Here is a 56,035-nt window from a genome sequence, read left to right on the forward strand (position 1 = left end):
CCGTCGTCATCCTCCGCCTCGTCGCCAACCAAAAAAGCTGACGACCATAGATGACCCGGGGGTGGTCCCCGATTAGGCGCCGATCACCGAGTCAGGTGGGCACCACTTGCACGCCGAAACACACCTTGCTGCTCGTGCGGAGGCCATACGGAGGCGAGCGGCCTCCTGCTGTTCCTCTGTCATCGTCCGTCGCGCGAGGGGATTGATGCCCATGCGGAAGGGCCAGAGGGTGCATCCGGTAGCGACGCACTTGCGGGCTTCGGTCCTGTCGCCTCCGCAACAGTCGATGCACTTGGACCTCACGGCACCTAATACGGAATTAGAGATGTGGCCGAGGGCGTGAAGGTCCGCTGTGTCCATCTGGCGAGGATCGCGGCCAATGATTTCCCCTGATGCCGTTTCTAGGCCGAGAGGGATGGCGGGGGTGTTTGCAATATTGAGGTTGGTCATTCTGATTGATTTCAAGATTGGGGATTGAAGGTGTGGGCGTGTGCGTGGCTGGGGGAGCGAGGACCTGGAGGGTGCTTCAAGACTCCCTGAGCGCGTTGAGGTGCCTTCCGCTACGTGGGTAGCTTGAGGGCGTGTGAAGGCGCTCAGGGAGTCTGAAATCTAGCTCAGGGGCGTGTGGGCTATGCGGCTAGGGGCATAGCTTGGATTTCGCTCGGAGCTTCCGCAATCCATTTGCGTACCCACTCACGGCCGCACTTGGTCGTCACGCCGAACTTTCGACCTAAGGCCGCGCCGGAGCATCCGGTCATCAGCCAGTATCGTCGAGCTTCGTCCCTTCGCTCCTGCCCGCGCTCGGCGGTGGTCATGCTCTTGTGGACGGTAGGATGAAGGGCTTCCAGATGGCTACGCCGCACACAGGCCCTGTTCCCGCAGAGGTGGTGAACCTCCCATCCGAGAGGGATCGAGTCTTCTCCGTGTTTGGACATGTAGCTGAGCCTATGCGCTGGTATGTGGCGAGACCCGCCCGATGCCGGGACGTTGAGTTGGACGTATCCGGTGGGGCCGCGGAAGTGGCTAACGATCTCAATACAGCCTGTCCCCATCTTGGGGTTAGGGACACGCTCGAATGCAAGCTGCTTTCGCCACAGACTGTGAGGCGAGCGAGCGACAACGATCATCGCTTGATCCTCGCCAGTTCCGCCCTGATCGCAGCGGCGCGGGCAGCTTCAACAGGACCAAGCATCCCGAGGTCACTGTCCCTGACAGGTCTTGGCTGACTTATGGTTCCTATAGGCTCGTTGGTGTGAGCGCCTGAGGGCGGTTGAGTAGTGGTCATTGTAATATTCTACGTTGTGGGCCTCCTGCCCCGGCCTGTGTTCGACACAGAGCAGGCGCGGGAAAACCCGTATGGATTGATGAAACTGGCGCAGACAGCCGAGCCTAGACCCGAAGCCTAAGCCAGTTCCGATGATGTTGATTGCCCGAGGTCACGGAGGCCCACGCTGTAGCTCGAAAGCAGCGATCCGGTGCCCATACCCTTGCGGGTTCTAAACGGAGGAACACATTCCGTAGCTGCGCAGGAAGCTAACCTCGGGCGCGATCCACACGCCCCACCGAACTTACAACCCTTGCGGGCGGGTGGCTCTTGATAAACATCTTCATATCGAAGTCAGAAGCTTGCGCAAGCGATTTTGGCAAAAATTGAGATATTTTTCTCGTATTTTCAAACTGTTAGTTCGGCAATCGGATATTAGATCCGTTGAGTCTTCTCGATTTTCAACGAGTTATGCAGGGTGGGGCACGATGTTTACCCCTCCCAAAAGGGCGTTTCGGTTAGGCTTCGGGGTGAGGGAGCCAAGTCACGGCACTGAAGCGGCGTTGCTGCGACTTCCCCCCTTATAAGAGGGATTTATTTCGAAACCGACACAAGTCTTTAGTTTCAATGAGTTGCTAAGAAGCCAGAAAATCCACTTGCGGATAATGCTCTACATTCGGTGCATTATTGTGGATTTCGTGCCCTTCAGCATCGCTTTGGCGCTGGAACCGACCGGGGACGCGGGGGTTTCTTTTCAATCAAACGCAGGACCCGCAGACGCGGAAGGTCGCTAAGGGACTGCGCCAATCACAATTCAGTCACAAGGCTCGGGGATTGCCAGTCTAAGTGTCTCGCGCTACCAAGATGGCTGAGCCGATCAAGGCTTTGGAAACACTGGTTTTCAGGACTGAAGGTTCTGCTGAGTTTGGTGCCTGCTCGCCTTCGGAGGGCAGCGCTCTATCCAGCTGAGCTACGGGTGCGGGCCGCGTGCGACTAGCAGAGCGTGGGCGCGATTGCCAAGCGCAATGTCGTCGCTTCCGATCAGGCCGTCGCGGGATCGGCCAAAGCCGGGTTCTGCGGCGCATCCTCCTGCGGTGCTTCGTCGGCGTCGAGATCGGGGTAGGGGCCCAGCAGCAGGAACAGCAGCATCGTGCCGAGACAGGCGGGGATCTGCGCCCAGAGCACGATGTCGTAGCTCTTGGTCACGTCGTAGATGTGGTTGGCCAGGACCGGGGCGATGCCGTTGCCGAACAGCATCAGGCCGTTCATCGTGCCGAACAGCGCGCCGAAGCTCTTCAGGCCGAAATGCCGCGCGGCGAGATAGGCGCAGCAGTCGACCTCGGTGCCGACCGCGAGGCCGAGGATCAGGCAGGCCACGGCGGCGACGGCGGGGCCCGGGAAGGCCAGCAGCAGCAGCACCGTCACCACGGGCATGGCCGTGCTCGCCGCCGCGACCTTGGCCGCGTCGAACCGGTCGAGCAGGAAGCCGCCGACGATGCGCCCGGTGATCGAGCCGAGGCCGAGCAGGCCGGCGATGCCCGCGGCGCCCGCGGGGGTGAGGTCGCGCGCGATCAGCACGGGCACGAGGTTGGTGGTCAGCGCGCAGATCGTCACCGAGAACAGCAGGGTGGCGCCGGCAAGCTTGAGGAAGCGCGGCTGGGTGAAACCCTCGCGCGCCGAGACACCCTGGACCTGGCGCGGGGTTTCGACCGGCGCGCCGGCCTTGCCGCCCTCGGCCGGCATGCGGAACAGTAGCCAGGTGACGGGGAAGGTGAGCGCGGCACCGATCACCCCGAGGCCGACATAGGCCTGGCGCCAGCCGTAGTGCTCGACCAGTCCGTTGGTCAGCGTCGGCACGAAGGCCGCGGCAATGCCGGTGCCGCAGAGCGCGATGGCGAGCGCGATGCCGCGATTGCGGTCGAAATAGCCGTTGATCGCCTTGGTCCAGACCGTCGGCAGGATCAGCATGTTGCCCGCGCCGAGCAGGATCCACAGCAGCCACCAGGATTCGATGCTGGTCGCCTGTGAGAGCATGGCGAGGCCGAAGGCGAAGACGAGGATGCCCGCCAGCGCGATGCGGCGCGGCCCGACCTTGTCGATCGCGAGGCCGACCAGCGGCGCCGCCACCAGCGCGATCGTCGAGATGATCATCAGCCCCAGCGAGGTCTGCGCACGCGCCCAGCCCATCTCGCGCTCGAGCACGGGGATCATCACCCCCAGCGAATAGCCGTGGGTCGAGCAGAGCATGATGCCGATCATGCAGGGCGGCAGGATCCGCCAGTTCTGCCGCAGCTCGCCGAAGCCCGGCCGCGCGCCGTCGATCGCCATCACACTCTCTCCGAATATCTCGTTTTCTCGCGCCAATTGACCGCGCTTTGTCGCGGCGCGCAAGTGCGCGAGCCGCGGTTTTAGCGATTTGGCAAGCAAGAATGCCTAGGTCGAACGGTCATGGACGCGACTCCGATCAACTTCCATTCGGCCACGCCGCTCGGTGCGCCGCTGTTCGGTCAGCTTGGCGCGCTTTCCGATGTCGCCGCACAGAAATGGATCGCGCTGCACGATGCGGCGGCGGTCGTCGCGGCGCTCGCCGGGGTGGCGCCCGAGACGCCGACCGCGGCGCTCACGGGCTTCGCCGTGGCGATCGGCCAGGCGCCGCACTGGCGCCGCGAGCTTGCGGTTCAGGGCATCGAGGACCTCGCTGCGATCATGGAGCCCGGCCTCTCGGCGCTGATCGCGGTCCAGGCCGCGCGCGGCGATGCGGCCGCGCCGGCCCATGCGCTGTGGCTCGAATTCACCGCCGCGCGCGACGCGCTGCTGACGCTCGCCCTGCCGCTAGACTGAGCCCACCCTCTTTTCAGGTTCGTGTTATGTTCCTATGAAGGGGCATGGCCGAATCCGATTCTCCGCTCGCCTCCTCGTTCGATCGCATTGCCGCCGAGGCCAACTCGGCTGGCAGCGAGGGCAATCGATTGGGGGAGGAACGCCGTGCCCTGGCCGTGGCGCGTGGGATCTGCCGGCTGTTCGCGCGCAACGAGACCTGGTGCCTCGCGGAAATGCCGCTGCGTTGCGGTCGCCGGGCCGACCTGATGGGGATCGACGCCAAGGGCCGCATCACCATCGTCGAGATCAAGGTCAGCCGCGCCGACCTGCTCGGCGACGGCAAGTGGCCCGACTATCTCGACTATTGCGACCGCTTCTACTGGGGCCTGCCGCCCGAGCTCGATCGCGCGCCGCTCGACACGCCTTCGTTCCTGCCCGAACGCTGCGGCGTGATCGTCGCCGACGGCTATGACGCGGAAATCCTGCGCCCCGCGGCATTGGTCCCGCTGGCCGCCGCGCGACGCAAGGTCGAGACCGAACGCCTGGCGCGCACCTCGCTGCGGCGGCTCGTCACCGGTGCCGACCCGTACACGGGGCAGTGGGGTTTCGAGGGCTAGCGTTTCCCCATCCGGCGTTCATGCCGATCTGCTAGTCTGCCGCTGCCGCGACCGGCGGGAGGGATGGCGATGCCGACGCTTTGGACCCGCATGTTCTGCCTGATCTTGCTGGTTGCCCTGTCGGGCAGCTCGGGCAGCGGTGCTGGTCCCAGCGCTGCGGCGATCGAGCCGCAGGTGCAGCAATGTCTCGATCGGGGGTGGCGGCGCGAGGTCGTCCGGATCGGCGATACCGCGCGCGAAGTGCTGTGGCAGGGGCCGCCGGGGGCCTGGCGCAAGGGCGCGATCCTGGTCCTGCACGGCGGCGGCGGCCGGCATTTCCAGTTCTGCGTCGCCAATGCGCGCGTGGTCGCGCCGCAGGTCCGGTTCGGCGACCTGGCCGTGGCCCAAGGTTTCGCGGTATTCCTGATCGATTCCACCGACCGCGTCACCGACGCGCAGGGACGGGTCTGCGGCAAGATCTGGGACGACGAGGTCCGTCCGCGCGCCAATCTCGATCTGCCGTTGATCGGACACGTCCTGCGCGGTGCGATCCCGCGGCTGCGTCCCCCCGGCTCGGCCCCGGCGATCTTCGTCACCGGCCTCTCGTCCGGCGGCTACATGACCGTGCGGGCGGCCACCCATTTCAATGGACTCGTCACCGCCTTCGCACCGGTATCGAGCGGCGATCCCTATGGCTGGCATCGGGTCTGCGAACCGGGGCTGACCGCCCGCACCAAGGTGCATGGCACCGGCTTCGACAACGAGACCGGCAAGCAGATCGTCGAACCGCGATCGTGCCAGGCGGAAGACTATCCCGCGGAAGCGCGCTGGGACGATGGCGGCGCTGCCAGCAAGCCGCGCTTCCGGCTGTTCCGTCACGAGAACGACGGGGTGAACGATGCCTCGTGCGGGGAGAAGGTGGAGCGGCTGCTGCGCCGGCACGGCTATCCGGGGGAAGCCGATTTCCTGCTGCGCGGCGGGCGGCGCAGCCTGCTCAACCATCTGTGGCAGGATGCCTATAACCAGCCGATTCTCGACTTCTTCTCCGCGCGGGTCAGCGCTCGCTAGCCGGCGCACGTTCCGCGGCGGGATTGCCGATGCCGCTATCTGTGCCCTTGGCGACGTGGTCGGCGACCCAGGCGCCGCGCTCGCCCAGCGGCCGCTCGGGGCCGCGCGTGGTGTCGCGCGCGGTCTGGTGCTCGAGCTCCGAATTGAGCTCGGCGCCGAAGATCAGGATGTAGCTCGACAGGTAGAGATAGGTCAGCAGAATCACCACGGCGGCAAGCGAGCCGTAGGTCGCGTTGTAGTTGCCGAACTTGCCGACATAGAGCCCGAAGCCCAGGGTCAGCAGGACGAAGGCCAGGGCGAACAGGACCGAGCCCGGGCTCAGCCAGCGCCAGCGTGCGCGGCGGCGCGAGGGACCGAAGCGATAAAGCGTCGCCGCCACGGCCGCGGCCAGCATGGCCAGGAACAGGTGCGCGGCGATCTTCGAGAGCACCACCGCCAGCGAGGCCGGGATGAAGGCCTCGACATAGGCGAAGACCGCGATCGACATCATCGCCACGACCGCGCCGATCACCGCGCAGACGGTGATCGCCAGGGCCAGCAGGTTGACCTTGATGAAGCCGCGCTTCTCCTGCTCCTCGTAGGCGATGTTGAGCGCGGTGACGATCGCGCTGGCGCCGTTGCGCGCGCCGTAGAGCGCGACCGCGAGCGCGATGACCACGCCCAGTCCCTTCTTGCCTTCGGAAGTGTGGACGACTTCGAGCAGTTGCGTGGCAACCAGCTTGGCGACGTCGGCGGGGATCACCGTCATCATCGCGGTCATGTCCTCGAGCACGGTCTGCGGATCGGCGAGCAGGCCATAGGTCAGGACGATCGCGCCGAGCAGCGGCACCAGCGCCAGGAAGCCGTAGAACGATACGCCCGCGGCGATCAGCCCGACGTTGTCGGCATCGGCTTCCTTCCACGTGCGCACGAGCACCTGCTTCCAGGCGGCCAGCGGCATCTGCCAGGGTGAAGTGGCATCGCGGCCCGTGCTCGGCATGCTGGTCAAGTCGCTCGCTCCTGTCTGTCGTCAGACAACGGGAGGCTTGCGCCAGGGTTCCGTACGTGTTGCTGGTGAAGGCGGAGGAGAGCCATGCCGTCACGCCGCGAAATCATCCGCATGACGCCCGAAGAGGTGCGCAGCTACCTGTCCGGGCAGCGCCGGATCGTGCTCGTCACCATCGGCCCCGACGGCATGCCGCATCCGCTGCCGATGAACTACGGGCTCGACGCCGAGGGGCGGGTGCTGATCACCAGCTTCCGCAAGAGCCAGAAGGTCAAGAACCTCGAACGCGATCCGCGCGCGACCCTGCTGGTCGAGAGCGGCGAGGCCTATGCCGAGCTCAAGGCGGTCGTGCTCCATTGCGAGGTCGAGCTGATCACCGATCCCGATGCCATCGCCACGTTCATGCGCGAGGTCCGCGCCGATACCGCGATGTCGGACAGCCTCAGCACCGAGATGAGCGCGCAGGTCCGCGCCTCGCTGACCAAGCGCGTGGTCTTGCGCTGCACGCCCTTCCGCACCGTGAGCTGGGATCACGGCAAGCTCGACGGCTTCTACTGAGCCCCGATCGAGCGTCGCCGGTCTTCGAGTGCGCGCAGCAGCGCCTGCTTCTCGCGCACCGGGAGCATGGCCCAGTCGGCGATCTCGTCGAGCGTGCGCAGGCAGCCTTCGCACCAGCCGGTCGTGGGAGCGATGCGACAGACGCCGGTACAGGGCGAGCGGGGCTGGTGCGCGTACATCGCCGGCAGCCTAGCACTTCCAGGCTCGCCAGCCGTTAACTACTCCGCGTAATTTTCTTGCTTTTTGCCGCAATGCACACTAACTGGCCCGTCAGCAACCGGCGCGCGAGCCCTTTCTCGCCGCAATCCGGCGCAGCGTGAGGTCCGCGTCTCCCCGCAGGACCGCCCGGCTTAGCGGTTGTACGTATTGCTAGACGCTTCCTTCGTCACGCAGGGTCGCAAGTGAACGAACCCTTGCTTCGCGCCGCGGCCATAGCCCGGCGCGCACGCGCAATTTGAAAGATTTTCATGTCCTATTTCACCGAACTTGGTCTGGCCGAGCCCATTCTCCGCGCGCTTGGCACCAAGGGCTATTCCGATCCCACGCCGATCCAGCGCCAGTCGATTCCGGCGCTGCTCGAAGGCCGCGACATCCTCGGCATCGCGCAGACCGGCACGGGCAAGACCGCAGCCTTCTCGCTGCCCTCGCTGCACCGTCTCGCGCAGAACCCGCAGCCCCGCAAGAACGCCTCGTGCCGCATGCTCGTGCTGTCGCCGACGCGTGAGCTGGCGGCGCAGATCGCCGACAACATGCGCGGCTATGCCAAGTATCTCGACATCTCGGTCCAGTGCGTGTTCGGCGGCGTGCCGATCGGCAAGCAGTCGCGCGCGCTCGTCGGGGGTACCGACGTGCTCGTCGCCACCCCCGGCCGCCTGCTCGACCTGATCGACCAGCGCGCGCTGACCCTGCGCAACGTCGAGATCTTCGTGCTCGACGAGGCCGACCAGATGATGGACCTCGGCTTCATCGTGCCGCTCAAGCGCGTTGCCAACCTGCTGCCCAAGGATCGCCAGAGCCTGTTCTTCTCGGCGACGATGCCGCAGTCGATCGCCGATCTCGGCAAGCAGTTCATCAACAATCCGGTGCGCGTCGAAGTGGCGCCGCAGTCGACCACGGCCGAGCGCGTCGAACAGTACATCGTCCACATCAACCAGTCCGAGAAGCAGGCGCTGCTGACGATCTCGCTGAAGAAGGGCTTGGCCTCGGGCGAGATCGACCGTGCGCTCGTCTTCACCCGCACCAAGCACGGCGCCGATCGCGTCGTGCGGCACCTGCACGCTGCCGGCGTGACCGCCGCGGCGATCCACGGCAACAAGAGCCAGGGCCAGCGCACCGCCGCGCTGGGCGCCTTCCGCAAGGGTGACTGCCCGGTGCTGGTGGCGACCGACATCGCTGCGCGCGGCATCGACGTCACCGGCGTCAGCCACGTCTTCAACTTCGAGCTGCCCAACGTGCCCGAACAGTACGTCCACCGCATCGGCCGCACCGCGCGCGCCGGCGCCGATGGCGTCTCGGTCAGCTTCTGCGCGCCCGACGAGAAGCCCTACCTGCGTGACATCGAGCGGCTGACCAAGGTCAAGCTGACCCCGACGCCGCTGCCCGAGAGCTTCCTCGCCGAAGCCGCCAAGCTGCCCGCACCCTCGCGCAAGCCGGCCGAGCAGGCGCAGGACGCCCGCCGCGAGGAGCGCGACGCGCGCGGTCGCGGTGGCCCGCAGGCGCGTGGTCGTCAGGGCCAAGATCGCAGCCGCAACAACAACCAGAGCCGCGGCGGCCAGGGCCGTGACGGCCAGTCTCGCGACCAGCATGCGCGCAACGACCGCCAGGCCCCGCGCGAGCGCGGCCCGGTGTTCAACCCGCTGGGCAACGAAGGCCGCGGTTCGGTCGACAACCGTCAGCCGCGCCCCGACGGCGATCGCCGTCCGGCGCGGACCGATGGTGACCGTCGCCCGCAGCGCGCCGAGGGCGATCGTCGCCCGCCGCGTCCCGAGGGCGAGGGCGGCCAGCGCAACTTCCGCCGTCGTGGCGGCGGTGGCGGTGCCCATCGCGGCCGCGTCAACGCCGGCTAACTTCCAGATCCTCCCCTGGAAGGGGAGGGGGACCGCCGCAGGCGGTGGAGGGGTGTCCCGGCAAGCGGTTACACCCCTCCGTCACCGCTTCGCGCTGCCACCTCCCCTTACAGGGGAGGATCGAATCGCGTATGGCCGGCACGATGTATGAACCTCTCGCCGCCGCGCTGCTTTCCGCGATCGCCATGACGGCGATCGTCGGTCTGCGCTATCTGGCGACGAGCGGCCTGTTCGCCTGGATTTCCCAGCGCGTGCGGCCCGGGATCTATGCCGGGCTCGGCCCGCAGATGCGACGCGAGGTGGCCTGGTCGCTGGCCTCGGCGGCGATCTACGGCCTGCCCGCGGGCGTGGTCGCCTGGGGCTGGCAGGCGCATGGCTGGACGCGCATCTACACCGATCCGCAAGCCTTGCCGCTGTGGTGGCTGCCCGCTTCCTTCCTCCTCTACCTGCTGCTCCACGATGCCTGGTTCTACTGGACCCATCGCTGGATGCACCGGCCCGGCCCGTTCCGGCTGGCGCATGCCGTCCACCACGCGAGCCGTCCGCCGACGGCCTGGGCGGCGATGAGCTTCCACCCGATCGAGGCGCTGACCGGCGCCGTGGTGATCCCCGCACTGGTCTTCGTCGTGCCGATCCACGTCGGCGTGCTCGGTCTGGTGCTGCTGACCATGACGGTGATGGGCGTGACCAATCACATGGGCTGGGAGATGTTTCCGCGCTGGCTGGTCCATTCGCGCCTCGGCCACTGGCTGATCACCGCCACCCACCACCAGCGCCACCACGACGAGTATCGCTGCAACTACGGCCTCTACTTCCGGCACTGGGACCATTGGTGCGGCACCGACAAAGGCCTGGCAACGGACTGAATTTGCTACCCTGGACATGTCGCGAGGGGTTGCGGCTGGGGGGGGGGCCGCCTAACCGCGAAGGGTGGCCGATATCGAACCGCCCATTCCGACGACTCTGCGCGACCGGCTGATGCAGCCCGGCGGAGCGCTGGCGCCGTTCAAGTCGCAGTCGTTCCGCATGATCTGGTTCGCCAACCTGTCTTCGGCGCTGGGCTCGACGATCCAGTCGGTCGGCGCCGCCTGGCTGATGACCGCGCTGACCAAGTCGCACATCCTGATCGCGACGGTCCAGGTCTCGACCACGATCCCGATCATGCTGCTGGGCATCTTCGCCGGCGCCATCGCCGACAATTTCGAGCGTCGCCGCATCATGCTGATCGCGCAGGTCGGCATGTTCGTCGCCGCCGTGCTGCTCGCGCTGCTGACCTGGGCCGAACTGATGACGCCGGCGCTGCTGCTGGCGCTGACCCTGGCGGTCGGCACGGGTACGGCGCTCAACTCGCCGGCCTGGCAGGCATCGGTGCGCCAGCAGGTGGGCACGCGCGACCTGCCGCAGGCGATCTCGCTCAACACCATCGCCTTCAATCTCGCGCGCAGCGTCGGTCCGGCGCTCGGTGGCCTGCTGATCTCGCTGTGGAACAGCTCGGCCGCCTTCCTGGTCAATGCGATCTGCGTGATGGTGATGATCCAGGTGCTTCTGCGCTGGCGCCCCGAGGGCGCCGTGCCCGAGCGCAAGCCGATGCTGCCCGCGATCGCCATCGGCCTGCGCTTCTGCGCCCATTCCAAGCCGATCCGCCGCATCCTGCTGCGCGGCATGATCATCGGCTTCGGCGTCGCCGGCTATCAGGCGCTGGTGCCCGCCGTGGTGCGCGACCGGCTCCACGGCAGCGAGATCGACTTCGGCCTCATGCTCGGCCTGTTCGGCATCGGTTCGATCCTGGCCGCGCTGTTCATCGGCAAGGCGCGCCAGCGCTGGGGCACCGAGTCCGTGCTGACCCTGGCGACCCTGGCCTTCGTCGCCGCGCAATCGGTGCTCGGCTCGGCCCATTCGCTGACCGAGGCGCTGCCCGCGACCTTCCTCGCGGGGGCCGCCTGGGTCGCCTCGCTGACGACGATCAACGTCGCCATGCAGATGCGCTCGCCCGAGGAGATCATCGGCCGCTGCCTGTCGATCTACCAGGCGATCACCTTCGGCGGTATGGCGCTGGGGTCCTGGGTCTGGGGCGCGCTGGCCGACGTCAAGGACCTGCCTTTCGCCCTGCACGCAGCCTCGGCCTTCCTGCTCGTGACGCTGGTCCTGATGCGCCTGTTCGCGCCCATGCCCCAGCCGCACGAGGGGCGTGTCGGCTAAGACCAAAATCGCACAAAGTGCCGGCGCGACTTAACCGGTAATTTACCATGTTGCGCCACTACTGCCTCCACTGGGGCAGTAGGGAAGGCCAGATGGATACTTTGCGCGGTCGTTTGGATGGTGGTCAGCCGTACGGCGAACCTTACGATTCGAACGACGACGACATCGGTCGCGATCTGCCCCCGGCCGCGGTCGGCCAGGACGAGCGGCGCATGCAGGTGCGCGCCTACAACTTCTGGGCGTCGATGCTCGACGATCGCACGTTTCCGTCGGTCTCGCAGCTCGATCTCGACAATCTGCCCGATTTCGGCCCCAACAGCGTGCTGCTCGATTTCACCGACGGCATCGAAAATCCCGGCATCCGCTTCCTTGGCGCCAAGCTCGCCGAGGAATGCGATGCCGAAGGTCCGATCACGCATCTCGCCGACGTGCCGCGCCGTTCGCTGCTGTCGCGGATCACCGATCACTACATGCAGATTCTCGCCAACCAGGCGCCGATCGGATTCGAGGCCGAATTCGTCAATCAGCGCGGCGCGACGATTCTCTATCGCGGCATCCTGCTGCCTTTCGCCGACAACGAAGATGCGATCGACCACATCTACGGCGCGATCAACTGGAAGGAACTCGCCGACCAGAAGACCACCGACGAACTGCTGCTCGAGATCGACCAGGTGCTCGAGGCCGTGCCCGAGATCGCGCTGTCGGCCTCGCCGCTGACCGCCTGGGCCGATGGTCCGGCCGACGATTCGGGTGTGCTCGATCTGGTCACGCCGTTCGAGCCCGAAGATTCGCTGGTCGAATGGCCCGAGCCCGGTTTCGGCAGCCTAGCTTATGCGGTGGCCGAAGATGCGCCGCTGCCCGCAGACGATGCCGACGACATGGAGCTGGCCGACTGGCTGGCCTCGGCGCGCGAACTCGCCGAACGCGCCCGCGTCAGCGAGGACCGTTCGCACCAGGCGCTCTATGCGGCGATCGGTCGTGCCTACGATTTCGCGCTCGCCGCCGCGGCCGAGCCCGACCAGCTTCAGGACATGCTCGAGGACGCCGGCCTCAAGGCGCAGCAGCGTGCGCCGCTCACGCCGGTGGTCAAGCTCGTCTTCGGCGCCGACTACGACAAGACCCGCCTGGCCGAATATGCCTCGGCGCTCGGCTATGCGCAGCGTCTCGACCTGCCGCGCGGCACGCTCGCCGCGCATCTGGCTGAAGCGCCGGGCGGTCTCAAGGGCGTGGTCGCGGGCGAACGCCGCCTGCGCCGCGAGGAAGCCGGCAAGCTCGTCACCCCGCGTGAAGCGCCGCGCAAGGCGCTCCAGCGCAAGCTGCGCAATATCGCGCACCAGCCGCTCGCCGAGGTTTCGGCCCAGGGCAGCGAATTCACCCTGCTCGTCGCACGCCGCCTCGACAGCGGCGAGGTCGTCCTGCTCGGCGAAGTGAGCGACGACCTGTCGCTGCTCGAACGCGCCGCGAACAAGCTGGTCGCCTAAACCCGCTCACCCCAGAGCGACGGCGTTCATCTTGTTGCCGTCGGGATCGCGCCAGTAGGCGCAATACATGCCGTTGGCGCGCGGTCCCGGGGCACCCTCGTCGGTGCCGCCGTTGGCCAGCGCGGCGGCGTGGACGCGATCGACCATGGCCGCGTTCTCCGCGCCGAGAGTCGCCATCACGCCATTGCCCCAGGTCGCCGGCTCGCCGTTGTAGGGCAGGGTCGCGGCGAAGCCGATGCCGGTGCCCGGCTTAGACCAGTAGATCGCGGTGTCGGTCGCATGGCTGCGCGCGGCGCCGAGTGCTTCGGCGATGGCATCGTAGAACGTGCCGGCCTTTTCGAGATCGCGCGTGCCGAAGCAGACGTGGATGATCATGAACCCCTCCTAGAGCGGCTGGCACTGCTCCTGTAGCCAGCCTTTGGCCTCACCATCGACCAGCGGCCCGACGACTTCAAGCACGCGGGCGTGATAGGCGTTCCACCAGGCCACTTCATCGCCCGTGAGGAGTTTGCGGTCGACCAAGGCGCGCTCGATCGGCACCAGGGTCAGCGTCTCGAAGCCGAGGAATTCTCCCTCGGCGCCGGCGATTGTGCGCTCCTCGACGAGGATCAGGTTCTCGATGCGGATGCCGTATTCGCCGGTCTTGTAGTAGCCGGGCTCGTCCGAGAGGATCATGCCGGGCAGCAGTTCCTGCTCGGTGCCGGCCTGGCCGCCCGCGCCCTTGGCGATGCGCTGCGGGCCTTCGTGGACCGAGAGGAAGCTGCCGACGCCGTGGCCGGTGCCGTGCTGGTAGTCGAGCCCGACCTGCCAGAGGAACTGGCGCGCCAGGCTGTCGAGCTGGCTGCCGCGCGTGCCCTTCGGGAAGACCGCCGTGGCCAGCGCGATCATGCCCTTGAGCACGCGGGTGAAGCGGTCCTTGACCTCGGCTGGCGCTTCTCCCGGACCCACCCAGACGGTGCGGGTGATGTCGGTCGTGCCGTCGGGATACTGGCCGCCCGAATCGAGCAGGAAGACGCTGCCGGGTTCGAGCTTGCGGTTGGTCTCCTCGCTCACGCGGTAGTGCACGATCGCGCCGTTGGGCCCGGCGCCCGAGATCGTGTCGAACGACAGGTCGCGCAGGTCGCCGGTGTCGCGGCGGAACTGGTGCAGCCGCTCGGCCGCGGCAATTTCGTCGACCCCGCCCTTGGGGCCTTCGACCGACAGCCAGTGGAGGAAGCGCGATTCGGCGGCACCGTCGCGCGCCTGGGCGGCGCGATGCCCGGCCTGCTCGACCGGGTTCTTGCAGGCCTTGGGCAGGATGCAGGGATCGCGCTGCTCGACGATTTCGGCGCCGGCGGCTTCGAGCGCACCGAAGATCGCCTGGACCGCATTGTCGGGATCGACCGCGACGCGCTTGCCCGAGAACTCTCCCAGCGCCGCGACGAAACCGTCGCGCGGGGCGATGCGCACGGCATTGCCCAGGTGCGCGCGCAGTTCGGGAGTGACCTTCTCGTCGGCGATGAACAGGTCGGCCGTGCCGTCGGCATGGACCACGACGTAGGACAGCGCCACCGGCGTCCGCTCGACGTCGGTGCCGCGCAGGTTGAGCAGCCAGGCGATCGAATCGAGCGCCGAGATCACCGCGGCGTCGAGCTTCTGATCGGCCAGCCATTCGGAGACGGCGGCGCGCTTGGCCTCGCTCGCCTCGCCGGCGAAGCGGTCGGCATGGACCAGCGCCGGCGCGGCCGAGGGGGCAGGGCGGTCCTGCCAGATCGCGTCGATCGGATTGCTCTCGACCGCGACCAACTCGCCGCCCTTCTCGGCCAGCGCCTTGCGCGCGGCGGTGACCCAGCCCTTGCCGTGCAGCCAGGGATCGTAGGCGATCCTGGCGCCCGCGGGGGCATGTTCGCCGAGCCACTTGGCGACGCTGGTCGAAGGCACGTTCTCGTAGGCGTAGAACCGCCCGTCGACCTGGTCGCGGACCTGCAGAGTATAGCGCCCGTCGACGAACATCGCCGCGGCCGGCGCCAGCGACGGGTCCGCTAGCACCACGGCGGTGCCCGCTGAGCCGCCGAAACCGGTCAGCCAGGCGAGCCGCTGGGCATAGAGGCCGACATATTCGCTCATGTGCTCGTCCGAGATCGGCACGACGAAGCCGTCGAGGCCCCGTTCCTTGAGCTCGCGGCGCAGCGCGTCGAGGCGCTGTTCGTGGGTATTCATCAGCATGGGGAAGAGGTCCGGCTTGATAGCGTCATCGTGCAAACATAGATGCAGGCGATGGCCAATTCCACCCAGACACCGTCCGCCCCGCCCGTCGCCGCGAAAAAGCCGCACAGCTTCACCCATCACGGCCTGACCGTCACCGACGACTACGCCTGGTTGCGCGATCCCGGCTACCCGACGGTGACCGACAAGGAGGTGCTCGCGCACCTCGAGGCCGAGAACGCCTGGTTCGAGGCGCGGATGGAACCGCACAAGCCCCTGGTCGACACGCTGTTCAAGGAAATGCGTGGTCGCATCAAGGAAGCCGACAAGTCGGTGCCGCAGAAGGACGGCGACTGGCTCTACTGGATCGAGTTCGAGGACGGCGCCGAATACAAGAAGTGGTGGCGCAAGCCCGTTTCAGGCGGGGCCGACGAACTGATCCTCGACGAGGTCGCGCTGGCCGAGGGCAAGGAATACTTCCGCCTCGGCGCGCTGTCGGTCAGCGCCGACGGCAAGCTGCTCGCCTATGCGATCGACGACAACGGTTCGGAGCGCTTCACCGCGCGGATCAAGGATCTGACGACGGGCGAACTGCTGCCCGACGAGATTCCGGGCACCTTGTCGGCGCTGGTCTGGGTCGCGCAGGACAAGGGCCTCGTCTATTCGCTGGCCAACGAGAACTGGCGCACCGACAACGCAAGGCTGCACTGGCTGGGCCAGCCGCTCGCCAGCGACGTCGAGCTCTACCATGAGGATGACGAGGGTTTCCGCGTCGGCTCGTCGCTCTCGGCCAACGAGAAGTGGCTGATCGTCTCGGCCTCGGACCACGAGACCAGCGAGGTCCGGTTGATCCCCGCCGCCGATCCGCTGTCTGGCCCGATCCTGGTCAAGCCGCGCGAGAAGGGCGTCGAATACGATGTCGATGAGCGCGACGGCGTGCTCTACGTCCATGCCAACGACACCCACGAGAACTTCCGCCTGGCGACGGCACCGCTGGCCGCACCCGGCGAATGGACCACGGTGATCGCGGGTTCGGACGAGTTCTACCTGACCGGGTTTGACCTCTTCGCCGATTTCTACGTGATCGAGGGCCGCCGTGCCGGGCTCGATCAGATCGAGCTGCGGCATTACGACGATCCCGCCTATGTTCAGCCGATCAAGTTCCCCGAGGCCAGCTATTCGGCGGGACTCGCCGACAATCCCGAATGGGCGGTCGACCGCCTGCGGCTGTCCTACGAGTCGATGGTCAGTCCGGCGACGGTCTACGACTACCACCTCGCCGACAAGAGCCTCGAAACGCTCAAGGTCCAGGAAATCCCCTCGGGCTACGACGCGTCGCTCTACCGCACTGAGCGGCTCGAGATCACCGCGCGCGACGGCACGGCGATCCCGGTCAGCGTGGTCATGCGCCGCGACCGGCCGGAAGGCGGGCCGCTCTATCTCTACGGCTATGGCGCCTATGGCATCTCGATCGATCCGGGCTTCTCGACCGCGCGGCTGAGCCTGGTCGATCGCGGCTTCGCCTATGCCATCGCGCATATCCGCGGCGGCGACGATCTCGGCCGGGCCTGGTACAAGGCGGGCAAGCTCGAACGCCGGACGAATACCTTCAACGATTTCGTCGACGTCGCCCGCGACCTGATCGCACGCGGCCATACCCAGGCCGGCAAGATCGCCATCGCCGGCGGCTCGGCGGGCGGCGAGCTGATGGGCGCGGTGATCAACCAGGCGCCCGAGCTGTTCGGCGCGGTCGCGGCGCATGTGCCCTTCGTCGACGTGCTGGCGACCATGCTCGACGAGAGCCTGCCGCTGACGCCAGGCGAATGGCCCGAATGGGGCAATCCGATCGAGGACAAGGCCGCCTTCGACCTGATCCGATCCTACAGCCCCTACGATCAGGTCACGGCCCAGGCCTATCCGCCGCTGCTCGTCACAGCCGGGCTCAACGATCCGCGCGTGACCTATTGGGAGCCGGCGAAATGGGTCGCCAAGCTGCGCGAGCTCAAGACCGACGGCAACGAGCTGTTGCTCAAGACCAACATGGGCGCGGGCCACGGTGGCAAGTCGGGCCGCTTCGAGTCGCTGCGCGAGACCGCCGAGGAGTTCGCCTTCATCCTCTGGCAGCTCGGGGTGGAAGCTTGAGCAACCGCCACAGCCTGACCTTCACCGCCGCGCCCGAGCACATCGACGTGATGGGCCACGTCAACAATGCGGTCTGGGTGCAGTGGATGGAGGCGCTCGCGACGGCGCACTGGGAGGCCGATGCCGCGCCCGAGCACCTGGCGTCCTATGCCTGGGTCGTGACCCGGCACGAGATCGACTATCGCGGCAACATCAAGCAGGGCGAAAGCGTGGTCGCGGAAACCTTCATTCCCGACCCGCCGAGCGGAGCGAAGTTCGATCGGCGGATCGATTTCCGCAACGAAGCCGGAAAGGTGATCGTTTCGGCGCGGTCGACCTGGGCCATGATCGATCTGAAGAGCGGGCGCCTGATGCGCGTGCCGGCAGAGGTCGCAGCACCCTTCATGCCGGAGTGATCAGGCCGCGCGGGGCCTGAGACCGCCGAAGCTCTGCATCTTCTCGCGCATCGTGCGGTTGCGGCCGGCGTCCTTGGCTTCGTAGAGTAGGCGGTCGCAATGGCCGTAGAGCACGTTGAATTCGGCGCGCATCGCGTCGTCGTCGGGCATTTCGACCAGTCCCATCGAGGCGGTGACCATGCGGTCGAGCCCCGGAATCTGCGCGGCGATGCGCGTGGCGATCGCCTGGCGGCGGCGCTCTGCCCGGTTCACCACGTCGACGCCGCGCAGCAGCAACAGGAATTCCTCGCCGCCGAGACGGATCGCGCGCGTGTCGACGTCGGGTTCGAGCGCTTCGGCCGCGGCGCAGAGCACGGCGTCGCCGGTGACGTGGCCGTAGGTGTCGTTGACCGACTTGAACTTGTCGAGGTCGATCACCGCCATCGCGCGATAGCCCTCGGCGCGCAGCGTTTCGAAACGGGTTTCGAGGCCGCGGCGGTTGAGCAGGCCGGTCAGCGGATCGCGCTCGGACTGTTCTTCGATGATGCGGATTTCGGCCACGGCGAGGTCGCGCTCGCGGCGGATCGAGAGCAGGCGATCGAACACGCCGAGCGAGGTGATGACCACTTCGAGACCCAGCGCATAGTGTTGCGCGACGAGCATCTCGATCGGTCCGTCGGTCAGGCCGAGGGCCGAGCCGATGCGCACCGCCGCGGTCACCATGACCGGCAGCCAGGCGGCGGCCTGGTAATAGACCGCGCGGCTGCCGCGGCGCCAGGCGACCAGCATGACCCAGACGAACAGGCCCATCGGCGGCAACAGCGAGGCCAGATAGAACGGCGCGACATAGGGGCGCAGGTCGCCGCTGACGAAGAGGTAGACCAGGGTCACGGGCAGCATCCACAGGCCGACGCAGCGCAGCAGCCGGCGCTGGATCGGGTCGAGCTTGCCTGGTTCGATGAGGTCCGCCGAGAAGGCCGAGGCCGCGGCGATCCCGCCCGCGACCGAGAAGGCCGAGGCGAGGCTGAGCTGGACGATGTCGAGCGTCAGGAAACGGTTGATCAGCCCCGAGGTCACCAGGGTGTGGATCAGCATGCAGGCGGTGGCGAGCACGTGCCACAGCAGGAAACGTTCGCGCAGCACGCGGAAGAAGGCGAAGTTGAACAGCAGCGGCATGCACAGCATCCCGCAGAGCCCGGCGATCAGCAGTTCGTGCGACAGCGAAACGCCATCCGAAGCACCGGTCAGCTTGGCGAAGGAGAGCATGCCGGTGTGGCGTGCCCCCTCGATCTCGACGACGACCGTGGCGATCGGCCCGGCGATCCGTGGCAGGTCGGCCGACAGCATCCAGTCGTCGGTGGACGGCGTCACCTCGCGCTCGGTGAGCTGCCGGCTGGCCGTGGTGCCGTCGCGCCCGATCACGGTCAGGCGCATCGTGGTGAACCGCGTCAGGCGGGTGGTGAACGCCGTGGGCGTTTCGCTGCTTTCGCTAAGGTCGAAGCGGACGAAGTTCCTGGCCGATGCGACCGACCAGCCCGCGGTCGTGCAGTTCCAGCGCGCGGGATCCTGGGCGATCGCCGTATAGGTTTCGGTCGCATTGCCGTTGGCGTGGCAGGTGGAGCCTGCTGGCGATCCGTCGGCCCATGCCGGCTGTGCCGCCGCGAGGCCCAGGGCCGCGACGATCCACAGCAGAAACAGACGTATAGGCCCCCAATCCATTTCGGAGGGGTACCCGCACGCTGCTCAAGAACGGGTTAACTGTATACGACTTTGGACTAAAAAACTTCGGCGAGCGGTTTGAAGTCATATCCGAGTTCGCGCGCGACGGCCTCGTAGGTGACATGCCCGGCGTGGACGTTGAGCCCCGCGGCGAGATGCGGATTGGCGCGGAGCGCGCCCTGCCAGCCGCGCTCGGCGATTTGCAGGACATGCGGCAAGGTGACGTTGTTGAGCGCATAGGTGCTCGTTCGGGCGACGGCGCCCGGCATGTTGGCGACGCAATAGTGGACGATCCCGTCGACCACGAAAGTCGGGTTGCTGTGCGTGGTCGGATGACTGGTCTCGAAGCAGCCACCCTGGTCGATCGCGACGTCGACCAGCACGGCACCGGGCTTCATCGTGCCGAGCATGTCGCGCGTGACCAGCTTGGGCGCGGCGGCGCCGGGCACCAGCACCGCGCCGATCACCAGGTCCGCCTCGGCGACCGAGGCGGCGAGATTGGCCTTGTTCGAGAAGCGCGTCTTGGCGCGCGCCTCGAAATGGATACCAAGCCGTTCGAGCGCTTCGGGATCGCGATCGAGGATCGTGACGTCGGCGCCCATGCCCACCGCGACCTGCGCGGCGTTGAACCCGACCACACCGCCGCCGATCACCGCGACCTTGCCGGGCAGCACGCCGGGTACGCCGCCGAGCAGCACGCCGCGCCCGGCATGCTCCTTCTGCAGCGCCGTGGCGCCGGCCTGGACCGACATGCGCCCGGCCACCTGGCTCATCGGCTTGAGCAGCGGCAGGGCATTGTTCGGTCCGGTCACGGTCTCGTAAGCGATCGCGGTCACGCCCGAGCGCACCAGATCCGCGGCCTGTTCGGGATCGGGCGCGAGGTGGAGATAGGTGAACAGCACCTGGCCTTCGCGTAATTGCGCGCGCTCGCCGGGCTGCGGCTCCTTGACCTTCACCACCATTTCGCACCCGGCAAAGATCGTCTTCGCATCGGGGGAGATCGTCGCGCCCGCGGCCTCGTAGTCGCGGTCCGAAGCGCCGATGCCCAGGCCCGCACCGCTCTCGACCCAGACCTCGTGCCCGTGGCCGGTGAGCTCGCGCGCCGATTCCGGCGTCAGCCCGACGCGGTATTCGTGGTCCTTGATCTCGCGAACGGTGCCTACGCGCATGCGAATTCCTTTCAGCCGCTCCCTTCCCTTACATGGGCAGAGCCGCGTCCGGGTTCAATCGCGGCGGTTTAAGCCGTGAAGCGCGCGCGGTCGATCGTCAGTGGGCGCCGGTACGAGGGATCGCCGCGATCGCGCGTCGCGGGGACATAGGCGCTGTTGCCGGCGTTGCCCTCGGGGCCCCAGATCTCGTCGCGCACTTCGACCACGCAGACGCGTTCGGCGATCGCCCAGCGGCCCTCGCGGCGCTCGAAGCGGTCGAGATAGCGGCCGCTCGAAATGTTGTACCAGGGCGGTGCGCGGTTGAGGCAGCGGAACAGGTAGTAGCTTTCGGTGTGCGCGACGTCGCCGTCGAGCTCGCAGCGATGGTTGGTGATGTGGTGCTGGGTGAATTCCTGGTGCGTCTCGTGCATCTTCAGCACGACGTCGGCGAAGTCCGCGACCGGGCCGACGAAGGTGCTGCCGTGATCGTCGATCGCATCGGGATGATAGGCCGACAGCAGCATGTCGCGATCGAGCCGGTCAATGCCGCGGCAATAGCGCATGACGCAGTCGTAGATCTCGTGGCGGTCTTTCATCTCGCGCGCGATCGCGGCGGCTTCGGCATCCATGGCCTCTCTCCCTCATTTGTTTCGGAGAGTTAGCCACGGCTCCGGCGATGCCGCCAAGGCCAATCGCGCCGGCGTGCGATGCTCATCCGGCATAGGTCGAGAGCAGGCGTCGATCGAACCGCCATTCGGCCGGCCAGGCGCCGCTGGTCACCGCGTCGGTCCATTCTTCGAAGATCACGTGCTCGACCTCGTTGTAGGTGCTGCGCGGTACGCGCCAGAGCGGTTGGACCGCATAGAGCACGGTGCGGTCCAGCGCGGGATCGGTCACCGGCACGGCAACGAGTTCGCCGCTCGCCAGCTCGTCGCGGCAGAGCAGCGGCGGCAGCACCGTGTAGCCGGCGCCGGCCGCGACCACCTGCTTGGCGAGATCGACCGAATCGACCTCGCTGGTGACGACGAAGCGGGCCTCGCTGCGCGCGGCGAGCTTTTCGAGCAGCGTCGGCAGGCTGTCGGGCGCGCTCGGCAGGATCAGCGGGAAATGCTCGAGCTCGGTGAAGGGCAGGCTGTCGCGTCCCGCCAGCGCCGATCCGGGCGCGCCGACCAGCCATAGCGGCTCGCGCAGCACCTCGCTGCGGAACACGCGATTGTCGGGGGTGACGCCGGTCAGCACGGCAATATCCACGAGGCCGCGCAGCAGGTCGGCGGCGAGGCTGGCCGAATCGCTCTCGACGAAGCGCAGCTTGAGGTTGGGCAGTTCGCGCGACAGCCGCAGGAACAGCCGCGGGCCCAGCACCTGCATGACGCCGGGCGGCAGGCCCATGGTGAAGGCCACGTCGACGCGCGCACCGAACGAGCGGACGTTCTTGAGCGCGAGGTCGAGCTGCGCGAGCGGATGGTCGAGCGCCTCGCGCAGGTATTCGCCTTCCTCGGTCAGCTGCATGCCCTTGGGCACGCGGCGGAACAGCTTCACCCCGAGCTCGCTTTCGAGCAGCTGGATCTGCCGCCCGAGCGCGGGTTGGGCGACGCCGAGACTGCGCGAGGCGCGGCCGAGCGAGCCTTCGCGCGCGGTCTGGAGGAAATAGCGGAGTCGGCGCAGTTCCATGCCAGGGGCATATCAGTCAGGCATGGCTATGCCACGGATATTGTAGTGGCGGCATGGGTAGCGCGCGCGCATCCTCGCTCTCGACGATCCGGCCGAAGCCGGACGCTGGGAGATTTGGGATGGCCACGTCAGCCGAGTACAACCTGGGCGAGCATGCCTTTCCGCGCGGCTGGTTCGTCGTCGCGAACAGCAGCGAGATCGACGGCGCGCGGCCGCTGAGCGCGCGCTATTTCGGCGAGGACGTCGTGCTGTTCCGCGGCGCCAGCGGCGCGGTCGGCATGGTCTCGGCCTATTGCCCGCATATGGGCACGCATTTCGGCACGTCGAACCATTCGTACATCGTCAGCGCCGGGCTCAACGTCCAGGGCGAGGGGGTGCGCTGCCCGTTCCACGGCTGGCGCTTCAACCGCGAGGGCGTCTGCGACCACATCCCCTATTACGACGGTGCGATCCCGCAGGCGGCGCGGGTCAAGGCCTGGCCCGTGGTCGAGCGCTGGGGCGTGGTGTTCTGCTGGAACGATCCCGAGGGCGGCGAACCAGACTTCGATCTGCCCACGTTTCCCGAGTGGGACGATCCGGCCTATGTCCGCTGGCAGGGGCTCGACCATCTGGTCGACCTGCCGTGCCACCCGATCGAGGTGTTCGACAACAATTCGGACTATGCCCACCTCAACTACCTGCACGGCGGCAAGACGCTCTATTACGAGAACGAGGTCGACGGCGTGCTCTACCACCAGCGCCAGTCGGTGCTGTCCTACCGCGTCGATTTCGGCGAGGAATGGCAGCGGCATCCCGGGGTGACGCCGGCCTGGGACGAGCAGGGCCAGCAGCCGCTGTCGACCGACAACGCCTATCACGGCGTCGGGCTCAACGCTGCGCGCTTCTTCGAGCTCGAGGCGGCCGAGCTGATCGCGGCGACGCCGATCGACGACGGTTCGTGCCGGCTCTGGCAGGGGGCCTTGGTGCGCGCGCCGGGCGGCGTGGTCGACGATGCCGCGCGCGAGCGGGCGCGGATGCTCAACCAGATGTTCGGCCAGGGGCTGGGTCTCCACGACGGCGAGATCTGGCAGACCAAGCGCGCGGCGACGCGGATCATGCAATTGCCCACCGATGGCCCCTTCGGCCAGGCGCGGATCTGGTACAGCCAGTTCTTCAACCCGCGCGCGCGGGCGCAGGAGATCGTCGCGCGCGTCACCGGGGTGCATCGGGTTAAGGGTGTTCCCGGCGCGCCGGCTGCCCAGGCGGCGGAGTAGCGCCTATCCCCAGGCGGGAATATTCTCGGGCGGCGATCTGCGGAAGGTTCGCGCCGGGCGAAGGAGAGGCCTGTTGGACTATCGGGAACTGGGCCGCAGCGGCCTGACGGTGAGCGCATTCGGCTTGGGCGTGATGACCTTCGGCGGCCAGACGCCCGAGGCCGACGCGCTGCGCCAGCTCGACATGGCCTTCGACGCCGGCGTGACCCTGTTCGACAGCGCCGAGAACTATCCGATTCCGACCGGGCCCGAGACGCAGGGCCGCTCGGAAGAGGTGCTCGGCCGCTGGATCGCCGACAGGGGCCTGCGCGACAGGGTCGTGGTCGCGACCAAGGTGGCGGGGCCGGGCAATGCCGCGGGCGACATGACGCATATTCGCGGGGGCCAGCGCCGGCTCGACCGTGCCAACATCCGCCAGGCCTGCGAGGACAGCCTGCGCCGGCTCGGTACCGACCGGATCGATCTCTACCAGCTCCACTGGCCCGAACGCGCGGTGACGACGCTCGGCCGCTCGCGTTTTTCGCTGGTCGCCGACGCGCCCGGGCAGGTGGCGATCGAGGAAACGCTGGCGGCCCTCGGCGAACTCGTCGCCGAGGGCAAGGTCCGCGCGATCGGCGTCTGCAACGAGAGCCCCTGGGGCGCGATGCGGTTCCTCGCCGAGGCCGAGCGGGCGGGCTTGCCGCGGATCGCCGCGGTGCAGAACGGCTACAGCCTGCTCGATCGCTACTACGAACTCGGCCTCGCCGAGATCGGCCTGCGCGAGGGGCTGGGCCTGCTCGCCTATTCGCCGCTCGCGCGCGGGACGCTGACGGCGAAGTACCGCAATGCCGCGCCGGAAGGGCAGTCGGCCAGCTTCGCCGCGCGCATGCTCTCGGAGAACCGCAAGCACGCGATTGCCGCCTATGCCGATCTCGCCTCGGCGCACGGGCTCGAACCCGCGCACATGGCGCTGGCTTTCGCGCGGCAGCAGCCGTTCATGGGCGCCGTGCTCATGGCGGCAAGCTCGGTTGACCAGCTCCGCGACAACCTCCGTGCGGTCGACCTTTCGCTTCCCAAGGAGGTGATCCAGGCGATCAACGCGATCCACGACGCCAATCCCAATCCAAAATAAGAACTGACGGTGAGACGATGAACTTCGGCCTGAACGACGACCAGCAGATGCTGCGCGACACCTTCGCGCGCTTCCTCGACGAGCACGCCTCGATGCCGCGGCTGCGTGCCGCGCAGGAAGCGGCCGGCTTCGATCGGGCGTTGTGGCAGGGCCTGGCCGAGCTCGGCACTTTCGCGATGCGCGTGCCCGAGGAGGCCGGCGGTCTCGGCATGGGCACGCTCGACGCCGGGCTGGTCGCCGAGGAGATCGGCCGTACGCTTGCCTCGGGGCCGGTGATCGAGGCGGTGCTGGCGGCGCGGCTGCTCGGGCAGCTGGGCGCGGCGGACCTGCTCGCGGGCGTGGTCGACGGCAGCCTGGTCGCCAGCCTGGCCTTGCGCGACCTGGCCGACCATTCGCTGCAGTGGTTGCCCGGCGGCGCCCAGGCTGATCTCGTCCTCGCGCGCCGCGGCGACGACGTCGTGGCGATCACGGTGCGCGAGATCGACCGCAAGGCCGAGGACAGTCTTGCCGCCAACGGCATCGGCGAACTCGATCTCGGCAAGCTTCCGGCCACGGTCCTCGCCAGCGGCCAGGCCGCGGTCGAGACCTTCGCCGGCGCGCTCGAGGAATGGAAGCTGCTGACCGCGCTCGCGCTCAACGGCCTCGCGCGCGAAGCCGTGCGGCTCGCCGCGGCCTATGCCTGCGAGCGCCAGGCCTTCGGCCAGTTCATCGGCACCTTCCAGGCCATCTCGCACCCGCTGGCCAACTTCCAGGTCGAGATCGAGGGCGGCAAGCATTTCGCCTGGAAGGTGATCCACGAGATCTCGGTCGGCGACGCGGGTGCCGCCGCCAACGTCAGCCTGGCCTTGTGGTGGGCCACGCAGACCGCGGTGCGCGCGGGCGTGCAGGGCCTGCGCACCTTCGGCGGCTACGGCCTGACCACCGAATACGACATCCACCTCTACAACCTGCGCGCCAAGGCCTGGGGGCTGATCCTCGGCGATCCGGCGCGGCTGCTCGAAGAGGCGGGGCGGCGCATCTATGCGGGCGAGGCGGCCGCGCTGCCCGACGTCGGCGTGGTCTCGATCGACTTCGACCTCGGTGAGGAGGCCGAGAGCCTGGCGCGCGAGACCGACGAGTTCTTCCGCAAGACGCTGACCCCCGAGCTCAAGAAGCACGCGCACTATTCGTGGGACGGGCATCATCCTGAGGTGCACAGGAAGCTCGCCGAGGCGCGACTGCTGTTCCCCGAGCTGCCGCCGGAGAAGGGCGGGCGCGCCGCCTCGCCCTATGCCAGCCACGCGGTCGCTTCGGTCTGGGAGGAGCACGGCTGGACCGGTCACGCCAAGGGCACGACGATGATGGTCGCGGCGATGATCGACAAGTTCGGCAGCCCCGAACTCAAGGAAGAGGTGCTCAAGCCGATCCTCGCCGGCGAGAAGATCTGCTCGCTCGGCTATTCGGAGCCGGGCTCGGGATCGGACGTCTTCGCCGCGCAGACCAAGGCCACGCCCGAAGGCAACGGCTGGCGGATCGACGGCACCAAGATGTTCACCAGCGGCGCCAACCTTGCCGACTATGTGATCATGCTCTGCCGGACCAATCCCGACGTCGCCAAGCACAAGGGCCTGACGATGTTCATCCTGCCCTTGAAGGCCGAGGGGATCACCGTCCAACCGGTATTCACCTTCCAGGACGAGCGCACCAACATCACTTTCTACGACGGCGTGAAGGTGCCCGACACCTGGCGGCTCGGCGAGGTCGACGGCGGTGTGAAGACGATGAGCGCCGCGCTCGAGCTCGAACACCGCGGCGGCGGCTTCTCGAAGGCGCACCACGCGATGATCAAGGCGGCCGAAGTGCTGGCGCGCGAGATCCAGTTCGAGGGCCGCCCGCTGATCGAGGACCGCGGCGCGCAAGGCCGCCTGGCGCGGGCTAGGGCGCACGTCGCGATTTCCGAGATGCTCGGCCTGCGCGCGCTGTGGGGCGCCGAGGAGAAGCAGAACCTGCCCGCCGCCGGGCCGATGGCCAAGCTGTTCTCCTCGGAGAAGTTCCTCGAGGACGGCAGCGACCTGCTCGACCTCACCGCGCCGCTGTCCTTGTCGAAGCGCGAGGGCGCGGCGCTGTTCGTCAACCAGTCCTACCGCCACGCCCACGGCACGACGATCTATGCGGGCACCAGCGAAGTCCACCGCTCGATGATCGCCGAGCGCGCGCTGGGGCTGCCGCGCAGCAGGGGCTGAAACTCATTTTTTCGCGGCGTCGGCCTCGGGTGTGGAGATTGACAAAACACCGCACCCCACCCGCCGCCGCGAGCGGAAGGGTCATCGATTCCTCCGCAGAATTTTTTTCACAGATTCACTTTGACTCTTGCGCCCCGCGCGAGCGCCCGAAAATCGGCGCGTCGCTCGGTGCGGGGGTGAGTCCGCGCGGCCACGCGGGGCCGTCATCAAGCTTTCACTATGATTAACCCTCTTGCGCGCGACTCGGAATTTGCCACTATCGGTTGTGGGTCGGCAGCAGGGGTGCAGCTAAACCTTGAATCGAGCAGGAAGGGCGCCACATCGGTTCCGTCCCGCGGATTCATGGGTCGAAAGGCGCCTCTCGGTCCTGGCCGAAGTTCAAATGGGGGATAAGTTTTTCCCCCAAGCCACGTCCGTCTCGCTAGGTTGGGCGCTTGCCCGCTGAGTCGAACGAATGTGGAACACAGGCGAAGCGCATTTTTCGAGAACCGGGGGCCGGAACGTGGAATTCAGGAACGGAAACGAGGCGGATATGGACGGTGCTGAAGCGAGCCTGTTCGCGGCGGAAACGCTGACGCCCGGCAAGACCAAGGAGGCGGGCGCGAGCCCGGCAGTCGCGATGACGCAGAAGACCGAAGCCAGTGAAGCCGATCTCGTGGCTCAGCTCGGCGCGGAAGCCCTGGCCAATGCGGTCACGGGCGCGATGAAGGCGGCGGTCTCGACCAAGGAGGATTCCAAGGCGATCGCCGCGCGTCGCTTCACCATCGTCACCGACGACAGCCGCGACGCGCTCCTGACCGATTTCGGCAAGGACACGCTCGACGACCGCTATCTGCTGCCCGGCGAGAAGTACCAGGACCTGTTCGCGCGCGTCGCCGACGCCTATGCCGACGATCAGGACCACGCGCAGCGGCTCTACGACTACATCTCGAAGCTGTGGTTCATGCCGGCGACGCCCGTGCTGTCGAACGGCGGCACCGGTCGCGGCCTGCCGATCTCGTGCTATCTGAACTCGGTGTCGGACAGCCTCGAAGGCATCGTCGGCACCTGGAACGAGAACGTCTGGCTGGCCAGCCGCGGCGGCGGCATCGGCACCTATTGGGGCTCGGTGCGCGGCATCGGCGAGCCGGTCGGCCTCAACGGCAAGACCAGCGGCATCATCCCCTTCGTCCGCGTGATGGATTCGCTGACCCTGGCGATCTCGCAGGGTTCGTTGCGCCGCGGTTCGGCCGCCTGCTATCTCGACGTCTCGCATCCCGAGATCGAGGAGTTCCTCGAAATCCGCAAGCCGTCGGGCGACTTCAACCGCAAGGCGCTGAACCTGCACCACGGCGTGCTGCTGACCGACGAATTCATGGAAGCCGTGCGTGACGGCGCCGAATTCGATCTCAAGAGCCCCAAGGACGGTTCGGTGCGCGGCACGGTCGATGCGCGCAGCCTGTTCCAGAAGCTGGTCGAGACGCGCCTCGCCACGGGCGAGCCCTACATCGTGTTCTCGGACACGGTGAACCGCATGATGCCGCAGCATCACCGCGACCTGGGCCTCAAGGTGTCGACCTCGAACCTCTGCTCGGAAATCACGCTGCCCACGGGCGTCGATCACCTCGGCAACGATCGTACCGCGGTCTGCTGCCTGTCCTCGCTCAACCTCGAGACCTGGGACGAGTGGAACGGCGACGACATGTTCGTCGAGGATGTGCTGCGCTTCCTCGACAACGTGCTGCAGGACTACATCGACCGTGCGCCCGACGAGATGGCGCGCGCCAAGTATTCGGCCGCGCGCGAGCGTTCGGTCGGCATGGGCGTGATGGGCTACCACTCGTTCCTGCAGAAGAAGGGCATCGGTTTCGAGAGCGCCATGGCCAAGGCCTGGAACCTCAAGATGTTCAAGCACATCGCCGCCAAGGCCGACGAGGCCTCGCTGATGCTCGCGCAGGAACGCGGCGCCTGCCCCGATGCCGCCGACATGGGCGTGATGCAGCGTTTCTCGTGCAAGATGGCGATCGCACCGACCGCGTCGATCTCGATCATCTGCGGCGGCACCTCGGCCTGCATCGAGCCGATCCCGGCGAACATCTACACGCACAAGACGCTGTCGGGCTCGTTCGTCGTCAAGAACCCCTATCTCGAGAAGCTGCTGGCTTCGAAGAGCAAGGATTCGACGAACGTGTGGAACTCGATCCTCGAGCACGGCGGTTCGGTCCAGCACCTCGATTTCCTCAGCCCCGAGGAAAAGGCGGTCTACAAGACCTCGTTCGAGATCGACCAGCGCTGGCTGCTGGAGTTTGCGGCCGACCGCACGCCCTATATCGACCAGGCGCAGTCGCTGAACCTCTACATCCCGGCCGACGTCGACAAGTGGGACCTGATGATGCTCCACTTCCAGGCCTGGGAGCGCGGCATCAAGAGCCTCTACTATCTGCGCTCGAAGTCGGTCCAGCGCGCGGGCTTCGCCGGCGGGGTGGAGGCGGACAACACCGCCGAGGCGCCCAAGTACGAGCTGGCCTCGAGCACCGACTACGACGAGTGCCTGGCCTGCCAGTAAATTGGGCCTGCCAGTGAGCTAAGTTCCTCCCCCTTAGGGGGAGGGGGACCGCCGAAGGCGGTGGAGGGGGGGCCGGCTAGCGGCTACACCCCTCCGTCAGCGCTTCGCGCTGCCACCTCCCCTTGCAGGGGAGGATCGAAACCTACCGCCCCCGCCGATCCACCGTCGCCGTCACCGCGACGTCCATCGTCACGTTACCCAGCGTGCGCATGATGTCGGGCAGCATCTCGACCGCGACGAGCAGCGCCAGCGGTTCGAGCGGTACGCCCATGGCCAAGGCGATCGGCCCGGTCGAGGCGATGAAGCTGATCGTGCCGGGCAGCGAGATCGTGCCCCAGGTCGTGGCGAAGGCGACGCCGACACCGGCGGCCAGGGTCGTCGCGGTCAGCGGCATGCCGGTCAGGTAGGCGACGTAGATCACCACGGCCACGTTCATCGCCGGGCTGGTCGCGCGGAACAGCGCGACCGCGAGCGGCAGGACGAAGTCGCCCGAGGCCTGGCGCAGCCCCAGCGCGCGGCAGGCGGCGAGCATGGCCGGCAGGCTGGCCAGCGAGCTCTGCGTCGAGAAGGCGACCGCCTGCGACGGCGCGACCGCGCGCGCGAAGCGGCCCAGCGGCTGGCGCGCGCCGGCCATGGCGAGCACGTAGCCGAGCACCAGGATCGCCAGGCCCATCGCGCTGACCATGACGATGTAATGCGCGAGCGCGGCGATCACCGCCGAGCCGCTCTGCGCCGCGACCGGCAAAGCCAGCGCGAAGACCCCGAGCGGCGCCAGCGCCAGCACCCAGCCGATCACCACCATCATCGCCGCCGCCACGGCCGCGAAAAACTGCGCGAGGAGATCGCGCTGCGGCGCGGCCAGCCGCGTCGCGGCGAGCGCGAAGAGCCCGAAGAACACGATCACCGGTACCATGGCGTTGGCCGCCGCCGCCTCGATCACGTTGCCGGGAACCAGCGACAGGACGAATTCGGCCATGCCGGGGACCGTACCGGGCTCGGCCGTGGCGCCACCGCCCAGCGCAGTCACGGCCGCGGCGGGGATCGGAAAGGCATCGAGCAGCAGCGGCAGCGCGATCGCGGTCATCACCGCGCCGCCGCCGAGCACCAGCGCGAAGAGCCCGAGCGTGCGCCGCGCGAGTGCGCCGGCTTGCGCTGCCGCCACGGTCTGGACCACGCCGGTGAACAGCAGCGCCGCGACCAGCGGCAGGATCGTCATCTGCAGCCCGCGCAGCCACAGGGTGCCGAGCGGCTGGACCACGGCGAGCACTGGCGCTTCGGCGGCGCTGCCGCGCAGCAGTAGCCCGGCGATCAGGCCGAGCGCCAGGCCGGCGAAGGTCAGCGCGGCGGGGACGCGGATTTCGGGAAAGCTGGTGCTGCTGGGTTCGTCGGGGGCCATACGGTCCTGTCGTCTGCGATCGGCAGGGTTGTCTTATCCCCGCCGCGGGCACATTAACCGCCCGTCGTTACATGGCAATCGAACGCGCGAGTTACGGAAACGGGCATGGCAAAGAACTACTTCGGCACCGACGGCATCCGCGGGCGCACCAATGCCGGGGTGATGACCGCGGCCGTGGCGATGAAGGTCGGCCAGGCCGCCGGTCATCGCTTCCTGCGCGGCGATCACCGCCACCGCGTGGTCATCGGCAAGGACACGCGCCTGTCGGGCTACATGCTCGAGAACGCGATGGTTGCGGGCTTCACCTCGGTCGGCATGGACGTGGTCCTGCTCGGGCCGATGCCGACCCCCGGCGTCGCCATGCTGACGCGCGAGCTGCGCGCCGATGTCGGCGTGATGATCTCGGCCAGCCACAACCCTTACGAGGACAACGGCATCAAGCTGTTCGGTCCCGACGGCTTCAAGCTGTCCGACGAGGACGAGCTGGCGATCGAGGCCATGCTCGGTGAAGAGCAGCCGCTCGCGCCCAGCGAGGACATCGGCCGTGCCCGCCGCATCGACGACGCGCGCGGACGCTATATCCACGCGGTCAAGGGCTCGCTGCCGCACGACATCCGCCTCGACGGGCTCAAGATCGTCGTCGACTGCGCCAATGGCGCCGCCTACCAGGTCGCGCCCTCGGCCTTCTGGGAACTCGGAGCCGAGGTCCACGCGGTCGGCGTCACCCCCAACGGCAAGAACATCAACGACAAGGTCGGCTCGACCCATCTCGATCTGGTCAAGGAGACCGTGGTCGCGAGTGGCGCCGACATCGGCATCGCGCTCGACGGCGACGCCGACCGGCTGATCGTCGTCGACGAGAAGGGCCAGACGGTCGACGGCGACCAGATCATGGCGCTGATCGGCAGCCAGTGGGCCGCTCAAGGGCGGCTCTCGGGCGGGGGCGTGGTGGCGACGGTCATGTCGAACCTCGGCCTCGAACGCTTCCTCCAGGGGCAGGGGCTCGAGCTGTTCCGCTCGAAGGTCGGTGACCGTTACGTTCTCGAGCTGATGAAGGCGCAGGGCTGCAACTTCGGCGGCGAGCAGTCGGGGCACATGATCCTGCTCGACCATGCGACCACCGGCGACGGCACGATCGCCGCGCTGCAGGTGCTCGCCGCGCTGGTGCGCTCGGGCAAGCGCGCGAGCGAGCTGCTCCACCTGTTCGATCCCGTGCCGCAGCTGCTCAAGAACGTGCGCTTCGCGGGCGGCAAGCCTTTGGAGGACGCGCGCGTCCAGGCGGTCATCGCCGACGTCGAGGCCTCGCTCGCGGGCAAGGGGCGGCTGGTGATCCGCCCCTCGGGCACCGAGCCGGTGATCCGCGTCATGGCCGAAGGCGACGATGCGGCGCAGGTCGAGCAGTCGGTCGACGCGATCTGCGCGGCCGTGGCAGAGGCGGCGGCATAATGCTGGAAATGCGCCCCGATTGTGAGAAGTGCGGCACCGATCTTCCCGCCGAGGATCCCGGCGCCTTCATCTGCTCGTTCGAGTGCACCTTCTGCGCCGAGTGCGCGGAAAGCCTCGACGATCGCTGCCCCAATTGCGGCGGCGAGCTGATGGACCGCCCGACCCGCGCGAAGAAGCATCACGCCAAGAGCCCGCCCTCGACCGAGCGCAAGTTCAAGGGATGAGCCCACCCCCACGCATCCTCTCGATCGCCGGTTCGGACAGTTCGGGCGGCGCCGGCGTGCAGGCCGACATCAAGACGATCACGATGCTCGGCGGCTATGCCATGACCGCGATCACCGCGATCACCGCGCAGAACACCCTGGGCGTCACCGATGTCGTCGCGCTCTCGCCCGAGATGGTCGGCGCGCAGATCGACGCCTGCGTGAGCGACATCGGCGTCGATGCGGTGAAGATCGGCATGCTCGGCTCGCCGGCGATCGCCGCAGTGGTGGCCGACCGGCTCGAAGCGCTGGGCGCGCCCGTGGTGTTCGACCCGGTGATGATCGCCACCAGCGGCTCGGTCCTGGCCGACGCGGCGACGATCGCGGGGTTCGAACGGCTGATGGCGCTCGCCACCTTGACCACGCCCAATGTGCCCGAGCTCGAGGCGCTGGGCGGCACCGCCGGCTTCGCCGCGCGCGGCGTGACCTATCTGGCCAAGGGCGGCGATGCCGAGGGCGATGTGCTCGAGGACAGCCTGTGCTTTGCCGGCCACGCGCCCGTCGCCTGGCGCGCGCCGCGCATCGTCACACGCCACACCCACGGCACCGGCTGTACCCTGTCGAGCGCGATCGCGACCTACCTGGGCAAGGGGCTCGATCTCGAGGAAGCGATCTTCGCGGCGCGCCAGTTCGTCCGCGCCGCGCTCGAGGCCGCCCCCGGCTTCGGCCAGGGGCACGGCCCGCTCGGCCATCAGGCGGTGCGGCCCGACTGAAGTACCCGCGAAAACGCTTTCCTACACGGCCGCGCGATGAGACGGTCCGGGCCGCTCTTCACATAGTCAGAAGCATGGATTCACACGAAAAATTGCCCCGCGGTGATTTCGCGGGACAAAATTTCGCCATGGTCGATACGTGCGAGCTTCGTGAAGTTCGCTGACCGCCGTCAGCACTCCAGGTCGTAGAACTCGACGATCTTCTGCCAGCCGTCCTCGGCGGTCTCGACCCAGTGGAACAGCGCGGTGTCGTTCTCGTTGATCACGCCTTCCTCGGCGAGCGCCTGGAAGTTGATCACGCGGTTCCAGTAGTCGCGGCCGAACAGCAGGATCGGGATCGGCTGCATCTTGCCCGTCTGGATCAGGGTCAGCAGTTCGAAGAACTCGTCGAAGGTGCCGAAGCCGCCCGGGAACACCGCCACGGCACGCGCGCGCAGCAGGAAGTGCATCTTGCGCAGCGCGAAGTAGTGGAACTGGAACGAGAGATCGGGCGTGACGTAGGGGTTCGGCGCCTGCTCGTGCGGCAGGACGATGTTGAGGCCGATCGAATCGGCGCCGGCTTCCATCGCGCCGCGGTTCGCCGCTTCCATGATCGAGGGACCGCCGCCCGAGCAGACGACGAACTGGCGCATGCCCTTCTCGACGATCGCGCAGGTGCTGGCGATATGCGCGAGCTTGCGCGCTTCCTCGTAGTACTTCGACTTGGCGATCAGGCTCTCGACCACCTTGGCGCGTTCGGGCGTGGTCGCGGTGGCGCGGACGGCCTCGACGTGTTCGGGCGAAGGGATGCGCGCCGAGCCGTAGACCACCAGGGTCGAGCCGATCTCCGCCTCTTCCATCAGCATCTCGGTCTTGAGCAGCTCGAGCTGGAAGCGGACGGGGCGCAGTTCCTCGCGCAGCAGGAAGTCCGTGTCGCGGAAGGCGAGCAGGTACGAGGGGCTCTCGGTCTGCGGGGTGGTGTTGAGCTTCGCGTCGGCGAAGGAGGCTTCTTCGCCGGCCTTGTAGAAGCGGCGGTTGGTGAGTTTCTTTTCTTCGTCTGTCATTTCATCCCCAATGCGCCTCTGGACAGGCGCCGTCGAGACAAAACGCCATGGCTATGGTGGTGAATCGAGATCAGCTAAGCCTTAACCATGCGCGACTATTGCGACACCATTGCGGATGAGGGGAACGGGAATGGCGACGCGTGAGGAACTGCTGGCGGCCGCGGGCACGCTGGGCACGCCGCTCTACGTCTACGACCTCGACCTGATCCGCGCGCGCCTGGAGCGGCTGCGCGGGGCCTTCGGCAGCCACTTCGGCGTGAGCTTCGCGGTCAAGTCCAACCCCAACGTCGCGCTGCTCAAGGCGCTGGCGCCGTTGGTCGACAGCTTCGACGTCAGCGCCTTTGCCGAGGCCGAGCGCGCGATCGCCGCGGGCATGGAGCCCGAGCGGCTGACCTTCTGCGGCCCGGGCAAGCGGCCCGAGGAGATCCGCCGCGCCGTGCGCATCGGCGTGGGCGAACTCGTCGTCGAATCGCTGCACGAGGCGCGCCTGGCCGATGGCTTCGCCGGCGAGCTCGGCACGCGCCAGACCGTGCTGCTGCGGATCAACCCGGCGACGAGCCCGCGCGCCTTCGGGGTCAACATGTCGGGCAAGCCCAGCCAGTTCGGCGTCGACGAGGAAGAGATGGAGGCCGCGATCGACGCGCTGGCCGCGCTGCCCAACCTCGATCTCGCGGGCTTCCACATCTATTCGGGCAGCAACAGCCTGTCGCACGAAGGCCTGGCCGAGAACTTCGGTATTCTCACCGACATCTTCCGTCGCGCCACCGCGCATTGGAGCAAGTCTCCCCGCAAGCTGATCTTCGGCGCGGGCTTCGGCGTGCCCTATCTGCCGACCGACGCGGAGATCGACCTGGCCGCGCTGGCCGCCGAGGTCCTGCCGGGCATCGACGCGCTCAAGGCCGAGCCCGCCTTCGCCGACACCGAGCTCGAACTCGAGCTCGGTCGCTGGCTGGTCGGTCCCTGCGGCTGGCTGCTGTCGTCGATCATCGGCGCCAAGGCGAGCCGCGGCACCGAGCTGCGCATCTGCGACGCGGGGTTCAACACGCACCTTGCCGCCTATGGCATGATGGGGTCGGTGATCCGCCGTAACTGGCGCATCGCCAATCTCTCGAACCCCGAGGGGCCGGTCGAGCGCTACACCGTGGTCGGGCCGCTGTGCACGACGATCGATACCCTGGCGACTAAGCTCGAACTGCCCGCGACCGCGATCGGCGACGTCATCACGATCGAGAACTCGGGTGCCTATGGCCTGACCTCGAGCCCGACGCGCTTCATCAGCCATCCCGAGCCGCGCGAGGCGCTGCTCGACGGTGGCCGGCTGACCGACGTGACCGAGAGCCTGCTCAACCACTGGCGTCTCGCCGACAATTGAACCGTTTCGCGCCGCCGCACGAATGTTGGTTGCGGTAAACGATTCTTTACCCCGTTTTGCTAGGTAGTGCTCAGGGAGGCACTAATCCTTGCAAATGGAACGCCGTCAGTTCGATCGCGAAACAGCGACTGTCGCCGCGGCATGCCGCGTGCGCGGTATCGCCTATCGTGCGCGACTGAGCGAAGTTTCGCAGCAGGGATGTTGCGCCGAGATGGCCCGCGACGTCGCCGCACCCGGCGAGCGCATTTTGCTCCAGCTCGGCGCTCTGCTCACTCTGCCCGCGATCGTACGCTGGGTCGAGGGTGACCGGGCCGGCCTCGAATTCGCCCATCCTCTCCACGGTGCCATACTGAGCCAGTATGCCCGCCGTCAGGACGAAGAGCGGCGCGACCTGCACTGAGAATTTTTTCGCTTCGGGTATCTCCCGAGGGACGAGTTTAACCGAAACGCATTTTGGAGTGGGTATGCACGCGAACGTGGACACTTCCAATTCCTCGGGAACACTGTTGGGTATGCTGGGCCTGCGCACCAAACCTTCTGATGCCAAGTCGACCAAGTCGGACGTGATGAAGCAAGCGCGTCGGCAGGTGCTCGACGCGATCTGCGATTTCCTGCTCGACAACGACCTGGCGATCACCCCCGACAACCTGTTGGCCGCGCACGGCGCTTTCGCCGGTGGCAACCCGGGGCTGGCCCGCCAGATCGCTGCGCGGCAGCAGAGCGGCGCACGTGTCGAGCAGGAATGGCTCGACGAGGTCACCGCCAACCAGGCGACCGAGCGCAAGGACGTCGCGATCGAGCGGCTGATCGGCAAGCTCGAACAGAACCTCGACGCCTTCACCAAGAGCTCGAAGGCCGCGCACCGCGCCACCACCGACTACAGCACCAAGCTCGAAGCGCATGTCGTCGAGCTCGAGCAGGTCGAGGACACGGGCCAGATCATCACCGGTCTTGCCGATCTCGCCAAGGCGATGGCCGAGCGTACGCGTCAGGTCGAGGCCGAGATGCGCAAGAGCGAGGAAGAGGCCAAGTCGCTGCGGCGCCACCTCGACCGCGCCAAGCGCGATGCCGAGGTCGATCACCTGACCGGCTTGCCCAACCGCCGCGCCTTCGAGGCACTGCTCGACAAGCACTACCGCGAGGCGCAGGCCGAGGTCGATTCGCTGAGCGTCGCCTTCTGTGACATCGATCACTTCAAGAAGGTCAACGACACGCACGGCCACGATGCCGGCGACCGCGTGATCAAGCTGATCGCCGATTCGCTCGCGCGGATCTCGAACGACAATTGCCACGTCGCGCGTCATGGCGGCGAGGAATTCGTCATGCTGTTCCGCGGGCTGACCCCGCAGGAAGCCAAGCAGCGGCTCGACGAGGCGCGCGAGGAAATGGCCGCGCGCAAGCTGATCAACCGTCGTACCGACGAACCGATCGGCCAGATCACCTTCTCGGGCGGTGTCGCCAACGTCTTTGGCTTTGCCGATCCACGTGCCGCGCTCAAGGCCGCCGACGAGGCGCTCTACAAGGCCAAGCAGGGCGGCCGGAACCAGATCCTGCTCGCCTGACGCAAAGGCGCGGCGTCACAGCGCCTTGCTGAACCCCAAGGTCATGCTGGCCGCGCGCTTGCGCACGCGATCCTCGCTGCGCACGAGCGGGCCGGTGAGGTCGCCGGTGAAGAACCGCCGCAGGCGATCGTTGCGCAGACCGTTGATCGCATTGACCGTGAGCGTGGTCTTCACGCCGCGGATCGCGGTGCTTTCGAGGTATGCCGCCCAGGTGCCGCGCTCGCGGCGCGACGAATCCTCGTCGACGAAATAGTAGTCCTCACGCACGGTCGAGACGTAGCGGATGCCCCACGACATCTTGCGGCGATCGAGATCCTGGCGGAACTCGGCATTCCATGAGGATTCGACCACGCCGTTGATCGGCCGCGATCGGCGCAGCGCGAGGTCGAGCACGTCGGAGCGCTGGAACAGCCCGTCGAACTTCACCTGGCCGCCGGGCACGAGAGGCGCGAGCGCTAGGGTCGCCTGCGCGCTCAGGCCCCAGACGCGGCCATCGCCGATCGCACCGAGTGCCTGGCCGCCGTCGGGCAGGGCGATGAAGCCGAGTACGCCGCTGCGCCATTCGTGGAAGCCTTCGGCAGCGATCGCGTTGCCCTTGCCCCAGCGGTGATCGACACGCAGCGAGGCGCGCCGCTTGCGCGTGGGGCGCAGCGCGGCATTGCCGCTGATCGGGCGATCGTCGACGACGTTGGTCGAGGCGGCGAAATCGCTGAAATCGAGCTGATCGACGGTGCGGCGGATCGCCAGCCGCACCTGCGTCTTGGGCCCCGCGTTCCAGACTAGCGCCGCAGAGGGCTTGAGATAGCTGAGGTCCTGGCGGTTCGCCTGGTCGCCGACGACGGTGATCCGCGACAGTTCGACCGCCAGGCCGGTTTCGAGCACCAGCCCGGGGCGAAGCGTTGCGGTCAGATTGGCAAAAGCCTCGCCGCGCCATTCGGCCGCGCGGGTGTCCGTGCCCGGCAGTGGAATGTCGACGAGGCCGCCGCCCGTATCCTCGGCATAGTCGAGCGTGCTCGATAGCCGATTGTAGGCGATCTCGGCGCCGATCTCGGGGCGCAGGACATGGCTGCCCCCGCGGACGACGGTGGCGCGAAACACGGCTTCGAGCGGCGTCAGGCTCTGGCGCGAGCGGCTGCGGTTGCTTCCGTCGCGATCGTCCTGATCGATGGCGACGGTTTCCCGGCGGACCAGCGCGACGAGCTTCGTCGACCAGTCTTGTCCCAGCGCCCGCGTCCAGTCGGCGCCGAGTTCGGCCTCGGTATACTGTTCGGCATAGTCGAAGCGCCGCGATCCGAGCGCAGGTCCATCGATGGTGCCTGCGCGGCGTGCGATGTTCTGGGCCGAGCGGTAATCGTCGAAACCGAAACGGCCGTTGAGCGTGAAGTCGCCGCCGCCCAGCCGGCGCGAGGCCGAAGCCGCGATCGCGGCCTCGGGACTGTTCAGCGCGAACCGTTCGAGCAGGGTCTCGATCGGACTGCCCGCCCCGTCGCGGATGGCGTAACGGCTGTTCAGCGTCTCGCGCTCGTACTCGCCCGAAAGCTCGACATTGGTCTGCCAGTCGCCGATCCGGCGGTTGTAGCTGACCGAACCCTTTCCGCCGAACAGGCCGCCCGGCATCAGCGTGGTCGATCCGGTGAGCGTTCCCGATCCGGCGGCATCGGCCTTGAGCACGACGTTCGCGACCAGGCTCTGGCCCGCGGCCTGCGCGACGTCGCCGCCGCCGCGCAGCAGGACGATCCGCTCGACGAGGCTGGCCGGGATGCGGCGCAGCACGTCGGTTATGCCGTTGCCGGCCTTTACCGTCGGCCGCTGGCCATTGATCAGGACGTTGCCCGCCGCCCCGCCGAAACCGCGCACGTAGTCACCCGCATCGATCGTGAAACCGGGCGTGCGTTCGAGCATGTCGAAGGCCGTCTGCGGCTGGAACGATGCATAGAAGCCCGCGGGATAGACCGGATTGTCGGGCAGGTCGGATCCCGGCTTGCGATCCGTCGCCGTGCCGGCTTCCTGCGCGCGACCGGGGGAGCTCGTACAGCCCAAGCTCAGCGTCAGAACGAGCGAAACGCGAACGCCAAACCCTGGGATCACGCCGGTGCTCGGCTATGGCTGGCGGGGCGGGCGGGATCGTCGCGCACGGATGTCTCCTTCGCGCCCCTCATATTTTATTGCGAATGATTTGCAACAAATTCGCATGGGCTGCCCGATGCATCCATCATGCGACCCGCCCGGACAAGCGCAGACGCATCCACCAAGGAGCGATCGCCAGGGTCAGTCGGGCATGCGGGGTGATGCGCAACCGATCGCTTCGAGCAGCTGGTCGGGATCGATCGGCTTGGTCAGGAAGGCGACGGCGCCGGCCGCGAGCCCCTGTTCGCGCATCGCCGCAGTGGCATAGGCGGTCATCAGGATCACGCGGTGGCGCCAGCCGCGGCACGCCATTTCGGCTTGCAGCTCGAGCCCGGTCATCCCGGGCATGTTGATGTCGGTGACGACGCAACCGAAGGCGCTGCCGTCGGCCGCGAGCAAGTCCGCGCCGCTGGCGAAGCCACGACAGACGACACCGGCGGATCGGAGCAGGCTGTCGAGGCTGCGCCGCACGTCGGGGTCATCATCTACGACGGCGATCACGAACGGTGAATTCAACCTTACTGCTCCGGCTGGCATGGACTCGGCGATGGCAGAATGCCCGTGCCGCCACGCCGGCGCCATCATACTCAGATGTTATAGGCCATATCGGTGGATGGTCTCGTCGCGAACGCCGAGTTGTTCGGCCATGCGCACCAGATCGGCCAGCGATTGCGCCTCCATCTTGCGCATGACGTTGCCGCGATGGATCTTCACGGTGATCTCGGAAAGGTTGAGCCGCCCGGCCACCTGCTTGTTCATCAATCCGGTGACGACGAGCCCCATGACCTCGCGCTCGCGCGGGGTCAGGCGCGCGAAGGCGCTGCGCAGGCGCTCGCTATCGCCGGCCGAGGCGCGGCGCGTGCTGTCGGTCTCGAGCGCGCGCAGCACGGCCGCGAGCATGTCGTCGGGGCTGAACGGCTTGGGCAGGAAGTCGATCGCGCCGACGCGCATCGCGCGCACGGTCATCGGGATGTCGCCGTGACCGGTCATCATCACGATCGGGATCGCGATGCCGCGCGCCGCCAGCAGCTCCTGGAAATCGAGCCCGCTTTCGCCGCGCAGCCGAACGTCGAGAACCAGGCAGCAAGCGCAATCGGGCAGGCCGGCTTCGAGGAATTCTTGCGGGCTATCGTAGACCAGCGCCTTGAGGCCGGCCGAGCGAAACAGGCTGGCCAGCGAGCCGCGCATGGCCTCGTCGTCGTCGATCACGCAGACGCAGCGCTCTCCCTGATCGGTCATGCCTTGGCCCCCGGCGCGATGGACGGCGGCGCGATCGGGAGGGTGAAGCGGAAGCTGGCACCGCCGTCGGCGCGGTTGGCGGAGGTCAGGCGGCCCGCATGACGCTCGATGATCGCACGGCTGATCGACAGGCCCATGCCCATGCCGTCGGGCTTGGTCGAGCGGAACGGTTCGAACAGCGGTTCGGTGTCGGGGGGCAGGCCGGTGCCGCGATCGCTCACCGTGACGATGACCTCGTCGCCGTCGCGCGAGGCCTCGAGCTGCAGTTCGCGCCGGTTCGCCGGAGTCTGCGTCATCGCCTGGTCGGCGTTGAGCATGAGGTTCATCAGCACCTGCTGGATCTGCACGCGATCGCCCCCGAGCATGGGCAGATCGGGGGCGATCGCCGTGCGGACGACGACCTCGTGCGACTGCAGGTCGCGCTGCAGCAGGGCGATGGTTTCGGCCACCAGACCGGCGAGTGCGAAATGATCCTGCCGTGGCTCGGCCCGGCGCGCGATGTCGCGGATCCGGCCGATGATGTCGGCGGCGCGCGCGGCGTTCGCGGCGATGTGGTCGAGGCAGTCGGCCGCTTCGGCGGCATCGGGCTCGGCGCGCCCCAGCCAGCGCTGGCCCGACTTGGCATAGGTGACGATCGCCGAGAGCGGCTGGTTGATCTCGTGTGCGATCGAAGCACCCATCTGACCGAGCAGATTGAGCCGCGAGACGTGGGCGAGCTCGGCCTGGGCCTGATCGAGCCGCGCCTGCGTGTGCCGGCGCTGATCGATCTCGGCCAGGTGGCGGATCGAGAGGAAGGTCGTGATGGCATTGGCGACGAGGCTGACGGTCAGCCGCATGGCCGGCGAGCCGAGCGGCTCGGCGCTGTGCGAGATCAGATAGGCGAGGACGGCCAGTCCCGCACCGACCGTACCCGTGGCGATCACCAGATCGCGCTGGCCGGTGCGCGCCGAAAGCAGCACGACCGTGGTGTAGAGCACGGCGACGGCACCCTGGAGCGGGCTCAGAACGTCGAGCGCGAAGATCGCCAGGGCGACGACCGCCGCGCCCGCCATGCGCAGGTGAATCACCAGTCGCTGTCCCCGCGCGTCGCCGCGCATGATCGCCTCCCGCCAGATCTCGATCCGGCTGCCCCAGAAGGACAAGAGGCTTAGCCGAGCAAGCGCGCGCGGCAACGGGAAAGATGCGAAGCGGCCCCCACTCATCGCGCGGTGACGTCGAGCACGAAGTGGGTGCCGGGCATGGCGTCGAGACAATGGCAGGTCGCGCCCAGTCGCCGGGCGAGCAGTTGGATCAGTTCCGAGCCAAGGCCCGTGCCGCGCGCGCCTTGCGCGAGGCCGCGGCCGCGATCGGTGACTTCGACGCGGTAACCGCCTTCGTCGTGCGGGCGCAATGCCACGGCGACACCGCCGGGCTGATGCGCGGCATAGGCGTGCTTCGCGGCATTGTTGACGAGCTCCGACAGGATCATGCCGATCGCGCCAGCCTCCTCGGCGGCGACCGTCACCGGTTCGGCTTCGAGCACCACGGGACGGCTGCCCATGGCGGTCAGGCCGCGGACCAGGTCGGCCATGTAGGCGGCCAGGTCGATCGTGCCGCGCGCCGGGCCGTGACAGAGCAGGCGGTGGACCCCGGCCATTGCGGCGATGCGGCGCCCGATCGCCTGAAGCGCGGCGAGCCCGGCGGGATCGGACAGCGTGCGCGCCTCCGTCGCGACCATGGCCGAGAGAAGCTGGAGGCTGTTGGCGATGCGATGATTGGCCTCGTCGGCCGGGCTCGGTTCATGCCGGCCAGGCAGCACGGTGACCATCGGTTCTCTTGTTGCGGAGGCTGCCTGCATGATCCGTCACCTCTCGTCCGCATCGGCGGTTTCGACGGGCGGCATCATCCTGCGCACTGTGTGCGAAAGGTATCATACGCAGGTATGGGAAAGCCGCGTTTCCGGCGCGATTACTTAGCTCGATGTTAACCGGCGGCGCTTAATCACCTCTCGCCGATGAGAGGATGAGCATGTTCGACGTCTTGCTGTGCATTCATGAAAAGCATGACGAGTGGCTCGTCCTGCTGGCCGCGGTGATTTGCATAGTTTCGACGATGAGCGCGGTGCTGCTGCTGCGCCACGCCCGGCATTTCGCGGGCAAGGCCGCCGCCAAATGGGTCGGCGGCGCTGCGGTCGCGATCGGTTTCGGCATCTGGGCCACCCATTTCGTCGCGATGCTCGGCTACGACCCCGGCGTCGTCGCGGGCTATCACATGCCCGCCACCCTGCTGTCGCTGGTCATCGCCATCGCCATGACCGCCATGTCGTTCTTCGTGTGCCTTGCTTATCCGCAGGCGCGCGGGCTCGCCGCGGCGAGCGTGCTGGGCGGCGGCGGTGTCGCCGCGATGCACTACCTCGGCATGTCGGCGCTCGAGCTGCCGGCCGATATCACCTGGCGCAGCGGCTATGTCGCGCTGTCGCTCGTCTTCGCGGTCGTGCCGATGTATCCGGCGCTGGCCTTCGCCGTCGGCGGCCGCAGCGTGCGCAGCGGCGTTGCCGCGGGCCTGCTGATGACCCTGGCGATCGTCCTGCTGCACTTCACCGCGATGACCGCGGTGGTTCTCATCCCCGCGCCGCTCGACGAGCGCACGGCCATGCTGCTGTCGCCCAACAGCATGGCCATGGCCATCGCCGCGGGCTCGATCGGCCTGCTCACCGTCTGCATCGCCGTGCTCAGCGTCGCGCGCACCGCGCGGATCGCGGTCCACGCCAGCCAGCGCGATCTCGCGATCCTGGTCAAGGGCGTGACCGACTGCGCGATTTACATGCTCGATCGTGATGGCAAGGTTGCCAACTGGAACCCCGGTGCACAGCGGCTCAAGGGCTATACCGCGCGCGAGGCGATCGGTCTGCCGCTGGCGCAGTTCTATTCGCTCGAGGATCGTCACGCAGGCCTGCCCGAGAAGGCGGTGAGCATCGCGATGGAGCAGGGCAAGTTCTCGGGCGAGGGCTGGCGCATGCGCCGCGACGGCTCGCGCTTCTGGGCCCATGTCACGATCGAGCGCATTTCCGACGATGCCGGCAATCACATCGGTTTCGCCAAGATCACCCGCGACATGAGCCGGTTCAAGGAAGACCAGGACCGCTTGCAGGAGATGACCGCGCACCTCGATGCGGCGCTCGGCAACATGCACCAGGGCCTCTGCCTGTTCGACGCCGACGAGCGGCTGGTCGTGGTCAACGCGCGCTTCCTCGAGATCTGGGGGCTCGACAAGGCGGCCTGCACGCCGGGCATGACGCTCGACGAGGTGGCCCATGTCGCGCTCGCCTCGCGGACGGGTGCGGCCGTGCCGCAGGAGCGCGTCGACGATCTGCGCCTGACCCTGCGCCAGGCGCTCGACGATCACAGCTTCCCACCGGTGGTGTCCGAATTCGGCGATTCGCTGGTCGTCTCGATGATCAGCCGCCCGGCCGCCGACGGCGGTTGGGTGACGACCTTCGAGGACGTCACCGAACGCCGCCGGTCCGAGGAAAAGATCGCCCACATGGCGATGCACGACGGCCTGACCGGGCTGCCCAACCGCTCGAGCTTCAACCAGTGGGTCGATGCCGAGCTCGAGCAGGCGCGCCATTTCGGCCACAACCTGGCGGCGGTGGTCATCGATCTCGACCGGTTCAAGGAAATCAACGACACGCGTGGCCACGGCGCCGGCGATGCCGCGCTCCAACTGCTGTCGCGGCGCCTGATCGACATCCTCGACGACGGCGAGATCGCCGCGCGCGTCGGCGGTGACGAATTCTCCGCGGCCAAGCGCTTCCGCGACCAGGCCGAACTCGCCGGTTTCCTCGATCGCATCGAGAGCTGCTTCGCAACCCCGGTCGGCAGCGAGGACAACCGCTTCCACCTCGGCGCCTCGATCGGCGTCTCGGTGTTTCCTAACGATGGTTCGCTGCGCGAGCAGATCCTCAACAACGCCGACATGGCGATGTACCGCGCGAAGGCCAGCCTGGGAGAGCGCATCGCTTTCTACGAGCCCGAGATGGACGAGACCGCGCGCGCGCGCCGCCAGCTCTCGAACGACCTGCGCCATGCCCTCAGCCGCAACGAGCTGACCCTGCTCTATCAGCCGCAGCACGACCTGCGCACCGGCGAGCTCAGCGGTTACGAGGCCCTGCTGCGCTGGCAGCACCCGAAGCGCGGTGCGATCGCGCCCGACTATTTCATTCCGCTGGCCGAAGAGACCGGAGAGATCCTCGCGATCGGCGAATGGGTGCTGCGTCAGGCCTGCCTCGAAGCGCGCACCTGGCCCGGCGATCTCAAGGTCGCGGTCAATCTCTCGGCGGTCCAGCTGATGCAGACCGAACTCGTCGAGATGGTCAAGGCCGTGCTGATCGAGAGCGGCCTGTCACCGATGCGGCTCGAGCTCGAGATCACCGAGACCGCGATCATCTCGGACAAGCTGCGCGCGCTGCATCTGCTGCGGCAGATCAAGGCGCTCGGCGTCAGCATCGCCATGGACGATTTCGGCACGGGCTATTCGTCGCTCGACACGCTGCACTCGTTCCCGTTCGACAAGATCAAGATCGACAAGTCGTTCCTGCTCAAATCGCAGCAGAGCCCCGAGGCACGCGCGATCATCAAGGCCGTGCTGGCATTGGGCCAGAGCCTCAGCGTGCCGGTGCTCGCCGAGGGTGTCGAGACCGAGTTCCAGCTCGGCCTGCTGCAGGAACAGGGCTGCGATCAGGCCCAGGGCTATTATTTCGGCCGCCCGGCCGTGGCGCCGAGCATCGCCACCGATGCCGACGAAACCCGCCGCGCGCAACCCTAACTCCGTCTCGTATCAGAGCGGGTTGCCGTCCTTGTCGCGGTAGATGTCGCGGCGGCCGACGTGGTTGGCCGGGCCGACGAAGCCGTCGGCTTCCATGCGCTCGACCCACTTCGACGCGGTGTTGTAGCCGACACCCATCTGGCGCTGGATCCAGCTCGCCGAGACCTTCTGGCTCTCGAACACGAGCTGGCAGACCTGGCGGTACTTGCGCTCCTCGGGATTGTCCGAAGCCGCATCGATGTCGTCGAAGCCGAAGCCGCCGTCCTCGGGCTCCTCCGTGACCGAATCGATGTAGTCGGGCTTGCCCTGGGTACGCCAGTAGTCGGCGACGCGCTCGACTTCCTCGTCGCTGACGAAGGGGCCGTGGACGCGTTTGATCGGGTCGGTGCTCGGTTTGTAGAGCATGTCGCCCTTGCCCAGCAGCTGCTCGGCGCCCTGTTCGCCCAGGATCGTGCGGCTGTCGATACGGCTGGTCACGGCAAACGAGATACGCGTCGGCATATTGGCCTTGATGACGCCGGTGATGACGTCGACCGACGGGCGCTGCGTCGCCATGATCATGTGGATGCCCGCGGCGCGGCTCTTCTGCGACAGCCGCTGGATCAGGACTTCGATTTCCTTGCCGACGGTGATCATGAGGTCGGCGAGCTCGTCGACGATCAGCACGATCTGCGGCATGGTCTCGTAGTCGAGCTGGCGATCCTCGTAGAGCTCCTCGCCCGTATCCGGGTCGAAGCCGATCTGGATGCGGCGACCGAGCGGCTTGCCCTTGGCCGCGGCGGCGCGGACCTTCTCGTTGAAGCCCGCGAGGTTGCGCACCGAGATCTCGCTCATCATGCGATAGCGGCGTTCCATCTCCTCGACCGCCCACTTGAGCGCGCGCACCGCCTTGGGCGGCTCGGTGACGACCGGTGAGAGCAGGTGCGGGATGTCGTCGTAGGACTTGAGCTCGAGCACCTTGGGATCGACCAGGATCAGGCGGCACTGCGCCGGGGTCAGGCGATAGAGCAGCGACAGCAGGATCGTGTTGAGCCCGACCGACTTGCCCGAGCCGGTGGTGCCCGCGACGAGCAGGTGCGGCATGGTCGCGAGGTCGGCGACGATCGGCTCGCCGGCGATGTCCTTGCCGAGGATGATCGGCAGCAGGCCTTTGTGGTTGGCGAAGGTCTCCGAGCCGACCATCTCCTTGAACGAGACCATCTGGCGGTCGGCGTTGGGCAGTTCGATGCCCATGACGGTGCGACCGGGGATCGATGAGACGCGCGCCGAGATCGCCGACATGTTGCGGGCGATGTCGTCGGCCAGGCCGATCACGCGGCTGGCCTTGATGCCCGCGGCGGGCTCGAGCTCGTACATCGTCACGACCGGGCCGGTACGCACCGCGGTGATCTCGCCCTTGACGTTGAAGTCGTCGAGCACGGTTTCGAGCAGGCGGGCGTTGCGCTCGAGGCTGAGCTTGTCGATCTTCGGTGCCGAGTTCGGCGGCGGGTCGGCGAGCAGGTCGAGCGCCGGCAGCTCGTACTGGTCGAACAGGTCGCCCTGCTTGGCCGCGACCGTGTTGAACTGGGCGGGCTTGGTCTGGCGGTCGGGCTCGACGATCTCGGTCGCGCGGCGCGGTGCCTCGGTGAATTCGATGGTGGAGGGGGCACCGGCTTCGGCCGCGGCCGGCTTGGGCTCGCGCAGCTTCTTCTCGCGCGGCGGCGTGATGAAGGGCACGCCTTCGGGCATCGACAACCCGCGCGCGCCGCGCAGACGGCCGGGGAGCGTGAGCAGCGCGGCCCAGTCGAGCGCGAAGACGCGGCCAGCGAGCATCGCACCCGAGCCCAGGCAGGCGAGCGCCAGTGCCAGGATCAGCCAGCCGCGGAACGCCTCGGGCAGCAGATTGGCGACGCCGCGGATCGCGCCCGATCCGAGCAGGCCGGCGAGGCCGCCCATCGAGGCGGGCAGGGTGCCGCCGGGCTCGGTGAAGGTCAGCGAGAGCACGGTCGAGAGCAGGGCCATGCCCAGCAGCAGCACGCCGATCGGCCGCCACCAGCGCTGGTCGCTGTGTTCGAGCGTGCCGTCCTCTTCCTCGACCATGCGCCAGAGCTTGCGCGCGAAGACGTAGAGCAGCGGCAGGAACAGCACCGAGACCGGGCCGAACAGGAACAGCGCGCGTTCGGCCGCATAGGCGCCGAGCGGCCCCATCCAGTTGCGCACCTCACCGCCGGCGGCGGTCGAGGCCGAAGGGTCGGTCTGGTGATAGCTGGTCAGCGCCAGCGCGAGGAAGACCATGCCGCCGAACAGCAGTACGGCGCCGCCGATCTCGGAGCTCCGGCGCAAGGCACGGCGCAGCACCGCGCGCCAGTTGGGCGCGGCGATCCGTCCGCCGGAAGTGATTGGGCGTGTGGCCATGGTCGTCCCCTGCTAGGCGCGAATTATGCGCCTCGGGGTGACTCCCCGTCAAGAATCCTTGGGAATCAGCCCGTCGATTGCCGCCCAGGCGTGACCGCCGAGGCGTCGCGCGCGCCGGGCGTCGATGCCGCCGAGCGCGATCACGGGCAGGCCGGCGCGCGCGGCCAGCAGCCGGAAGCGCATCGGTCCGAGCCCTTTAGCCCCCGGATGCGACCGCGTCGCGAAGGCCGGCGAGAGCAGGATCGCGTCGGCGCGCGCGCGGCGGGCGTTGGCGATCTCGGCGAGCGAATGGGCGGTGGCCAGACGGAGCAGGGCCGGGCCGGCGCTGAGCATTGTGGGCGAGCCATAGGCACCGTCGGTCCGCCAGGCGCGGGCTTCGGCGGCGTTGCCGGCCAGGACAAGCCAATGGCCTCGCTGGCGCGCAAGCCTGGCCAGGGGCTCGAACCGCGCGCGGCGTTCGGCGGGCGGCAGGTGGTAGTGCCGGTAGATCAGCCCCGAGCCGCGCGGCAGGCGCGCCAGGACGGTCTCGAGCATGGCGTCGTTGCGGGCGTCGCTGACGAGCCAAATCTGGGGCAATGCGGACTGGCGCTGCGGCATCGCCTCGCTATAGCAGCGCGCCATGGAGGAACCAGCCACCCTGCTCGCGGCCGTCAACGACCGCATCGCCGCCGCCGCCAGGCTCGCTCGCCGCAAGCCCGAGGAGGTCACGCTCGTCGCGGTCAGCAAGACCCATCCGGCCGAGCGCATCGCGCCGCTGATCGCCGCCGGCCAGCGCGCGTTCGGCGAAAACCGCGTGCAGGAGGCACAGGACAAGTGGCCGGCGCTGCGCGAAATGCACCCCGATCTGGCGCTGCACCTCGTCGGCCAGCTCCAGTCGAACAAGGCCGAGGACGCCGTCGCGCTGTTCGATTGCATCCATTCGCTCGATCGCCCCTCGCTGGTGACGGCGCTGGCCAAGGCGATGGACAAGCTGGACCGTCAGGTGCCCTGCTTCGTCCAGGTCAACATCGGCGCCGAGGAACAGAAGGGCGGCTGCGCGATCGCCGACCTGCCCGCGCTGCTGGCCGAGATCCGCGCGACGGCGATCCCGCTCGCCGGCCTGATGTGCGTGCCGCCCGCGACGATCGAGGCGGCGCCGTTCTTCGCGCTGCTCGGCAAGCTCGCCGACGACAACGGCATTACCGGTCTGTCGATGGGCATGAGCGAGGACTTCGAGACCGCGATCACGCTCGGTGCGACGCATGTGCGCGTGGGTTCGGCGCTGTTCGGGGCGCGGTAGCGCTTCGCCACCCTCATCCAAGCTTCGCTAGCCGCTGCCGCGGCAAGCTGCGCTATCCTTCTCCCGCCAGCGGGAGAAGGTAAAGGAAACCCTCTTCCGCTGGCGGGAGAGGAGCGAGACTTGGTGAACGCAGTGAACCTAGTCGCAGCGGTGAGGGTGGTCAGCCCGCGTGCCGCTTCAGTTCGTCGCCGGTCAGTGTGACGACATGCAGCAGGTTGGTCGCGCCCGGCGTGCCGAACGGAACCCCGGCCAGCGCGATCAGTTTCGAGCCGGCCGTGCCGAAACCGTGGCGCAACGCCATGCGGCGGCCCTTGGCGATCATTTCCTCGAACGAGCCGATGTCCTTGGTGTGCACCGGATAGGCGCCCCACAGCAGCGCCACCTTGCGCGCGGTCTTGATCGAGGGGGTCAGCACCAGGATGCGCACGCCGGGCCGCTCGCGTGCGACGCGGCGCGCGGTCGAGCCCGAGCCGGTGAACACGATCACGCCCGCGATCGGCAGGGTCTGGGTGATCTGCGCGCAGGCCTCGGCCAGCGCGTCGGCGGTGGTCGCATCGGGGCGCACGTCGGTGAAGTGGACGCGCTCGCCATAGCCGGCGTCGCTTTCGACCTGGGTGGCGATGCGGTGCATGATCGTCACCGCTTCCTCGGGCCAGGCGCCCGCCGCGGTCTCGGCCGAGAGCATGACCGCGTCGGCACCGTCGTAGACCGCGTTGGCGACGTCGGACACTTCGGCGCGGGTCGGCGCCGGGCTCTCGATCATCGATTCGAGCATCTGCGTGGCGACGATCACCGGCTTGCCCGAACGGCGCGTCGCGGCGACGATGCGCTTCTGCAGCGGCGGCACCTCTTCAGGGTTCAGCTCGACGCCGAGGTCGCCGCGCGCGACCATGATGCCGTCGGCGAGTTCGATGATCTCCTCGAGCCGGTCGATCGCCGCGGGCTTCTCGATCTTGGCGACGAGCGCGCCGTAGCCGCCCATCAGGCGGCGCGCCTCGGCGACGTCCTCGGGGCGCTGGACGAAGGACAGCGCGACCCAGTCGGTGCCCTGCTCGACCGCGAAGGCCAGGTCGCGGCGGTCCTTCTCGGTCAGCGCCGGCACGGGCACGACCGCGTCGGGCACGTTGACGCCCTTGCGGTCCGAGATGATGCCGCCGACTTCGGCCGAGCAGAGGATTTCGTTGTCGTCGGCGCGGATCACGCGCAGGCGCAGCTTGCCGTCGTCGATCAGCAGGCGCTGGCCCTTCTGGAGAATGCCGAACAGCTCGGGATGCGGCAGGCATACGCGCGTCTCGTCGCCCGGCGTCGGGTCGCGGTCGAGCGTGAAGTGGCTGCCGTGGCGGATGACCGTGCGGCCTTCCTGGAAGATTCCGACGCGCAGCTTCGGCCCTTGCAGGTCGCAGAGAATGCCGATCGGCCGCCCGAAGTCCTTCTCGGCCGCGCGGATCGCGGCGATGGTCCGGGCGTGGGTCTCGTGATCGCCATGGCTCATGTTGACGCGGAAGGCGTCGGCGCCGGCGCGCAGCAGGCGGCCGATCATCTCGGGATTGGCGCTGGCGGGCCCCAGCGTCGCCAGGATCTTCACCTTGCGCGCTGCGAGCGTCACTTCCGGGGTATGGGACTTGGCCAAGACGCTACCTCTTTCACAATCGCGGCGTCCTATGGCAAAGCCGGCCGCAAAGACCAAGGATGAACGGCATGAATGACACGTTGGATACGCTGGATGACGCAAAGGCTGCCGCCGCTTTCCGCCGGCTGGTCCGCCATTTGCGCAAGCGCCACGATGCGCAGAACATCGACCTGATGGGCCTGGCGGGCTTCTGCCGCAACTGCCTGGCCGACTGGATCATCGACGCCGGTTTCGAGGGCGACAAGGCCCAGGCGCGCGAACTGATCCACGGCATGCCGGCGGGCGAGTGGAAGGACAAGTTCCAGACCGAGGCCACGCCGGAACAGCTCGCGCGCATGGAGGAAAGCCTCAAGAAGAACGGCGGGACTCACTGACGCCGGACTAATCCACAGGCGCCGCTTTCTCCGATGGGCTCGCGCGGCTAAAGGCGCGGGCAACCGATTCACTCAAATCCTTTGGAGACTTCCCCGATGGCCGAAACCGACGACCGCCTGCGCCTTCTCATCGAGCGCATCGAACGCCTCGAAGAGGAGAAGAAGGGGATCAGCGACGACATCAAGGACGTCTACAACGAGGGCAAGGCCGTCGGTTACGACGCCAAGATCATGCGCCAGGTCGTGCGCCTGCGGAAGATGCCGCCCGACGATCGCCGCGAGATGGAATCGATCCTCGACCTCTACAAGGCCGCGCTCGGCCTCGAATAGTCCGGTTCGGCTCGTCATCCCCGTGACCGCGGGGATGACGAAGCCTCGGATTGCCCGAAAGGCGCCAGTGGGCTAGGGGCGCGACAACGCCAACCCAGCAGACGAAAAGATCCCATGGCAGGCCATTCCAAATTCAAGAACATCATGCACCGCAAGGGTGCGCAGGATAAGAAGCGCTCGGCGCAGTTCTCCAAGCTTTCGCGCGAAATCACCGTCGCCGCCAAGATGGGCATGCCCGACCCGGACATGAACCCGCGCCTGCGTGCCGCGGTCAACGCCGCCAAGGCGCAGTCGATGCCCAAGGACAACATCGCGCGCGCCATCGACAAGGCGTCGAAGGGCGACGGCGAGAACTACGAGGAAGTGCGCTACGAGGGCTATGGCCCCGGCGGCGTCGCGATCATCGTCGAGGCGCTGACCGACAACCGCAACCGCACCGCCACCAACGTGCGCACGGCCTTCGCCAAGAACGGTGGCAACCTCGGCGCCTCGGGCGCGGTGAGCCACGGCTTCGAGCGCCTCGGCCTGATCGAATATCCGAACAAGGTCGGTGACGAGGAAAAGGTCCTCGAGGCAGCGATCGAGGCCGGCGCCGACGACGTCGAGAGCGACATGGGCGAAGACGGCCTGCACGCGATCTGGACCAGCGTCGAGAACCTGCACCCGGTCTCGCGCGAGCTCGAGAAGGTCCTGGGCGAGGCCGAGGCGGTCAAGCTCGCCTGGCGTCCGAACCTCAAGACCGATGTCGGCGAGAGCGACGCCGCGACCCTGCTCAAGCTGATCGACGTGCTCGACGACGACGACGACGTCCAGACCGTCTGGGGCAACTACGAGATATCGGACGAGGTCATGGAGAAGCTGGGTTGATCCACCCGATCCTCCCCCTTTGGGGGAGGGGGACCGCCGTCCTGAGCTTGTCGAAGGGCGGTGGTGGAGGGGGCGAGGTCATGCGCCCGACACCCCCTCCGTCAGATGCTTCGCATCTGCCACCTCCCCCGGTGGGGGAGGACCTGCTGCCATGATCATCATCGGCATCGATCCCGGCCTCACCTGCACGGGCTGGGGCCTCGTCGCCAAGGCGGGCTCTCGGCTGAGCCACGTTGCCAACGGCCAGATCCGCACCGATGCAAGCGCTGGCATGGCCGAGCGGCTGGTCGAGCTCGACGCCGAGCTGACGCGGGTGATCATCGAGCATCGGCCCGATGCCGGTGCGGTCGAGGAGGTCTTCGTCAACGTCAATCCGCAGTCGACGCTCAAGCTCGGCCAGGCGCGCGGCGTGGCCATGCTCAGCCTCGCGCGCGCCGGGCTCAAGGTCGCCGAATATTCGACCAAGGTGGTCAAGAAGGCGCTGGTCGGCACCGGCGGCGCCGAGAAGGCGCAGGTCCAGGCGATGCTCAAGGTCCTGTTGCCGGGCGTGAAGCTCGCGGGCGCCGACGCTGCCGACGCCCTGGCCGTGGCGATCACCCACGCCAACATGCTGGGCAGTCACCGCTAGGTTTCCAGCTGACGCCGTTGCCGCTTGCGCTTTAGCCTAAGCCCCGGCCTTCTTCGCCAGCGCGATCGTCGCATCCTTGCCCGACACGCCATCGGGGACCTTCTGCGCGGTGACGACGATCATGCGGGCGCCGTCGATGAACACCGTCAGTTGGTCGATGCCCGGCGCGAAGAAGGCGCCCTTGCCGAGCCCGGGAACGTCCTCGGGCGTCTTGCCGAAAGCCTTCAGCGCCGCGGCCGCGGTCGAGCGTGCGGCGGTGATCGTCTCGGCGGTCTGGTCGTTGATCGGCGACCAGCGCGCCATCAGGCTGGCGACATTGCCGTCAGGCCCCGCATAAGTGCATTCGGAGGTCGCCGCGTCGGTCGCGCTCGGTTCGTGCACCAGCGCCAGGCTGGTCTCGCCGACCTCGCGCTTGAGCACTTCGGCGACGGCGGCCTTGTCGAGGATCGAGCAGGCGTCGGTCGCCTTCCAGTTCGCCGGCATGCCGCCGCCCTCGCTCGGCTTCTCGGCGGCAGAGCCGCCCGCCTTGTCGCCACCGCTGCCGCAAGCGGCCAGCGCGCAAACCGTCGCCAGGGCCGTCATCATCCGGTATTTCGCCATCGTTCTTCCTTCCTGAACCGATAGCGACCCGTGGTGTTCTGTCGTTGGCCGATTGTCTGGGGCAGACGGCAGCACTTGGCCAGAAAAAACTCGGGCATCAGGTACGCGAGAGAGATTCCCTTTTCGTTCCGGCGTGCTATCAGGCGCGCATGATCGCCAAGCTCTCCGGCACGCTCGACGATACCGGCCCCGACTGGGCGGTGATCGACGTTTCCGGCGTCGGCTATCTCGTCCACTGCTCGGCCAAGACTTTGACCGCGCTCGGCATCGCCGGCGATGCGGTGACCGTCCACACCGAGATGCAGGTCAGCGAGAACGACGTGCGGCTGATCGGCTTCGCCAGCGGCGCCGAGCGCGCCTGGTTCCGCCTGCTCACCGCGGTCCAGGGCGTCGGCAGCAAGATGGCGCTGGCCGTGCTTTCGGCGCTCTCGACCGAGGAACTGCAGCGCGCCTGCGCCGGCGGCGACGCGGCGACGGTGGCACGCGCGCAGGGCGTCGGCCCCAAGCTCGCGGGCCGCATCGTCAACGAGCTCAAGGACAAGGCCGGCGGCCTGCCGACCGCGCCGGGTGCGACCGGTGCTGGCGGCGCGGCGCTGCCAGCAGGTCCGGCCTCAGCCGACGCTGTCTCGGCATTGCAAAACTTGGGTTTCAAACCCCCGGTCGCGGCACAGGCGGTGGCGCAGGCGCTTGACGAGCTCGGCGAAGACGCTCAGCTCGACGCGCTGATCCGGGTGGCGTTGAAGAGGGCGACACGATGAGCGTGCCGATCGTTGCGGTCTACAGTCTCAAGGGCGGTGTCGGGAAGACGACGCTCGCGGTCAATCTCGCCTGGGCGGCGGCGCGCGCGGGGCGGCGCACCCTGCTTTGGGATCTCGACGGCCAGGCCGCGGCTAGCTGGCTGCTCGGCCACGACGAAGGCGGCGAGAAGGCCGAGGCGGCGATCCGTAAGGAAATCGATCCGGCCAGGCTCGTCGTGCCCACCGCGGTCGACGGGCTCGAATTGCTGCCCGCCGATTCCTCGTTGCGCGATCTCGACGTGATCTTCCGCGATCTCGACAAGAAGAAGCGGCTGGCGAAAATGGCCGAGGCGCTGTCCGCCAAGCGCGATCTCGTGGTCATCGATTGCCCGCCGGGGCTGACCGACACCTCCGAGCAGGTGTTGCGCGCGGCGAGTCTCGTCGTCGTGCCGGTGATCCCCGCGCCGCTGGCCAAGCGTGCGCTCGACGCGGTGGCCGAGCACGTTTCGGGCCGCAAGGCCTTCGAGGCGCCTCTGCTGCCGGTCTTCTCGATGGTCGACCGCCGCCGCGTCGCGCATCGCGAGGCGCTGGCCGCAGAGCCCGACTGGCCGGCGATCCCGATGGCGTCGATGTTCGAGGCGATGAGCCACCGCCGCGCGCCGCTGGGCGCCTTCACCTCCGCGCGTTCGCCCGGCGTCCAGGCGGTCGCGCAGGTGTGGAACAGGGTCGAGCGGGTGCTGGCGAAGTGACGGGGCCAAGTGACGGGGACGACGTGACGGCAGGGGCGGACATTCTGCAGATCGCGGTGGCCATGCTGCGCCGGGCCGACGGCCGGCTGCTGCTCGTCCGCAAGCAGGGCACGAGCGCCTTCATGCAGCCCGGCGGCAAGATCGAGCCCGGCGAAGAGCCGCGCGTCGCGCTGGCACGCGAGCTCGGCGAGGAACTGGGCCTGGCGATCAAGCCGGACGCCTTCGACTATCGCGGCCGGGCCTCGGCACCCGCCGCCAACGAGCCGGGAATGACCGTCGTTGCGGAGATCTTCGCGCTGCGCGTGGACGGCGCGATTACCGTCCAGGCCGAGATCGCCGAGGCCGTCTGGATCGATCCCGCGGGGCCGATCAACCTGCCGCTGGCGCCGCTGACGCGCGATCACGTCCTGCCACTGGCCCTGGTCGCGGCATGAGCGATCGCGAGGATCGTCTGACCGGGGCCGAGCGCCAGGCCGAGGACGTCGATGCGGCGCTGCGCCCCAAGACGCTCGGCGAATTCGTCGGCCAGGCCGCAGCCAAGGACAACCTGCGCGTGTTCATCGAGAGCGCGCGTTCGCGGCGCGAGGCGATGGACCACGTGCTGTTCTTCGGCCCGCCCGGCCTCGGCAAGACCACCCTGGCGCAGATCGTCGCGCGCGAGCTCGGCGTCGGCTTTCGCGCGACCTCGGGTCCGGTCATCGCCAAGCCCGGCGATCTCGCGGCGCTGCTGACCAATCTCGAGCACGGCGACGTCCTGTTCATCGACGAGATCCACCGGCTCAATCCCGTGGTCGAGGAAGTGCTCTATCCGGCGATGGAGGACCGCGCGCTCGACCTGATCATCGGCGAGGGGCCTTCGGCGCGCTCGGTGCGGATCGATCTGCCGCCGTTCACCCTGGTCGGCGCGACGACGCGCCAGGGCCTGCTGACGACGCCGTTGCGCGACCGTTTCGGCATTCCCGTGAGGCTCAATTTCTACACGGTCGAGGAGCTCGAAAGCGTGGTCACACGCGGCGCGCGGCTGCTCGGCATGAGCGTCGAGCCCGGCGGTGCGCGCGAGATCGCCCGCCGCGC

At 67.8% G+C, this 56,035-nt stretch carries 51 protein-coding genes (1 of these 51 cut by a window edge); 30 read left to right on the forward strand and 21 right to left on the reverse strand.

Annotation, left to right across the window (positions count from 1 at the left end):
• Positions 1–629: 629 nt before the first annotated feature.
• Positions 630–1,127, reverse strand: coding sequence for an HNH endonuclease signature motif containing protein (locus OLX23_RS25855; RefSeq protein WP_413629925.1), 498 nt, complete (start codon positions 1,125–1,127; stop codon positions 630–632).
• Positions 1,128–2,305: 1,178 nt separating this feature from the next.
• Complete coding sequence (locus tag OLX23_RS21695) at positions 2,306–3,592, reverse strand: MFS transporter (RefSeq protein ID WP_264447292.1); 1,287 nt, start codon at positions 3,590–3,592, stop codon at positions 2,306–2,308.
• 120 nt (positions 3,593–3,712) lie between these two features.
• Between OLX23_RS21695 and OLX23_RS21700 the strand changes: the two genes are divergently transcribed.
• The 3 genes from OLX23_RS21700 to OLX23_RS21710 all read left to right on the forward strand — a co-directional run bounded on the left by OLX23_RS21700 (position 3,713) and on the right by OLX23_RS21710 (position 5,748).
• Positions 3,713–4,105: a hypothetical protein gene (locus OLX23_RS21700; protein WP_264447293.1), complete on the forward strand. Its 393-nt coding sequence runs from the start codon at positions 3,713–3,715 to the stop codon at positions 4,103–4,105.
• A 44-nt stretch (positions 4,106–4,149) separates the two neighbouring features.
• Complete coding sequence (locus tag OLX23_RS21705) at positions 4,150–4,701, forward strand: MmcB family DNA repair protein (protein WP_264447294.1); 552 nt, start codon at positions 4,150–4,152, stop codon at positions 4,699–4,701.
• 69 nt (positions 4,702–4,770) lie between these two features.
• Positions 4,771–5,748 (forward strand): hypothetical protein, encoded by a 978-nt coding sequence (locus OLX23_RS21710; protein ID WP_264447295.1) that lies wholly within the window; start codon positions 4,771–4,773, stop codon positions 5,746–5,748.
• Here the strand turns inward: OLX23_RS21710 and OLX23_RS21715 are convergent.
• Positions 5,735–6,727: a YihY/virulence factor BrkB family protein gene (locus OLX23_RS21715; RefSeq protein ID WP_264447473.1), complete on the reverse strand. Its 993-nt coding sequence runs from the start codon at positions 6,725–6,727 to the stop codon at positions 5,735–5,737. The two genes, OLX23_RS21710 and OLX23_RS21715, sit on opposite strands and share 14 nt — an antisense overlap.
• Before the next feature lie 93 nt (positions 6,728–6,820).
• Between OLX23_RS21715 and OLX23_RS21720 the strand changes: the two genes are divergently transcribed.
• Complete coding sequence (locus OLX23_RS21720; RefSeq protein WP_264447296.1) at positions 6,821–7,291, forward strand: pyridoxamine 5'-phosphate oxidase family protein; 471 nt, start codon at positions 6,821–6,823, stop codon at positions 7,289–7,291.
• On the opposite strand, the gene OLX23_RS21725 is transcribed toward OLX23_RS21720, so the two are convergent.
• Positions 7,285–7,470, reverse strand: a complete 186-nt coding sequence (locus OLX23_RS21725) for a DUF1289 domain-containing protein (protein ID WP_264447298.1) — start codon at positions 7,468–7,470, stop codon at positions 7,285–7,287. The two genes, OLX23_RS21720 and OLX23_RS21725, sit on opposite strands and share 7 nt — an antisense overlap.
• Before the next feature lie 288 nt (positions 7,471–7,758).
• Between OLX23_RS21725 and OLX23_RS21730 the strand changes: the two genes are divergently transcribed.
• The 4 genes from OLX23_RS21730 to OLX23_RS21745 all read left to right on the forward strand — a co-directional run bounded on the left by OLX23_RS21730 (position 7,759) and on the right by OLX23_RS21745 (position 13,037).
• Positions 7,759–9,357: a DEAD/DEAH box helicase gene (locus OLX23_RS21730; RefSeq protein ID WP_264447299.1), complete on the forward strand. Its 1,599-nt coding sequence runs from the start codon at positions 7,759–7,761 to the stop codon at positions 9,355–9,357.
• 131 nt (positions 9,358–9,488) lie between these two features.
• Positions 9,489–10,223 carry a sterol desaturase family protein gene (locus OLX23_RS21735; RefSeq protein ID WP_264447300.1) on the forward strand — a complete coding sequence of 245 codons (735 nt, stop codon included), beginning with the start codon at positions 9,489–9,491 and terminating at the stop codon, positions 10,221–10,223.
• Between the two features lie 64 nt (positions 10,224–10,287).
• Positions 10,288–11,556: an MFS transporter gene (locus tag OLX23_RS21740; RefSeq protein WP_264447301.1), complete on the forward strand. Its 1,269-nt coding sequence runs from the start codon at positions 10,288–10,290 to the stop codon at positions 11,554–11,556.
• Positions 11,557–11,648: 92 nt separating this feature from the next.
• Positions 11,649–13,037 (forward strand): hypothetical protein, encoded by a 1,389-nt coding sequence (locus OLX23_RS21745; protein ID WP_264447302.1) that lies wholly within the window; start codon positions 11,649–11,651, stop codon positions 13,035–13,037.
• 6 nt (positions 13,038–13,043) lie between these two features.
• Here OLX23_RS21745 and OLX23_RS21750 read toward each other — a convergent pair whose 3' ends face one another.
• Together OLX23_RS21750 and OLX23_RS21755 are read right to left on the reverse strand one after the other, a co-directional pair.
• Positions 13,044–13,412 (reverse strand): VOC family protein, encoded by a 369-nt coding sequence (locus OLX23_RS21750; protein WP_264447303.1) that lies wholly within the window; start codon positions 13,410–13,412, stop codon positions 13,044–13,046.
• A gap of 9 nt (positions 13,413–13,421) precedes the next feature.
• A complete protein-coding gene (locus OLX23_RS21755) occupies positions 13,422–15,236 on the reverse strand; it encodes an aminopeptidase P family protein (RefSeq protein WP_264447474.1) in 1,815 nt (604 codons plus the stop codon).
• 57 nt (positions 15,237–15,293) lie between these two features.
• Between OLX23_RS21755 and OLX23_RS21760 the strand changes: the two genes are divergently transcribed.
• Both OLX23_RS21760 and OLX23_RS21765 read left to right on the forward strand, forming a co-directional pair.
• Complete coding sequence (locus OLX23_RS21760) at positions 15,294–17,363, forward strand: S9 family peptidase (protein ID WP_264447304.1); 2,070 nt, start codon at positions 15,294–15,296, stop codon at positions 17,361–17,363.
• Positions 17,360–17,758 carry an acyl-CoA thioesterase gene (locus OLX23_RS21765; protein WP_264447305.1) on the forward strand — a complete coding sequence of 133 codons (399 nt, stop codon included), beginning with the start codon at positions 17,360–17,362 and terminating at the stop codon, positions 17,756–17,758. The genes OLX23_RS21760 and OLX23_RS21765 overlap by 4 nt, the downstream gene beginning before the upstream one ends.
• Here OLX23_RS21765 and OLX23_RS21770 read toward each other — a convergent pair whose 3' ends face one another.
• The 4 genes from OLX23_RS21770 to OLX23_RS21785 all read right to left on the reverse strand — a co-directional run bounded on the left by OLX23_RS21770 (position 17,759) and on the right by OLX23_RS21785 (position 22,275).
• Complete coding sequence (locus tag OLX23_RS21770) at positions 17,759–19,456, reverse strand: diguanylate cyclase (RefSeq protein WP_264447306.1); 1,698 nt, start codon at positions 19,454–19,456, stop codon at positions 17,759–17,761.
• A 56-nt stretch (positions 19,457–19,512) separates the two neighbouring features.
• Complete coding sequence (ald, locus tag OLX23_RS21775; protein WP_264447307.1) at positions 19,513–20,625, reverse strand: alanine dehydrogenase; 1,113 nt, start codon at positions 20,623–20,625, stop codon at positions 19,513–19,515.
• Between the two features lie 68 nt (positions 20,626–20,693).
• Entirely contained in the window at positions 20,694–21,233 is a 540-nt protein-coding gene (locus tag OLX23_RS21780; protein WP_264447309.1) for a nuclear transport factor 2 family protein, read from the reverse strand.
• Between the two features lie 82 nt (positions 21,234–21,315).
• The gene (locus OLX23_RS21785) at positions 21,316–22,275 is read right to left on the reverse strand and encodes a LysR family transcriptional regulator (protein WP_264447310.1); all 960 of its coding nucleotides are present in this window, start codon (positions 22,273–22,275) and stop codon (positions 21,316–21,318) included.
• Positions 22,276–22,394: 119 nt separating this feature from the next.
• On the opposite strand from OLX23_RS21785, the gene OLX23_RS21790 reads away from it, so the two are divergent.
• From OLX23_RS21790 to OLX23_RS21805, 4 genes are all read left to right on the forward strand, one after another.
• Complete coding sequence (locus OLX23_RS21790; RefSeq protein ID WP_264447312.1) at positions 22,395–23,528, forward strand: Rieske 2Fe-2S domain-containing protein; 1,134 nt, start codon at positions 22,395–22,397, stop codon at positions 23,526–23,528.
• A gap of 73 nt (positions 23,529–23,601) precedes the next feature.
• A complete protein-coding gene (locus tag OLX23_RS21795) occupies positions 23,602–24,639 on the forward strand; it encodes an aldo/keto reductase (protein WP_264447313.1) in 1,038 nt (345 codons plus the stop codon).
• Positions 24,640–24,656: 17 nt separating this feature from the next.
• Positions 24,657–26,861 carry an acyl-CoA dehydrogenase family protein gene (locus OLX23_RS21800; RefSeq protein WP_264447314.1) on the forward strand — a complete coding sequence of 735 codons (2,205 nt, stop codon included), beginning with the start codon at positions 24,657–24,659 and terminating at the stop codon, positions 26,859–26,861.
• A 532-nt stretch (positions 26,862–27,393) separates the two neighbouring features.
• Positions 27,394–29,406, forward strand: a complete 2,013-nt coding sequence (locus tag OLX23_RS21805; protein ID WP_264447315.1) for a ribonucleoside-diphosphate reductase subunit alpha — start codon at positions 27,394–27,396, stop codon at positions 29,404–29,406.
• A 142-nt stretch (positions 29,407–29,548) separates the two neighbouring features.
• On the opposite strand, the gene OLX23_RS21810 is transcribed toward OLX23_RS21805, so the two are convergent.
• A complete protein-coding gene (locus tag OLX23_RS21810; protein WP_264447316.1) occupies positions 29,549–30,802 on the reverse strand; it encodes a dicarboxylate/amino acid:cation symporter in 1,254 nt (417 codons plus the stop codon).
• Between the two features lie 105 nt (positions 30,803–30,907).
• Here OLX23_RS21810 and glmM point away from each other — a divergent pair, with 105 nt between their 5' ends.
• From glmM to thiD, 3 genes are read left to right on the forward strand one after another with little or no spacing between them, the layout of a single operon-like run.
• A complete protein-coding gene (glmM, locus tag OLX23_RS21815; protein ID WP_264447318.1) occupies positions 30,908–32,248 on the forward strand; it encodes a phosphoglucosamine mutase in 1,341 nt (446 codons plus the stop codon).
• On the forward strand, positions 32,248–32,472 hold the full coding sequence (locus tag OLX23_RS21820; RefSeq protein WP_264447319.1) for a DUF1272 domain-containing protein: 225 nt from the start codon (positions 32,248–32,250) through the stop codon (positions 32,470–32,472). The genes glmM and OLX23_RS21820 overlap by 1 nt, the downstream gene beginning before the upstream one ends.
• On the forward strand, positions 32,469–33,224 hold the full coding sequence (gene thiD / locus OLX23_RS21825) for a bifunctional hydroxymethylpyrimidine kinase/phosphomethylpyrimidine kinase (protein WP_264447320.1): 756 nt from the start codon (positions 32,469–32,471) through the stop codon (positions 33,222–33,224). The genes OLX23_RS21820 and thiD overlap by 4 nt, the downstream gene beginning before the upstream one ends.
• A 170-nt stretch (positions 33,225–33,394) precedes the next feature.
• Here thiD and OLX23_RS21830 read toward each other — a convergent pair whose 3' ends face one another.
• Positions 33,395–34,267, reverse strand: coding sequence for a TIGR00730 family Rossman fold protein (locus tag OLX23_RS21830; RefSeq protein ID WP_264447322.1), 873 nt, complete (start codon positions 34,265–34,267; stop codon positions 33,395–33,397).
• Between the two features lie 130 nt (positions 34,268–34,397).
• On the opposite strand from OLX23_RS21830, the gene OLX23_RS21835 reads away from it, so the two are divergent.
• The 3 genes from OLX23_RS21835 to OLX23_RS21845 all read left to right on the forward strand — a co-directional run bounded on the left by OLX23_RS21835 (position 34,398) and on the right by OLX23_RS21845 (position 37,201).
• Positions 34,398–35,639 carry an alanine racemase gene (locus tag OLX23_RS21835; protein WP_264447323.1) on the forward strand — a complete coding sequence of 414 codons (1,242 nt, stop codon included), beginning with the start codon at positions 34,398–34,400 and terminating at the stop codon, positions 35,637–35,639.
• Between the two features lie 94 nt (positions 35,640–35,733).
• Positions 35,734–36,039, forward strand: a complete 306-nt coding sequence (locus OLX23_RS21840; protein ID WP_264447476.1) for a PilZ domain-containing protein — start codon at positions 35,734–35,736, stop codon at positions 36,037–36,039.
• 112 nt (positions 36,040–36,151) lie between these two features.
• Positions 36,152–37,201, forward strand: coding sequence for a GGDEF domain-containing protein (locus tag OLX23_RS21845; protein WP_264447478.1), 1,050 nt, complete (start codon positions 36,152–36,154; stop codon positions 37,199–37,201).
• 15 nt (positions 37,202–37,216) lie between these two features.
• Here OLX23_RS21845 and OLX23_RS21850 read toward each other — a convergent pair whose 3' ends face one another.
• The 5 genes from OLX23_RS21850 to OLX23_RS21870 form a co-directional block, all read right to left on the reverse strand.
• The gene (locus OLX23_RS21850) at positions 37,217–39,289 is read right to left on the reverse strand and encodes a TonB-dependent receptor plug domain-containing protein (RefSeq protein WP_264447324.1); all 2,073 of its coding nucleotides are present in this window, start codon (positions 39,287–39,289) and stop codon (positions 37,217–37,219) included.
• A gap of 180 nt (positions 39,290–39,469) precedes the next feature.
• Entirely contained in the window at positions 39,470–39,844 is a 375-nt protein-coding gene (locus OLX23_RS21855; RefSeq protein ID WP_264447325.1) for a response regulator transcription factor, read from the reverse strand.
• A gap of 78 nt (positions 39,845–39,922) precedes the next feature.
• On the reverse strand, positions 39,923–40,567 hold the full coding sequence (locus OLX23_RS21860; RefSeq protein WP_264447327.1) for a response regulator transcription factor: 645 nt from the start codon (positions 40,565–40,567) through the stop codon (positions 39,923–39,925).
• Positions 40,564–41,664 carry a sensor histidine kinase gene (locus tag OLX23_RS21865; protein ID WP_264447328.1) on the reverse strand — a complete coding sequence of 367 codons (1,101 nt, stop codon included), beginning with the start codon at positions 41,662–41,664 and terminating at the stop codon, positions 40,564–40,566. Before OLX23_RS21865 ends, OLX23_RS21860 begins: the two co-directional genes overlap by 4 nt.
• Positions 41,665–41,765: 101 nt before the next feature.
• On the reverse strand, positions 41,766–42,374 hold the full coding sequence (locus tag OLX23_RS21870; RefSeq protein ID WP_264447329.1) for a sensor histidine kinase: 609 nt from the start codon (positions 42,372–42,374) through the stop codon (positions 41,766–41,768).
• A gap of 200 nt (positions 42,375–42,574) precedes the next feature.
• Here OLX23_RS21870 and OLX23_RS21875 point away from each other — a divergent pair, with 200 nt between their 5' ends.
• Positions 42,575–45,373, forward strand: a complete 2,799-nt coding sequence (locus OLX23_RS21875) for an EAL domain-containing protein (protein WP_264447330.1) — start codon at positions 42,575–42,577, stop codon at positions 45,371–45,373.
• 12 nt (positions 45,374–45,385) lie between these two features.
• Here OLX23_RS21875 and OLX23_RS21880 read toward each other — a convergent pair whose 3' ends face one another.
• Both OLX23_RS21880 and OLX23_RS21885 read right to left on the reverse strand, forming a co-directional pair.
• A complete protein-coding gene (locus OLX23_RS21880) occupies positions 45,386–47,767 on the reverse strand; it encodes an FtsK/SpoIIIE family DNA translocase (protein ID WP_264447331.1) in 2,382 nt (793 codons plus the stop codon).
• 48 nt (positions 47,768–47,815) lie between these two features.
• On the reverse strand, positions 47,816–48,388 hold the full coding sequence (locus tag OLX23_RS21885) for a thiamine phosphate synthase (RefSeq protein WP_264447333.1): 573 nt from the start codon (positions 48,386–48,388) through the stop codon (positions 47,816–47,818).
• On the opposite strand from OLX23_RS21885, the gene OLX23_RS21890 reads away from it, so the two are divergent.
• The gene (locus OLX23_RS21890; RefSeq protein WP_264447334.1) at positions 48,387–49,046 is read left to right on the forward strand and encodes a YggS family pyridoxal phosphate-dependent enzyme; all 660 of its coding nucleotides are present in this window, start codon (positions 48,387–48,389) and stop codon (positions 49,044–49,046) included. The two genes, OLX23_RS21885 and OLX23_RS21890, sit on opposite strands and share 2 nt — an antisense overlap.
• Positions 49,047–49,206: 160 nt before the next feature.
• On the opposite strand, the gene pyk is transcribed toward OLX23_RS21890, so the two are convergent.
• Positions 49,207–50,676, reverse strand: coding sequence for a pyruvate kinase (gene pyk, locus OLX23_RS21895; RefSeq protein ID WP_264447335.1), 1,470 nt, complete (start codon positions 50,674–50,676; stop codon positions 49,207–49,209).
• Positions 50,677–50,735: 59 nt separating this feature from the next.
• On the opposite strand from pyk, the gene OLX23_RS21900 reads away from it, so the two are divergent.
• The 4 genes from OLX23_RS21900 to ruvC all read left to right on the forward strand — a co-directional run bounded on the left by OLX23_RS21900 (position 50,736) and on the right by ruvC (position 52,875).
• The gene (locus tag OLX23_RS21900) at positions 50,736–51,050 is read left to right on the forward strand and encodes a DUF1244 domain-containing protein (protein ID WP_264447336.1); all 315 of its coding nucleotides are present in this window, start codon (positions 50,736–50,738) and stop codon (positions 51,048–51,050) included.
• A gap of 96 nt (positions 51,051–51,146) precedes the next feature.
• Positions 51,147–51,380 carry a DUF2312 domain-containing protein gene (locus OLX23_RS21905; protein WP_264447338.1) on the forward strand — a complete coding sequence of 78 codons (234 nt, stop codon included), beginning with the start codon at positions 51,147–51,149 and terminating at the stop codon, positions 51,378–51,380.
• 114 nt (positions 51,381–51,494) lie between these two features.
• A complete protein-coding gene (locus OLX23_RS21910) occupies positions 51,495–52,247 on the forward strand; it encodes a YebC/PmpR family DNA-binding transcriptional regulator (RefSeq protein ID WP_264447339.1) in 753 nt (250 codons plus the stop codon).
• 151 nt (positions 52,248–52,398) lie between these two features.
• A complete protein-coding gene (gene ruvC, locus OLX23_RS21915; protein ID WP_264447340.1) occupies positions 52,399–52,875 on the forward strand; it encodes a crossover junction endodeoxyribonuclease RuvC in 477 nt (158 codons plus the stop codon).
• A 36-nt stretch (positions 52,876–52,911) separates the two neighbouring features.
• Here the strand turns inward: ruvC and OLX23_RS21920 are convergent, their stop codons facing one another.
• The gene (locus OLX23_RS21920; protein WP_264447341.1) at positions 52,912–53,475 is read right to left on the reverse strand and encodes a hypothetical protein; all 564 of its coding nucleotides are present in this window, start codon (positions 53,473–53,475) and stop codon (positions 52,912–52,914) included.
• Between the two features lie 149 nt (positions 53,476–53,624).
• Between OLX23_RS21920 and ruvA the strand changes: the two genes are divergently transcribed.
• The 4 genes in view from ruvA to ruvB are tightly spaced (at most 23 nt apart) and all read left to right on the forward strand, a layout consistent with a single transcriptional unit that may run on beyond the window.
• Positions 53,625–54,233: a Holliday junction branch migration protein RuvA gene (gene ruvA / locus OLX23_RS21925; RefSeq protein WP_264447342.1), complete on the forward strand. Its 609-nt coding sequence runs from the start codon at positions 53,625–53,627 to the stop codon at positions 54,231–54,233.
• Positions 54,230–54,961 carry a ParA family protein gene (locus OLX23_RS21930; RefSeq protein ID WP_264447343.1) on the forward strand — a complete coding sequence of 244 codons (732 nt, stop codon included), beginning with the start codon at positions 54,230–54,232 and terminating at the stop codon, positions 54,959–54,961. The genes ruvA and OLX23_RS21930 overlap by 4 nt, the downstream gene beginning before the upstream one ends.
• Positions 54,962–54,984: 23 nt before the next feature.
• Positions 54,985–55,395 carry an NUDIX hydrolase gene (locus OLX23_RS21935; RefSeq protein ID WP_264447344.1) on the forward strand — a complete coding sequence of 137 codons (411 nt, stop codon included), beginning with the start codon at positions 54,985–54,987 and terminating at the stop codon, positions 55,393–55,395.
• Positions 55,392–56,035, forward strand: the 5' portion of a protein-coding gene (gene ruvB / locus OLX23_RS21940) for a Holliday junction branch migration DNA helicase RuvB (protein WP_264447346.1). The gene runs 403 nt beyond the window's last position; 644 of the gene's 1,047 nt are visible here — the first part of the coding sequence; its start codon is at positions 55,392–55,394; the stop codon falls past the right edge of the window. The genes OLX23_RS21935 and ruvB overlap by 4 nt, the downstream gene beginning before the upstream one ends.

The sequence above is a fragment of the Novosphingobium sp. JCM 18896 genome, assembly GCF_025938095.1.
GTDB lineage: Bacteria > Pseudomonadota > Alphaproteobacteria > Sphingomonadales > Sphingomonadaceae > Novosphingobium.

Bases quoted from the DNA above. Each gene is read 5' to 3' on its own strand.
- OLX23_RS21835 (WP_264447323.1), top strand. From the start codon at position 34,398: ATGGCGACGCGTGAGGAACTGCTGGCGGCCGCGGGCACGCTGGGCACG.
- ald (WP_264447307.1), bottom strand. From the start codon at position 20,625: ATGCGCGTAGGCACCGTTCGCGAGATCAAGGACCACGAATACCGCGTC.
- OLX23_RS21830 (WP_264447322.1), bottom strand. From the start codon at position 34,267: ATGACAGACGAAGAAAAGAAACTCACCAACCGCCGCTTCTACAAGGCC.
- OLX23_RS21920 (WP_264447341.1), bottom strand. From the start codon at position 53,475: ATGGCGAAATACCGGATGATGACGGCCCTGGCGACGGTTTGCGCGCTG.
- OLX23_RS21745 (WP_264447302.1), top strand. From the start codon at position 11,649: ATGGATACTTTGCGCGGTCGTTTGGATGGTGGTCAGCCGTACGGCGAA.
- OLX23_RS21880 (WP_264447331.1), bottom strand. From the start codon at position 47,767: ATGGCCACACGCCCAATCACTTCCGGCGGACGGATCGCCGCGCCCAAC.
- OLX23_RS21870 (WP_264447329.1), bottom strand. From the start codon at position 42,374: ATGGTCACCGTGCTGCCTGGCCGGCATGAACCGAGCCCGGCCGACGAG.
- OLX23_RS21725 (WP_264447298.1), bottom strand. From the start codon at position 7,470: ATGTACGCGCACCAGCCCCGCTCGCCCTGTACCGGCGTCTGTCGCATC.
- OLX23_RS21780 (WP_264447309.1), bottom strand. From the start codon at position 21,233: ATGGATGCCGAAGCCGCCGCGATCGCGCGCGAGATGAAAGACCGCCAC.
- OLX23_RS21900 (WP_264447336.1), top strand. From the start codon at position 50,736: ATGAACGGCATGAATGACACGTTGGATACGCTGGATGACGCAAAGGCT.
- OLX23_RS21770 (WP_264447306.1), bottom strand. From the start codon at position 19,456: ATGGATTGGGGGCCTATACGTCTGTTTCTGCTGTGGATCGTCGCGGCC.
- OLX23_RS21750 (WP_264447303.1), bottom strand. From the start codon at position 13,412: ATGATCATCCACGTCTGCTTCGGCACGCGCGATCTCGAAAAGGCCGGC.
- OLX23_RS21755 (WP_264447474.1), bottom strand. From the start codon at position 15,236: ATGAATACCCACGAACAGCGCCTCGACGCGCTGCGCCGCGAGCTCAAG.
- ruvA (WP_264447342.1), top strand. From the start codon at position 53,625: ATGATCGCCAAGCTCTCCGGCACGCTCGACGATACCGGCCCCGACTGG.
- glmM (WP_264447318.1), top strand. From the start codon at position 30,908: ATGGCAAAGAACTACTTCGGCACCGACGGCATCCGCGGGCGCACCAAT.
- OLX23_RS21860 (WP_264447327.1), bottom strand. From the start codon at position 40,567: ATGACCGATCAGGGAGAGCGCTGCGTCTGCGTGATCGACGACGACGAG.
- OLX23_RS25855 (WP_413629925.1), bottom strand. From the start codon at position 1,127: ATGATCGTTGTCGCTCGCTCGCCTCACAGTCTGTGGCGAAAGCAGCTT.
- OLX23_RS21810 (WP_264447316.1), bottom strand. From the start codon at position 30,802: ATGGCCCCCGACGAACCCAGCAGCACCAGCTTTCCCGAAATCCGCGTC.
- OLX23_RS21845 (WP_264447478.1), top strand. From the start codon at position 36,152: ATGCTGGGCCTGCGCACCAAACCTTCTGATGCCAAGTCGACCAAGTCG.
- OLX23_RS21735 (WP_264447300.1), top strand. From the start codon at position 9,489: ATGGCCGGCACGATGTATGAACCTCTCGCCGCCGCGCTGCTTTCCGCG.
- OLX23_RS21760 (WP_264447304.1), top strand. From the start codon at position 15,294: ATGGCCAATTCCACCCAGACACCGTCCGCCCCGCCCGTCGCCGCGAAA.
- OLX23_RS21790 (WP_264447312.1), top strand. From the start codon at position 22,395: ATGGCCACGTCAGCCGAGTACAACCTGGGCGAGCATGCCTTTCCGCGC.
- OLX23_RS21695 (WP_264447292.1), bottom strand. From the start codon at position 3,592: ATGGCGATCGACGGCGCGCGGCCGGGCTTCGGCGAGCTGCGGCAGAAC.
- OLX23_RS21905 (WP_264447338.1), top strand. From the start codon at position 51,147: ATGGCCGAAACCGACGACCGCCTGCGCCTTCTCATCGAGCGCATCGAA.
- OLX23_RS21930 (WP_264447343.1), top strand. From the start codon at position 54,230: ATGAGCGTGCCGATCGTTGCGGTCTACAGTCTCAAGGGCGGTGTCGGG.
- OLX23_RS21705 (WP_264447294.1), top strand. From the start codon at position 4,150: ATGGCCGAATCCGATTCTCCGCTCGCCTCCTCGTTCGATCGCATTGCC.
- OLX23_RS21715 (WP_264447473.1), bottom strand. From the start codon at position 6,727: ATGCCGAGCACGGGCCGCGATGCCACTTCACCCTGGCAGATGCCGCTG.
- OLX23_RS21800 (WP_264447314.1), top strand. From the start codon at position 24,657: ATGAACTTCGGCCTGAACGACGACCAGCAGATGCTGCGCGACACCTTC.
- OLX23_RS21875 (WP_264447330.1), top strand. From the start codon at position 42,575: ATGTTCGACGTCTTGCTGTGCATTCATGAAAAGCATGACGAGTGGCTC.
- OLX23_RS21785 (WP_264447310.1), bottom strand. From the start codon at position 22,275: ATGGAACTGCGCCGACTCCGCTATTTCCTCCAGACCGCGCGCGAAGGC.
- OLX23_RS21805 (WP_264447315.1), top strand. From the start codon at position 27,394: ATGGACGGTGCTGAAGCGAGCCTGTTCGCGGCGGAAACGCTGACGCCC.
- OLX23_RS21885 (WP_264447333.1), bottom strand. From the start codon at position 48,388: ATGGCGCGCTGCTATAGCGAGGCGATGCCGCAGCGCCAGTCCGCATTG.
- OLX23_RS21890 (WP_264447334.1), top strand. From the start codon at position 48,387: ATGGAGGAACCAGCCACCCTGCTCGCGGCCGTCAACGACCGCATCGCC.
- OLX23_RS21730 (WP_264447299.1), top strand. From the start codon at position 7,759: ATGTCCTATTTCACCGAACTTGGTCTGGCCGAGCCCATTCTCCGCGCG.
- OLX23_RS21700 (WP_264447293.1), top strand. From the start codon at position 3,713: ATGGACGCGACTCCGATCAACTTCCATTCGGCCACGCCGCTCGGTGCG.
- thiD (WP_264447320.1), top strand. From the start codon at position 32,469: ATGAGCCCACCCCCACGCATCCTCTCGATCGCCGGTTCGGACAGTTCG.
- OLX23_RS21720 (WP_264447296.1), top strand. From the start codon at position 6,821: ATGCCGTCACGCCGCGAAATCATCCGCATGACGCCCGAAGAGGTGCGC.
- OLX23_RS21865 (WP_264447328.1), bottom strand. From the start codon at position 41,664: ATGCGCGGCGACGCGCGGGGACAGCGACTGGTGATTCACCTGCGCATG.
- OLX23_RS21820 (WP_264447319.1), top strand. From the start codon at position 32,248: ATGCTGGAAATGCGCCCCGATTGTGAGAAGTGCGGCACCGATCTTCCC.
- OLX23_RS21840 (WP_264447476.1), top strand. From the start codon at position 35,734: ATGGAACGCCGTCAGTTCGATCGCGAAACAGCGACTGTCGCCGCGGCA.
- ruvC (WP_264447340.1), top strand. From the start codon at position 52,399: ATGATCATCATCGGCATCGATCCCGGCCTCACCTGCACGGGCTGGGGC.
- OLX23_RS21710 (WP_264447295.1), top strand. From the start codon at position 4,771: ATGCCGACGCTTTGGACCCGCATGTTCTGCCTGATCTTGCTGGTTGCC.
- OLX23_RS21910 (WP_264447339.1), top strand. From the start codon at position 51,495: ATGGCAGGCCATTCCAAATTCAAGAACATCATGCACCGCAAGGGTGCG.